Raw genomic sequence first — 55,127 nt, forward strand, 5'->3', positions numbered from 1 at the left:
CGAAAATCTCCTCAGCTTCGTCTGGACGACGTGGATCCATTGGACGTGGTTTGGTATAGTTCATCCCAGCTTCACGCAGCTTTCGGCTGAGATGCGCCGGGTGGTAGGTGACGCCGTAGCGGTCTTGGATGAGTGCGCGAATCGCCTGTGGCGTCCACGGTTGGCCGTTCTCAAGTATGACACAGAGTTCCTCGAACTGCTCGGGTGAGAGCTTTGGCGGCGGCCGGCCGCCGAAGCGTGGCCGTAACCCCCCGATCCCACTCTCATTCTACGCCTGAGCCCACCGACGCGTCGTGGATCGGGAGATCCCGACACGTCGACCCGCCTGCTTGCGTGTATCGCCTTGATAGAGATTCTTGATGAAACAAAGCTGCCGGACGAGACAGGTCTCGTCGGTCTTCTGCGCTTCCTCAATCGCGTGGTCAAGCTCTCTTTCCGACAAATGCCACGTTAAGTGACCGCGTTGACTGGTGTCCATCGAGAACTATACGCCTCCAGGGGGGTCAACTCTTTTGCAGACCACTCTTGTCTGAAGCCCAGAGTGACCCGCCGACGGCGTCGCCGTCGCGGGTCACAGTCGATGAGAAACAAACCGAGGTTGATGGCTGTAAAAAAGTGGCTCTACGCCGCTGTCGACACAGAGCCAAAATTACTGCTCGAAATCAACGTGTTCAGCCGCCGCGGGACTGACCCCGTGGCGGCGTTCCTGCATCGGCTCACTTAGAAACACGATGTTGCCGATTCAGTGTTTCTCGTCGATGCTGGCGGCTATCTGACTGCCCTCTCACGCCACGATTTGAGCGGTCGGCTTGACTACCGAATCCGGAACCACATCGAAAAATGGTTCCAGACTGAGGCCATGCGAATCGACCGCTTTCACTCGTTTTGGCGGGGAAGTCAACCCAGCGCGAAACAGTGGTTACGGCGCTTCAGACACCACTACAATCACGAACGACCGAATCAGGCTTTCGACGGAAAAAACGCCAGTGGAGGTGGTCCATAACTAAACAGTGCCCTATCAAGTGAACTATCACGCGTAATATTCTTAGAATAGTAAAAATAAAACTATATATTCCAATTTTGGTATTTTATTCTGGAAAATAACAGCTTTACAACTCATATAGTTCTTTCTTCTCCTTAAAGGCCAGAATTGAGTATGCTATTGTTTAACTTGAGGCAAGAATGAATAGAAGAGTACGAGATTAATTTTGTCTATAGGTATCGGGGTGAGTATTCCGACAGATTATAGGCGAAATTCTCCGTTATATTATGATATTTTACTCTCGGTTCGCTTCTCCTTGCAATGCGGACCAGTGACACGGACGCGCTCGTCTCGGAGCGCTCGACGGTATACGCCCCAAACGGCGTTGTGGCGACGAGTCAACCACTCGCGGCCGAAGCGGGACTGGACACCCTGCGCGCGGGTGGCAATGCCTTCGACGCCGCAGTGGCAACGGCCGCTGCACTCAGCGTCGTCGAACCCGTAAACACCGGGATTGGCGGGGACGCCTTCGCGTGCTTTCGGACTGCGGACGGCGAGGTCGGCGGGATGCGAAGCTGCGGATTCGCCCCGGCCGAGGCGACTCGCGACCGAGTTTGCACGCTTGCTGCCCAACAGCAAGATGTCTCGACCCAGAACGCGTCGATGCCGTTTCGCGGGCCGCTCGCGGTGACCGTTCCGGGGGCAGCGAAAGGGTGGGAACTCACTGTCGAAGAGTTCGGGACAATGCCGCTGGCGGACGTGCTGCAACCCGCAATCGACTTCGCGATGGATGGCTTCCCGGTCACGGAGGTGATCGCCGAGGACTGGCAGAAAGCGAGCGATCAGTTCGTGGACGCCAACGGCCGTGAGCAGTTCCTCAAAGACGGATGTGCCCCACGTACTGGCGAGGAGATGCGGCTCAAAAACCTCGGCCGGTCGTTACGGCGCATCGCAACTGACGGTGCGTCGGTCGTCTACGAGGGCGAAATCGGACGACAAATCGTCGAGACGGTCCAATCCCACGGCGGCCTGCTGACGACCGAGGACCTCGCCGCCTTCGAGCCGGAGCTGCTGGACCCGGTGAGCACGACCTACCGTGGTGCGGAGGTATTCGAACTCCCGCCGAACAATCAGGGTCTCATCGCGCTCGAGGCGCTCAATATTGCCGAGGAAACCGACGCGGGGAGCCGTCGGTATGACGCCGCCGAGCGCGTTCATTACTTCGCGGAAGCGCTCAAACTCGCTTTCCGGGACGGACACCACTACATCACCGACCCGTCGTTCGAAAAGGTTCCGTCGTTAGCCTCAAAATACTACGCCGCGGAGCGAGCCGAACGGATTAGCGAGACGGCGCTCACAGACGTGCCGCTGGGCGTTCCACAGGCGGAACATGCTGATACGGTCTTGCTCACCACCGCTGATTCCGAAGGGAACGTCGTGACGTTCATCAACTCCCGCTACAAGCAGTTCGGCAGCGGTCTCGTCGCTGGCAACACGGGGATCGCCCTCCAGAACCGCGGTGGCTCCTTCTCGCTTTCTCCGGACGACCCGAACTGTATCGCGCCCCGAAAGCGCCCGTTTCACACCCTGATTCCGGCTATCGCACGACTTGGCGACGACGACTGGCTCGGCTTTGGTGTCATGGGTGGCTTCATGCAACCGCAGGGCCATCTCCAACTGCTCTCGAATCTCTTGGATTACGGTCACTCGCTGCAGACAGCTGTCGAACAGCCGCGGTGGCGTTACAAAGCCAACGGCCGCCTTGCACTCGAAGAGGGTCTCGCCGGTCGAGTCGGCTCGAAGCTCTCTAGTCGAGGACACGATGTCGAAGTTCTCCCGTTCGGCGCGTTCGGCGGCGGCCAACTGGCCCGGTACGACGAAGGGACACTCTCGGCGGCGACCGACCCACGAAAAGACGGGAACGCTATCGGATTCTAACATGCCTGAGACCTTCGCCGATAGCATATATTTTTTATCCCCTCGATAGAAACGTCCGCTACATGACGAGCCAATTGAACAGGCGAAGCTTCGCCCGCCACATCGTCGCCGTTTCGAGTTCTGGAATCATCGCCGGCTGCGGCGGATCAAGTAACGGTAGTACCGCGGACTCCGGCGGGTCGGCACAGTCCACGCCGGCCGGACGCAACGTTTCTGAGTACCTCAGTAATTCGGCGAACTTCGACGGGGACCCCACGGTGAAGACGTCCGCAGACGTTGTCTCTGTCAAAGTCGGTGCGGAGGGAAACGGTGGGGCGTACGCCTACGCCCCAGTCGCGGTCGAGATCTCGACCGGGACGACTGTCTCCTGGGAATGGACAGGCAACGGAAGTACGCACAACGTCGTCTCGGAAGGTGACGGACCGCTGGATTCCGGGTCACCGGTTGCTGAGGCGAGCACCAATTACGAACACACCTTCGAAGAGAGCGGGACCCACCTCTATTACTGTACGCCACACAAGTCCATGGGGATGAAAGGCGCAGTTATCGTCAGATGACGGACCGTATTAGATCTCGTTTACTCTCAGTGAACGCCGATTGAGCGGTATCGAGAGGCGGATCGGTATCCCATCAACGTCGGTGTCCGGTCCTTCGAAGTGACGAACAATACTGAATAGCATGTGTACACTAGTTATTTCTATTACATTCTCCAGCTAGGACCGACGGAATCCGCCTCTCCCGTTCGCAACGGCACTCGCGTTGTGTGACCGACGTACGTTTTCTCTCAGTAAACGGCGATCGACCAGCACCAGAAGGTGGGTGAACATTTCGCTACCGTTCGTATCAGATGCTCCGAAGTGATGACTAAACTCGGATAACATCCGGACACTAGTTATTTTATAACACTCTCCCCAGCCATGACGGACGTAGCTGCTCCACTCCGTTCGGCACAGCACCCGATCGTGTTACCGACGTGCGTTCACTCTCATCTAACACCGCGCAAGCGGCCTTCGACTGACGACGGGCACACTGCCGAGCTACATAATGTCCGTACATGTGTTATTTAACTCGGATTCGAGTCTATAGAGAGTCCGCTGTAGGGACGCTTATTTAGCTGTATCTGATGTTTATCTCGAGTTCGTTCACGGCACCGAGCAGGAGGTTCGGCAACTCCGAGTTCAGTTTCTCCCCCGTGAGCCGGTTCGCGGGTCCCGAGATGACGAGGGCACCGTAGACACCGTTTTCGTCTTTCTTTATCGGCGTACCGACCGCGTGAAGGCCCAGAACGGATTCTTCGCGATTGAAGGCGTATCCTCGTTCACGGATACGTTCAATCTCAGTGAATAGCATCTCTTCGTCCGTGATGGTGTGTTCCGTCGCCGCAGGAAGGCCGTGTTTAGCCACGATCTCGCGGATTCGATCGTCGGTCAGACACGAAAGCATCGCTTTCCCCCCCGCAATCTGGTGGAGGTGGGCATGTTCCCCGATACGGACTGGCGGTTCGATGTGATGTTCGCCTCTGGCACCGCAGATGTAGTAGGCCATCCCGTTCTCTTCGACCTGTGCCCAGACGCGTTCGCCGGTCTCCTCGGCGAGTTGCTCGGCTTTGGCACACATCGGTTTGAACTCGTACTGGTTCCGGACGGGGATACCGTGTCGGAGAAATTCGAGGCCCAGACGATACCGGCCGTCGTTGTTGACGACGAATCCCCGCGATTCAAGCGTCGCTAAATGCGCGTGCACTGCTCCCTTCGAGAGTTCCGTCGCCTCGGCCAGCTCGGTGACGCCGGCCGTCGACCGTTCGTGGAGCATCTCAATGAGATCGAGTAAGCGTTCGTCCGAGAGAATTGTTTTTGTCTTGTTTCCGTGTGGCATACCTCGGTACACTGATCCCTAGGATATATATTTTGTTCACTGTTATCAAACGTTATTCCGTCCGTCCGCAGTGGATCGCTGGCGGTGCTACGCCCATCTTTTATTGCAGCTACCAACGATAAAAAGACGAAGACCGGAACCGTGTCTCAGTCGCTGCTCGGGAACAACGCGTCCTTCACGCCGTGTTTGATCGCTTCCCGCTTCAGATACTGTATCCCCTCGGAGATGGGGATGTCCTTCGGGCAGACATTCGTGCAGTTCCCCTGCGTGTGACAGCCCCAGACGCCGTCTTGCTCTTGGAGGCGTTCGAGTCGTTCCTCGGTCTTGTCGTCGCGGGAGTCTTCGATTAGCGTCAGCGCCTTGTTGATCGCCGCCGGGCCGAGATACGTCTCCCCGGCGACGCTACAGCCGGAAAAGCAGGCGCCACAGCCGATGCAGTCAGTCCGTGGCGCGATCCGCTGTCGCTCGGTCGAGTCGGGATCGATTACTGCTGTGTCCGTCGTCTCGTCGAGCGTCTCGGACTCGAACGATGGGTCGATCTGAACAAACTTTTCGAAGAAGTCGTCCATGTCGACGGTGAGATCCTTGATGATCGGTAGATTGTACAGCGGGCGAACGCGGATGTCATCGGGGTCGTCGAGGTCGGAAACCGCGGTCTGACACGCGAGGCGGGCCTCGCCGTTGATCTCCATCCCACAGCTACCGCAGACCCCCTGCCGACAGGAGAACCGGAAGGAGAGGTTCGCCTTTTGCTCCTCCTGGATGTGAAACAGCGTGTCCAGTACGGAAGTAGCTTGCGAGACGGGGACTTCATACTGCTCGAACGTCGGTTTGTCGTCTATCTCCGGGTCGTACCGGTGAACGGTTACGTTGCTCGTAGTCATCGTTGAATTGAATGGTAGGTCGTGTTCAGTCGTCGCCCTTTACTGCGTCCGTATTCGGAATCGTTGGTTCAACTTCTACCTCGGAAGGGTGAAGCCGCGTAAAGCGGACCTCCTCGTACGATGTCTTCATGCCATCGTCACCCTGTTGGACGTAGACATTCCCCAGCCAGTTCTTGTCGTCTGGCTCCGGGAAGTCGTTCCGATAGTGTGCACCGCGGCTCTCCTCGCGGAAGAGTGCGCTGCGAGCAACCATCTCGGCAGCGGTGATGAGATTCCGAACGTCCATGACCTCGTTCCACGATAGGTTGTATCGCTTGCTTCCCTCGACGGAGACCTGTTCCAGTCGCTCCTTGTACGATTCGATTCGGTCGATCCCCTCTTTCAGGTCGGATTCTTCCCGGACAACGCCGACACACTCCCACATCGTCGTCTCCAAGTCCTCTCTGAGCTCGTAGATGTCTTCGCCTTCATCTCGCTCCAAGGGCGCGTTGACCCGGTCAATGATCTCGGTCACCTGTGAATGCGAGACGGTGCCGACCTCGTGGTCGTGGAACTCGTCGGCCATCGCCTCGCCGGCACATTTCCCGAGGACGGTCGAGTCGACTACGCCGTTCCCACCGAGGCGGTTCGCCCCATGTGCGCCACCGGCGTCTTCGCCTGCGACGAACAGCCGCGGGATGTCGCTGTGACACCGCTCATCGATAACAGCACCTCCCATGTGGTAATGTGACGTCGGCGAGACTTCGACGCGCGTCTGTGAGAGGTCCTGACCGACGTTCCGTGTCCGCTCGGTCATGCCGGGGAACTTCTCCTCGACAACGTCCTTACCGAGGTGGGTCGCGTCGAGCCAGACGCCGCCGTTCTCGGTCCCACGACCCGCCATTATTTCCTTGTAGCTTGCGATCGAGACCACGTCACGACAGGATCGCTCCATCGTCTCGGGCGCGTACTCGCGCAGGAAGCGCTCGTCATTGCCGTTGTAGAGGTGTGCGCCTTCGCCCCGGATTCCCTCTTCGATAACGCCACCCGTGAGTTTCGTGTCCCCGGCTAGGAGACCGGTCGGATGGAACTGCATCATCTCCATGTCTTGGAACCGGGCCCCGAGCCGATAGGCCATAGCCTGCCCGTCAGCCGATTTCTCCAGTGCGGGCGTCGAGATGTTGTACATCGTTGCGCCGGCACCGGTCGCCAAGAGGGTCATCCGCGACGCCATCGTGATGAATTCGCCTTTCCGCATATCCAGCAACAGCGACCCGGCTGCGCCAGTGCCGGACTCGTCGGTCAGGATGTCGATTGCGCGTGTCTCCTCGAGGAATTCGACGTTGCGGGTGAGCAACTCGTCCCGCAGCTTGGTCATTATCTCGATACCGGTGAGGTCGCCCTTGTGGACTGTCCTGTCGAAAGACTGTCCAGCGAAGGGCTTCTGATGTATGTGGCCGTCTTCGTCCCGGTCGAAGAACACGCCGAGTTCGTTCTCCAATTTATGGATTATTTTCGGCGCTCCCTCAACGAGTTCACGAGCGATTTCCTGATCGTTGAGGAACTTTCCGCCCTTGATCGTATCCTCGTAATGGCGGTCAATGGAGTCATCGGGGTGCAAGACGGCGTTGTACCCGCCCTGCACCATGCGTGTACAGCCGCTCTTGCCGGCCAATTTCTTCACCACGACCGTGATGTCGGTGTCCTGCGGTGTGTTGTCGTCCGCGTATAGTGCCGCGAACATACCTGCGCCGCCGGCCCCGACGATCAATATGTCTGTCTCTCGCTCTTCGTACGCTGCCATGGGCGAGGTTACGTTTGTGCCCACTTTAGTTTATTGGGTAGCGTGAACAGGGGTCGAAGTTCGGGTCCGAGCGGGACCCAGATTTATATACCACTACCCCGAACCGCAGAGGTGTATGACTGGAGATAACAGTATCTCGCGGGAGCGGTTAGAGGCATCACCCGGAGAGATCTACACGGAGACCATCGAAGAGCCGGTCTACGAGTTCAAGCGCGACCATTACTTCGACCACTTGGTAGAGACGAACAAGGCGTGGGTCTTGATGCTCGTCGAGACCGACCTCGTCCCCGAATCGGAGGGCGTGACGCTCCTCAAAGCGCTTGAGGATCTGCAAACGGATGGCCCTGAGGCTCTCGGGGAGTATAATCCGGACTACGAGTACTTCTATTCGCACATGGAGCAGGTGTTGATAGAGGAGACAACTGAGGATATCGCGGGCAACATAAACATCGGTCGGACCCGGCCGGAACCGCTTGCGCGCATGGAGACGCGTGAACGTCTCCTCACCGTTCTCGACCAACTGAACGACCTCCGGGAGACGTTACTCAACATCGCACAGCGCGAGGTTGAGACGGTCATGCCGCAGTGGACGCACTACCAGCACGCCCAAATTTCCACTGTCGGCCACTACATGCTCGCCATCACGAGCGCGCTCGAACGAGATTTCGAGCGGTTGGTCGACGCCTACGACACTGTCAACGAGTGTACGCTTGGCTGTGGCGCTCTCGCTGGCGCGTCCTATCCGCTGGACCGCGAACTCGTCGCCGAACTGCTGGGATTCGACGGGTTCAAGAACAATACTATCGACTGCGTGGCGGGTGGCGACCACCACATGGAACCGGCCTCCGCGATGGCGAACATGATGACGACCATCAGCCGCTTCTGCCAGGACATCTACACCTGGCACACGCGGGAGTTCGGGTTCGCCGAGATCGGCGACGAGTACGCGGGATCCAGCAGCATGATGCCGCAAAAGAAGAACCCCTACCCCTTCGAGTACGTCCGCGCTCGAGCGGCCCACGTCACCGCGAAGGCCACCTCGGTCCAGGAGACGCTCCACAACACGAACTATCAGGACATCAAAGACGTCGAAGAGGACGCCGTCTACCCCCTTTTCGAAGCGTTCGACGAAACGAGTCGATCGCTCCGGCTCCTGAACGGAACCATCGAGTCGACCACGTTCGACGCAGAGGCGATGCTCCGGGAGGCCGAAGACGGGTTCGCCTCCTGTACCGAACTGGCTTCGCGAATCCACCGGAACACGGACCTCTCCTATCGGACCGCTCACCGTATCGTCGGCGACATGGTTCTCAGGGCTATCAACAGCGACATGACCGCCTCTGACGTCGGGAGCGACCTCGTCAACGAGTCTGCCGAAGAAATCGTCGGCAGGCGACTTGATATCGACGACGAGTTCGTCCACGAAGCACTCGATCCGGAAGCCTTCGTCGAGGTTCACGACGGGCCGGGCGGGCCCGCACCGAAAGAGGTACGCCGGCGGATTCAGGACCAGCGCGCGACTATCGACGAGCACCGCGTGCGGGTCAACGATCTCCGGGATCGACTCGACTCGGCCGCGGAGATGCGCGCACAACGCCTCGAAGAACTCACGCAGTAGCGGTCCTCTCTCGACCGCTCATCGTCTCTTTTCGCTCGGGTTGGGTTCTCAGTCGCGGAAGTTCCGGACGTAGACGAGGATTGCGAACGCGACCACGAAGACACCGAATCCGACCCGGATTTCTGCGAGCATGTTCGGAATGAATCCTCCCCCTTCCAACATAGTGATCACAAACGTCGTCAGGCCACCGAGTATTGCCGCTTCGAGCAACGACAGCCACGCGTGAATCAGGCTATCCGGAAACGGCGAGTCTGACCAGTCGCCGGACAACTCGGCTTCTTCTTCCATCGAATCCGTTGACATACGTGGTGTCACGTGATACGGGGACAAATAGCTTACCCACGGGACCGCGGTCCGTGGCGACACTACAGGTACAATCCGTTCATGAGTAACCGGACGCCGATAATCGCGAGAAAGACTTTGATCGTCTGCTCGAACCGACGGTCGGGGATGTAATCCCTGAACCGAACGCCGAGGACGATTCCCAGCCAGATTGGGATGGTGAAGAGCAATCCGATAACGAGCCCGCGAACGCCCAGTAGGTTGTCGCTGGCGAGTATCCCGATACGCAGCAGGTGTGCGATGAGAAAGAGGGAGGAGACCCCGGCGACGAACTCCGTCGCTTCCTCTGCGACCTGAATGTACGTATGGACCACGAGGGGGGGTCCTGGAACGCCGATGACACCACCAAGCAATCCGGCGAATATGCCGCTGCCAACACTCAGACCGGTTTTCTCGGCGTAGGCCACGAGCTTGTCCTGGCGTATCACGAGGAACACCCCGATGTAGATGGCCAAAATCAGGTACAACACCTGTGAAGAGATGATGCTCAGAAGGATCACGCCCAGAACGAGACCGACGAACAGCGCGCTGATGAATGGAACCTGCGCCCTGAGGAATCCGTATGGGATACCTTCCTCTTTCAGAACGATCACGTTCGACAGCAAGAACGGGATCGAGAGGATGATCGTCACCTCCTTCGCCGGGAACACTTGTACGAGCCCGGCGACGACGACTAACCCGACAGCGAACCCGACGGTGCCCTTGACGAACCCGCCGAGAAGGAGGACAGCGATTCCATACGCTATAGTCTGTGGTGAGAACTGACTCACTCCGGGGAGTAGGGCAACCATCTTAGCCGGACTACAACAGAGGTGTGTAAAAAACTTCCGTGGGGATTCTAACAAACGCAGTGACTCTCATAGCCGAGCCACGACTGAGAACGCCATCCGGAGCGTCCGGTTCGACGACTTCTCGTCGTGAACGAAAAGGAACTGAAAACCGACCGGTGGTCGGCTATCGTTCTAACCGCTACCCAAAATTATATACCTGAACCTTGTAGACGTACGAACGAGTCATGGTAGAAAAGTACGTAGCAGTCGTTGAGCCGAGCGACAACGTCGCGACGGTCTTGCGAGACATGCAAGGAGGAGAAACAATCGAAGTAGACACCGGTGACGGGACGAGGACCATCGAGATCGCGGAGGACATCGGCTTCGGGCACAAGTTCGCCATCCAACCGATTCCGAGCGGTGAGACGATCAGAAAGTACGGAAAAAGCATCGGTAACGCCACTGAGGACATCGAGCCCGGCAACCGGGTCCACGTCCACAACGTCGAATCGAACTACGGTCGTGGCGACCTCGCCAGCAACGACCAAGCACAGGCGGTCAGTGAGTGAGCACAATGAACGACAATCAATTCCTCGGCTACGAACGTGACGACGGCAGCGTCGGCATTCGCAACCACACGGTCATCGTCTCGACCGCTCCCTACGCCAACGATACGGTGAAACGCGCGGCGGATATCGTCGAAGATGCGATCCCGATCACCCATCCGCTCGGGCGCTGCCAGACCAAGCCCGACGTCTTCCAGACCTACCGGACCCTGCTTGGCTACGCGACCCATCCCAACACGTACGGGGCGGTCGTCGTCGCTCACGCTGGGGAGATCGTCGACGGTGACGAACTCGCTGAAGACATCGCTGAGACCGGTCGCCCGAGCGACTCGGTCAACATCCATCGTGAGAAGGGTGTGATGAACGCCCTGAAACGGACGGTCAACTCCGCTCGGGAGATGGCCCAGGATGCCAGCGCCCAGAAACGCGTTCCGGCCGACATGTCGAACCTGACGTTCGGTATCAACTGCGCGACGTCCGATACGACAAGCGGACTCTGCCAGCACAAAGCGACCGCCGGTGCTGTCTGGCGGCTCATCGACGACTACGGTGGCCGTGGCTGTTTCGCCGAGACGCCGGAGTTCTTCGGTGGCGAGAACGAACTCTCCGATCGCGCCGTCAACGACGAGGTCCGCCAGGAGATCCTTGAACGGGTCGAACACTGGGACAACCGCCTCCAGGCGACCGGCTACGACGTGCGTGGCGCCCAGCCGACTCCCGACAACATGGACGGCGGGCTCACCACCATCGAAGAGAAGTCGCTTGGTGCCCTGGTAAAATCTGGTGACGGGCCCATCCAGGACATCATCGACTACGGCGCGAAGATTCCCAGCGATTCGGGGATGTACATCATGGATACGCCCGGTCACGGTGCCGAGTCCGTCACCGGCATCGGCGCGGGCGGCGCGCACTTCATGGTCATCTCGACCGGCCAGGGCCACACCCTCTCGAACGCGGTCATGCCCACGATCAAGATCACTGGCAATCCACACAGCGCCGAGCGAGTTCCCGAACAGACTGATGTCGACGTCAGCGAAGCGTTAGTGGGTGACCAGTCCTTTGATTGGGCGACCGACCAGCTCTGGGACGAGGTCGTGGACGTGGTCAACGGCAAAGTCACGCTGAGCGAGGCGATGGGCGAGAGTCAGTTCGCCATCCACCGCATCGGTCCCTCTACGTAAGATGGAGCTCGACCGGTCACGGGCGGTTTCGGTTGCGACCGAGGCGTTCCGCGCGCACGGCATTTCCCAGGCCGACGCCGAGCAGACGGCCGAGGTGCTGGTCAGCGCCGACGCCCGCGGGAAACACTCGCATGGGCTGTTGCGACTGCCGCGGTTCGTCCGTGGCATCGACCATGAGAACGTCGATCCCGAGGGCGACATCGAGGTGGTCTCCGAACGCGGGGGCGCAGCGAGCTTGCGCGGCGGGTCGCGACTCGGCCCGGTCGTCGCCAGCGCCGCAGTCGGGGAGGCGATGGACCGCGCCGACGAGTTCGGTGTCGGCGCAGTGGGTGTCCACGACTCGAACCACCTGGGGATGCTGGGCTACTACACGGACCAGCTCCAGCGAGAGGACTACGTCGGCATCGCGATGACGAACACGGAGCCAGCGATGCCCCCCTACGGCGGCGCAGAGCCCGTCTTGGGGACGAACCCGATCGCCATCGGACTGCCGACCGATCCCGTGTTCAACCTCGACATGTCCACCTCGGCCATCGCGCGCGGGACCGTGCTCGAGAAGCGCGAGGCGGGCGAATCGATTCCGGAGGGAGTCGCGCTCGACGCCGACGGCGAACCGACGACGGACCCCGCGGCCGCCCTGGAGGGCACTATTTTACCCTTCGGCGGGGCGAAAGGCTCCGGGTTAGCGATCGCCGTCGAGGTGCTTGCCGGTGGCGTGGTCGGCGCGGCGATGGGCAACGACGTGACTGGGACGTATCACACGGAAGACCCCTGCACGAAGGGTGACCTCTTTATCGCTATCGACCCCGAGGTGCTGGGTTCGCAAGGCGCTCGCTCCCGGATGTCCGCGTTCTTGGAACAGCTGAAGCAGACGGAGACGAACGCGACGACCGAGGCACTCCGTCTTCCAGGTGAACACTCGGTCAGGCGTGACCGCACGCGGGAACAGATCGATATTCCTGCTGACCTCTGGGAACGAGTGAAAGCACTCCGCGAGTAAGCTGCCTTCTACTTCGTCTTCCCACAGACGGTCACCGGGACGTCCGTCCCGAAGATGACCGACTGGGTGACGCTCCCGAAAATAGCCTTCCCCGCGGGCGACGTGTTCTTCCCGCCGATGTGGATACTGTCTACGTCCCGGGCCTTCGCGATCCGGGTTATCTCTGCGGACGGCTCCCCGGCCGCGAGTTCAAGTTCGACGGTCGCCGACGATTCTTCGAGGGCCTCCGCCGTCTCCTGTACGCTGACGGGAATCTGGTGTTCGAACTCCTCGTCGTCGTACCCGCTCGCCAACTGGTGGATCGAGACACGTTGTGAGATCTCGGCGTTTCTGAACACGTGAACCAGCGTGATTTCGCACGTGTCTACGACGTCGATTAGCCGCTCAACGGCAGTTACTAGATGGGTTGCAGTCTCTCTGTCGTCGTCTACGGCGAGTAGTATGCTGTACATCGTTTGCAGTTGTGAGGAGACTGGGTATTAAAGGATAGGGTCGCATTCGGGCCAGCGGTGAACTCTCGATATATTCACACGATATCAAATCAAATAAACCTCCGGCACGTTCGTGATAACCGATAATATTATTATTATTGTTTGTGTGTGTCACGGTGTGTCGTGTCATGACATCTAGGAAGCAATCCACTGATAGCGTATCGCGTCGACGAGTACTGAAGCTGACCGGAGCAGCGGGCCTCGCGGGGTTAGCGGGTTGTACTGAAAGTAGCACTGGCGGTGACGGCGGCAGCGGCGATGGCGGCAGCGGCGACGGCGGCAGCGGCGATGGCGGCACGCAGACAGGCGATGGTGGCGGCGGTAACGGCCAAATCCTTCTCGAAACGGCGGGCGGGTCGCCGGGCGGGACCGGTTACGCCATCATGAACGCGATGTTGTCCGGTGCCTCCGCCGAATACCCCGAGTTGACGTACAACATCCTGCCTGGTGGGTGGGTCGGGAACAACACCCGGCTCCAGAACCAAGAGATAGACCTCGGGCACACGACGCTCGCCGCAGGCACGCTCGCGGCCAACGGAAACGAACCGTACGCCGAGAGGGGTTGGGACCAACCGCCGAGTAACATCCGGGGCGTCCTCGCGGACCAGAGCGAACTGTTCTTCTTCGTGGTCGCACAGAGCGACTTCCCCTACGACACGCTACAGGGGGCCGCAGAAGACGAGTACGAAATCAACATCACGAATCAGCCGGAAGGAACGTTCGGCGGGTTCCTGTGGGATACCGTCCTCAACAACCTGGACTACTCACAGAGCCGCATCCAAGAACTCGGCGGGTCCTATCGTCGCGTCGGCTGGAACGACGCCGCACAGTTGTTCTCCGACGGGCAGGTTGACGCCATTCTCGCTGTCGGCGGCCGTGACCTCGGCTGGCTCAACAACATCTCGTCGGGCTCTGAAGTGAAGTATCTCAGCTGGAACGACGAGTTCCGAACGCAGATCAGTGAGGAGTACGGGGTCCTTGAAGCCGATCTCGAGGGTGTCTTCCCCCAGCAGGATGGGACGCTCAAGTGTACGCAGGACAGTGGACTCATCGGGACGCACTCCGGCGTCTCAGAGGAAGCGGTATACACAGTGACAAAAGGTATACTCGCTCGAGCGGACCAGATTCGACAGTCGACTGGACTACTCAATCCGTTCGAAATCGGCGCCGATATGACCGATCCAAGTCCCTTCGAGATCCACCCAGGAGCGGCAAGAGCATATCAGGAAGAGGGCGTGGGCGACTTCTAAGACACCTGCGGCGCCGGGACCTGGGATTCGCGGTCAGTATTTTGCCACAGACGAGGCCAAAGAACGTTCGTTCGGTAGCTATCACTGGTCTCACAGCGTCACTGAACGGCGTGTTCGAGTCTATTTTGGACTAGGTTTCGGGACATCCCGCGTAGTTAGATCGCTCTGCAGCACTGTGTCAGTACGTCTTTGAGGCTCCTCGGCGTCGTTCTCACAGGTAGTGACCTGAATCGGGTGTGCCGTTTTGTGTGTTAACGCGATTGCGCACTGGAATGCGGTGTCGAATCGCGGTTGATTCGTTCGGTTTCACGGGTTTAGAAGGGTGACCTCGAGGAAGCCGACTCTGTCCATGGAAATCGAACCCCCCGACCCCGTTCAGGCGCGTAAGCGCCTGGAAACACAAGCGTCGGAGAAGCGGGCGGGCCCGCCGGAAACATGTTGTCCTGTACTGTTTCCGTATCGAGGACGCGTACGGTTGCCGAGAACTCGTCGATCGTGTCGGCTTGCTGGGGCCGGTTCGAGCGGTCTTCGAGTTGAAAAATGGTCGCGGGGGTTACCGACCGTCCTTGTACTCGTTGACGAGCGACTGCATCGACTCCTTGGCGTCGCCAAAGAGCATGCTGGTGTTGTCCTTGGCGAACAGTGGGTTCGGGATGCCCGAGAAGCCCGGACTCAGGCTGCGCTTGTTGACGATGACGGTCTGTGCGTCGGCGACGTTCAGGACCGGCATACCTGCAATGGGGCTGTCGGAGTCCTCGTTGGCCTTGGGGTTGACGACGTCGTTGGCGCCCGTGACGATCACGACGTCCGACTGAGAGAAGGTCGGATTGATCTCTTCGAGTTCCCGCATTTTCTCGTAGGACACGTCGGCTTCCGCCAGCAACGCGTTCATGTGCCCAGGCATCCGCCCGGCCACCGGGTGGATGCCGAACTCGACGTTGACCCCGTTGTCCTCCAGTAGGGACGCGAGTTCGGCGACAGCGTGTTGCGCCTGACCGACAGCCATCCCGTAGCCGGGAACGATGACGACGCGGTCGGCGGTGTCAAGCAGCATCTCGACTTCCTCGGGCGAGGTCTCGGTGATGTTGCCCTCGTAGATCTCCTCCATGTCCTCGCTGTCGTCATCGCCGCCGCCGAGGCCGCCGAACAGGACGTTCGTGAGCGAACGGTTCATCGACTCGCACATGATGACCGTCAGGATGAGACCCGACGCGCCAACGAGCGTCCCGGCGATGATGAGGACGGTGTTGTTCAACACGAACCCGGTCGTGGCTGCGGCCAGTCCCGAGTACGAGTTCAGGAGGGCGATGACGACCGGCATGTCCGCACCACCGATCGACACGACCAGGAAGACCCCGAGCACGGAGGCCGCGCCGACGAGCACCCAGTAGGACGGGACCCACGACGCCAGCGGTACCTGGCCGAGGAAGCTCGGTTGCACCACGAGGTACAGCCCTGCCGCGACAGCGACGACGAGGAAGACGGCCTTGATCGCGTGTCCAGTGGTGCCGCTGACCGGCGAGTCACCGACGACGCCGTGGAGTTTCCCGGCCGCGACGAGGCTCCCCCAGAAGGTGACGGTGCCGATGATGCCGGCGATCGATGCCGTAGCGGTGAGCCCCATCGAGAGTGACCCGCCGGAGGCCAGCACATCGATGAGTTCCGCGCCGGCGACGACTGCGGAGGCCCCACCGCCAAAGCCGTTGAACAGGCCGACGAGCTGTGGCATCTCCGTAGTCTCGACCGTGACGGCGAGCCAGGCGCCGATGGCCCCTCCCAGAAAGAGGCCGGCACCGAGGACCAACGGCGAGAGGATCTCGAACCAGAGGATCGTGACGACGACCGCGAGGAACATCCCGGCCGATGAGATCTTGTTCCCGCGTGTCGCCGTTCGCGGGTGGGTCATGTCTCGGAGGCCCTGGATGAACAGGATGCCGGCGACGAGATACGTGAGCTGCAGGACAGAGTCGGGAAGTTCAGCGAGGACGCCGGCCATGGTCACCCACCTCCCGTACTGAACTGGTCGAGCATGAAGTGACTCACCAGATAGCCGCCGACGACGTTGATAGTCGCCATGACGACCGCGACGAAGCCGAGCACCGTCGCCAGCGTGGTCGAACCCGAACCGGCGACGACGACCGATCCCAGCAGCGTGATGCCGGAGATGGCGTTCGCCCCCGACATCAGCGGCGTGTGCAGGTTCGTGGGGATCTTCGTGATGATCTCGTAGCCGACGAACGCCGAGAGCACGAACAGCGTCAGGTTCTCGACGAACGTCATGGGCTCACCCCGTGACGACCGCACCGCCGTCTCCGGGCCCAAGGGCACAGCCGTGAGGCGTTACGTGGCACCGTTCTCACCCTCTTTTGATTCGTCGGTATCGTCGTTGTCTGCCGGTTCGCTATCGTCGAGATGCGGGTTGCGTATCGTCCCATCGTGGGTGAGAAGCGTCGAGTCGATGATCTCGTCCTCGAGGTCGATGACGAGGGTGCCCTCGTCGTCGAGTAGGTTTTCGAGGAAGTTCCGGAGGTTGTTGGCGTACTGTTCGCTCGCCGTGTGACTGACCCGCGAAGCCAGGTCCGTCGGGCCGTGAACGGTGACGCCGGCGTGTTCGACCGTCTCGCCGGCCACCGTCGGCTCACAGTTGCCGCCGGTCTCGGCTGCGAGGTCGACGACGACTGACCCGGCGTCCATTTCTTCGATCATATCCGCGGTGACGATTTCGGGCGCGGGTGCCCCGGGAATCGCCGCCGTGGTTATGACTACGTCTGATTCGGGGACGACCCGGCGCATCTGGCGGCGTTGTTCGGCGTAGAACTCCTCGCCCATCTCCACGGCGTATCCCTCCTCGTCGCCCGATCCCTCGGTCTCGAGGTCGAGTTCGACGAAGTCAGCACCGAGGCTCTCGACCTCCTGTTTGACTTCCAACCGGACGTCGTGGCCACGGGTGCTAGCGCCGAGGCGTTCGGCCGTCGAGATCGCCTTGAGGCCAGCGACGCCGGCACCGATGACGAGCACCTCCGCCGGTTTGATCGTTCCCGCGGCGGTCATCTCCATAGGGAGCATCTCCGGGAGTTCCTCGGCTGCCAGTAGACACGCCTGGTAGCCGCCGAGGCTGGCCTGCGAGGAGAGCGCGTCCATGCTCTGGGCCCGACTGATCCGGGGCATCAATTCTAGGGAGAACGCACTGACGTTTCGGTCGGCGAGCGTCGCCAGTTGCTCGTCGCTCACCTCGTAGGGTCCCAGCAGACCGACGACGGTCTGTCCCTCGTCATAGGGTTCGACCTTCTCGTCGTCCGTCGCTCCCAACGCCTGGACCTGTAAGACGACAGCGGCCCGCTTGAACACGTCATCCCGGTTCGGACAGATTTCACAGCCAACTGCCTCGTAGTCGGCGTCGTTCCAGTCGGCACGCTCGCCGGCGCCAGACGCGACGATCACTTCGTGCCCGGCCTCAATCAGCTCACCTGCGACTGTCGGCGTGAGTGCGACCCGCCGTTGGTTCGGTACCGTTTCGTCAGGAACTCCAATTATCACAAATACATCACCCTGTGACAACATAGCAATGCTCATCCGAGGTCATAATAATTGCCATATTGTTACCATATAGCAATCGTACGGATTATTTTCTACTTTTGATGGAGGTCCGCAGTTGTTACTGGAGAATATGAGGTTTCCCGGTATAAGTTATATATACAGCCATTGGTGGATATTGCATATTCCCGGTTGAGTGGTTTACTCACGTCAGCGAACCTGTCCGACCGGTCCGTTGCGATCGATTTCGACCCAAGCACGTTTGGGGACTAATCCGGGCAAACACCGCTGATCCGATGCCTCGTCCACGGTGACGGCTTGACGATATAGCAACAACTCTCCTCTATAGCAACGGAAGAATTCAGGGGCACGCTGACAACTCGGTGCCGGAGCGGGCTAACTGTAATCGGTTCCGCCGCGTTCTACGGACTGCTCGTCGAAGCGACCCTGCCGTTTCAGCTCGTTCCGATAAATCAGTAACCCAATACCGGAGATCATGAGCAGCGGCCAGAGGTAGATCTGCATGTCGATGCTTGTGACACTATTCGCGACGATGTACGTGAGTAACACCCCAAGAAACAGGAGTGCGAACCCGACCCAGCCCATCCGTGAAACGTTCTCGTACCCCGTCTCACGGATCGTAAGCGCCATCGGGAGGAGACTGAAGACGAGCACGAACAGGAGTTTCATCGGGACGATTTCGATAAGATCGACCATAATCGAAGTTGCCCAGGCATGGGACATAAATCTATTGCCGCTCAGTGAGCTGACTCGCTCGCCCGACCGTGGTGAACCGTCGCTTCGGGATCACAATCCACACGAGATACCCATCTCGGTTGTATTGACAAACAGCTTAACAAAACATATATTATACCAACGCGAAATGTGCAACCATACCATGGGCAACGAGAACAGGAAGGTGTATCGTCGAGAAGTATCTGACGTCGCGTCGTGGCGCGAGTTCTCCGTCCCCCACGTCGCGTTCGCGTTGCATCGAATCACCGGCTGGGTACTGCTCGTCTGGGTGGGGTATCACCTCGCCCTCCCTGCGTTCATCGGGACACCGACAAGCGTGCAACCGCCCCGGGGGAAACTTCTCACGGTGACACTGTTGAGCGTCCTCTTTTTCCACGGCATCAACGGCATCCGGCTCTTGGTCAATGAATCGCTCGGACTTGGCATCAGCAGTATCGAACGACTCTTCAAGGGAACTGTCGCGGCCACTGCGGTCACGGCCGTCGTAACGTGGGTGGTCGTATGACCGAGGTGACGACGACGCGGTCCCCGGCTACGGTGGGCTACGCACCGTGGGTTATCCACCGTGCAACCGCCGTCTCGCTCATCGTCCTCTTAGCGGTTCACCTCAGCGTGCAGGTCTTCGGCGTCACTGTCTTCTACGAAACGGGCCTCTATCAGCCGCTGCTTGACCTGACGCTGATAGCGGTGTTCACCCACGGATTTCTCGGCATCAGAGCGACACTGCTTGAGACGACGTGGGAACAGACGACGAAACGTCTCGTCGTCTGGGCACTCGGAATCGCCTTTCTCGCAATCGTCGCCGTTCGACTCATCGGCTAACCACACTGTACGACATCCATGACGACAACCACCACACAATCGACGACCGACGACGAATTATACGACAAACTACGCAACAGCGGGCAGTTCGCTATTTCGTTGCTGGCAATCGTGACGTCGCTGTTTCACCTATATACCGGTGCGTTCGGTATCTTCGGCTCGCTCGTTCAGCGCTCCGCCCACGTGTATCTCCTCGCCGCGCTCACCTTCGCCATCGTCCCGTTCATGGGGAGTCACAAGATCAGATACCGGCTCGTCGACCTCGTGTTGATTGCGCTCTCGCTTTCGGGGATGGGGTATATCATCCTCAACTACCAGCGGTTACTGAACAAGACGGCGTACGTGACGGCACCGGCACAGCTTGACTTCGTCTATACCATCATCTCGATCGTTCTCGTCATCGAAGCCACGCGACGGATCGTCGGCCGACTACTCGCGTCTATCGTGACGCTGATTCTGCTCGGCGGGTTCTTCTCGAGTCGCCTCCCGGCGCCGTTTACCAGTCCGGCCGTCCCAGCGTCGAACTGGGTCGACGGCCTGTTCGTCACGACCAACGGCCTCTGGGGTATCCCGACGCGGGTCTCCGCGACATTCATTTTCCTGTTCGTGGTCATGGCCGCGTTCCTGGAAGTGACCGGGGCGGGCCGATTCCTCCTCGATTTCGCGAAGTCGCTCGTCGGCCGCCGGCAGGGTGGCGCAGCGAAGATCGCCGTCGTCGCGAGCACCCTGTTCGGTAGTCTCTCGGGGAGCGCGGCGGCAAACGTCTACGGGACCGGCATCTTCACCATTCCGACGATGAAGAAGTTCGGCTACAAGAACTCCTTCGCCGGAGCGACTGAAGTCGCTGCCTCGTGTGGCGGACAAATCATGCCACCGATTATGGGGGCCGGGGCGTTCATCATGGCGCAGTTCCTCGGTATCGATTACATCGTCATCGCCTTGGCGGCGGTCATCCCGGCCGCGCTGTATTACCTCTCGGTCTACTTCTCCGTCCACGCCGAGACGATAAACGAGGGGATCCAGCCGATTCCCGAAGACGAGATACAGCCACCCATGGAGGTGCTAAAGACCCAACGCGGCTACGCCGCCTCCTTCTTCGTCACCATTCTCGTCCTCTTCTATATGCTCTTCCAGGGGTACACCATCTACCGGGCGGTGTTCTTCAGCGTCATCGTCCTCATGTTCGTGAGCGCGCTCCAGCCACAATCCCGTGTCGGCGTCGACAAACTCGCGATAGCGCTGGATAAAGGCGCTCGCAACGCGACGCAGATCGCGATGGCGACGGCGTGTGCGTCTATCGTTCTCGGGACCCTGAACACCTCCGGCCTGGGCGTTATCTTCGGCCAGTGGGTCGTCGCGCTGGCCGGTGGCGTCGTCATCCTGCTGTTGGTGCTGGTGGCCGCGTTCTCCATCGTCCTCGGGTTCGGGATGCCCACGACCGCGGCCTACATTCTCGCGGCCGCGTTACTTGGCCCCGCGCTCGTCGCCGTGGACATGGGTGGCCTGAAAGCGCAGTTCTTCATCTTCACCTTCGCGGTGTACTCGACGATTACCCCACCCGTTGCACTCGCTGCCTTCGCCGCAGGGCAGGTCGCAGATGCCGACCCGATCACGGTCGCGCTCAAGGCGATGAAGATGGTTCTACCGACGTTCATCATCCCCATTCGGTACGTCTACCGCCCGGCTATCCTACTGCAAATGCCGGCGTCCGCCATCATCATTGACACGCTGGCACTCGGCCTGGCCGTCATTCTCATCCAGATCGGTCTCTGGGGATGGCCAGTGGAGAACAAGGTCGCACGCGGATTCGCTATCCTCAGTTCGCTCCTACTGATGATCCCTCCGCAGATCATGCCAGTCAGCCTGTTCATGCTCATTGTGGTCGGTCTCCTCTGTGCAGGCCTGATGGTGCTGACCGAAGCGTACGATCGGGATCGAGCGGTCCCCCGGCTCAGTCTGAACTAATCCGGTCCGGTCGCGGACTGTCTTTTTACTGCTGTCGGACGGGTTCGCCCGTTAGCCACCGACATAGCGACATCGCACCGAACCAGCCTGTGCAGTAAATTAAAGTATCGTCGTTGCATCGGTGTGGGCAACGACAGTATGAAAATCCAGCAGGATCTCTCAGCCACAAGTAGTGTCAGCACCGTTCATCGCTGGTGGTACGAGTTAGAACGAGGGTGGCAGGCGACTATCCTCGGGCTGGCCCTCAGTCTCGCCGCGCTCGCGCTGGCCTGAGATGGATGACGAACCTCGGTCGGTGAAGGTACTCCTCCCGGGACTTCTCTTACTGGTTGGTTTCGGGGTCGCCGCGGAGCTCTCCGTATCGGTTCTCGGATGGGGAACGCCGCTTATCTTCGCCGTGTTGTTCGGTGCGGTTCTCAGTAATACATACGGAGTGCCGAAGTCACTGGAACCGGGCGTCGATACGTACAAGCTGCTCTTGGAAATCGGCATCGTCCTGTTGGGTGCCAGCATCTCGCTGAGTGATGTCATCGACGCCGGGCCGCGGATCCTCGGGTTGACCCTTGCCGTCGTCGCGTTTGGGATTCTCCTAGTTGAGTTCCTCGCTCGCTACGTCTTCGGCCTCTCCGGCCGAGCCCCGGCGCTGCTGGCGACCGGGTCGAGCATCTGTGGCGTTTCTGCGGTCCTCGCCGTCGCAGGCACGATTGACGCCTCGGAGAACGATATCGCGTATGCCACCGCGACGATTCTCGTCTTCGACGCGCTCACCTTGGTCACGTTCCCGATCGCGGGAAGCGTCCTCGACATGTCCTCGGTGGCGTTCGGGATCTGGTCCGGGCTCAGCATGTTCAGCACCGGTCCGGTCGCCGCCGCTGGCTTCGCACACAGCCAAACGGCGGGAGAATGGGCGACGCTGACGAAGCTAACACGCAACTCCCTCATCGGACTGGTCGTTCTCACGTACTCGTTTTCGTACTCGCTCGGGAGCGACAAGCGGACGTCCCCCCGCACGTTCTGGAACCAGTTCCCGAAGTTTCTCATTGGATTTTTCCTCGTCGCCGCGATCGCTAACTTTCCCGGAATCTCAACGGGATTCGTAGACACCGTCGAGATGATCTCCGATTGGCTCTTCGTTCTTGCCTTCGTCGGATTGGGATGTGAAATCCAGGCCAAGAATCTCCGCCAGACCGGGATTCGACCGTTTCTGACGGTACTGTTATACCTACTCATAATGGCTACCGCCAGTTTCCTCGTCGTCCAAACCATATTCTAACGTCACTAACTGGTATTTCACCATCTCTGAGTATATATTGGAATTTATAATTTGTGAATGTGAAATTATGAAACCAAATGTGAATATCTACTATCAGATAGTTGAATACGATACTATATTTCGGATATATGACCCACCAATACAGATTTATCCGTAAATTCGAAAGTAAGATGGAACATATAGAGACATCTCCGCTTTCACGCGGAGGAATACCAAGCAGGTAGACAGCTACCTCGACCGCCTTTTGTATTCCCGAGAGGGTGTCATAGAACTCTTCTAACACCGTGATGACTGTGCTTCCCGGATTGTCGCCGCGTTCGTAGTTGGTGATTGCGACGACGAGGCGAAGACACAGAGCGAGGAAGACCTGTGTTCGTGCGTGGATGCGGCCTCAGGCGTGCGTCCGCCCGAGACCGCAATCCTTCACTGATTCGTTGGTTCGCTCCACTCTAGTCCGGCGATTGTACGTCTCGTCTAGGTCGATTGTTTCAGTTGCATCGGTTCTAGTTTAGTGGCGGTCAAAGCCGAACTCACCTCGTTCAACCTGCTCACGTGATCGATCTCTGTGTGGATTTGGATTTCGTGACGCCCACAGCAACAGCTCGTCTAAATCCGGCAGCTCGTAGCCCAAATCGACCATAAGGTACAGCTGGATCAGATGAGCGTGGCGTTCAACGGCTAGCGAACAGCGACGGCGAGGGAGCCGCGACGCCAACGAGTCGTCGTCTGCGGCGGCTTCGGCCTCTCGCTGTCTTGCCCCAAGCGACCGTAACTCATCCACGATTACACGACTCATCTCAACGAAATCGCCGCCATGATGATTAGCGCCTCAATAATGTAGGTGTCGGTCGTGTTGATCTCGTCCAGGCCGAACCGTGACCCCAACTCCTTGAACAACAGTTCGACATCTCAGCACGCCCGATAGAGCTGCGCGATATCGGGCGCGCTATAGTCATCTTTGCCGAGATTCGTTAGATAGAGATGGTACTCTTCGCTCTCCTCGTTACGTAGGCCGACCAATCGGAACGTCCGGGTCGCGCTGGCGCCCGACCCTCGCTTTCGCTCAAACGAGAGTGTGATGCGTACGTCGACTTCCTGTCGCTGCAGGTCGTCGAGGACGGCCTGCAGCGACTCTCCTTCCAGTGGGATGGTGTTCTCCCGCCACGTCCGCAGTTCTTCGACGATCTCGAAATTCGCGTCGTCTTTGACACGCGATACGAACCAGCCGTCATTCTTATCGATGCGGTCGAACAGCCAGAAATCGTAAAAGCCTAAATCAAGGAGGATGAGGGCGTCAGCTACCCACTCGCCGGTGGGTAGCTGACTCCGTTCATGAGTCGTCCCGTCGGTTGTGCGGAATCGTGTTGGGAGGCCGGTCGAGAGAGATTCTGTGAGGTGATGTTTCAGTTCGGCTTGATCGTCGCCAGCTGCTGCGTAGATCTCAGCGGCGTCCTGGTACAGCGAAACGATGGTTACGTCGGCGATGAGGATGTCTCGAAAGCGTTCGAGACGTCCGTTCAAGTCGGTTCGTCCGGTATCGAGATTCTCGATAGCGTCATCGAGAATCTTTCGAAGGAGTGCAACGAAGCCCGGTTCGAACCAGTCGTGGAACGCCGCGTAAGAGAGTTCGTCGCAGTCAGCCATCTCGACGTAGCGTTCGAGAAATGCTTGCAAAGAGCGGTCTGAGCCAGCAGCGAAGCCAATGAGAGTGTGTAAAACAGCGCAACGATGTCGAACTTCCGCTCTCCTTGAACAAGATTCGTTGCGCGAGCGCGCTCGCGTAACTCATCGGAGGGAAAGGCTCTTTGAATCCGGTCAATAACCACCGAGTCCGGTGGAGAGTACACACTTCCCACCGGGTTCCTCAACCGGGTAGTTGCGACGATATCTAATCAACAGACAGCGACTGGATTCTTCGCTAAACTAGAACGCGTGCTTCGCACACCTACTGATCGGCTGATTCGTCCCAGTAGTTCCGAAAACAGCACTGCTCTTTGATATCCTGAACCACCTCCCTCAAACAGTACAGCAGCGTGATTTTCTACCCCCCCAGGGGAGGTGCGGGGTCGTGCCCAAGAGCGCGATCCGACACAGAACCATGTCTGTCAACAGCCAGCCCGACGGAGTCGTACAGCCAGCAAGCGAACCTGCAGATCTCGTCGTCGACGAGGTCGATGCACCAGCACACCAGGATCCCTGGCAGTCGCTCGAAGCAACGGTTCCGACGCTACGGTCACCAACGGAGGTGGCTGCCTTTGTCGAGTGCGTCCTGGTCGAGCTTCGCCACGAGCCAGTGGCCGCTCGGTACCGTACCAAACAGACGCAAGGCGGTGTCGAGACGATCTGGTGTCGTACCGAGCACACGGGACTGACACAACCACATGTTCAAAGACTCACTCGACCCGCGGGTCAAGAGCACGCTCTGTGAGTACGAGATCTTCTTCTCGCCGTACGACGCGACGGAGCTGACCGAGATTCTCGAACACTACGCCGATCTGGTCTTCCGGGAGGGGACCGTCGACGACGGCGTCATTTCGCTGTGTGCTGCCCGCGCTGCCCAAGAACAGGGCGACGCTCGCGAGGCGCTCGATCTTCTGGAGACAGCTGGTAATATCGCCCGCAAGGAGGACGCTCCCCAGGTCACCAAGGCTCACGTTGAGGAAGCGGGTAGTCGTGTCGAAGAACAGCGCGTGCTCACCATCGTGCGCGATCAGCTCACGTCCCAGATGAAACTCGCGCTGCTCGCGACGGCCTTTCTCAACATCGACGAGGACGCCTCACCCCGGGCGAAGAACATCTATCAGGTTTACGAGAACATCTGTCAGGTCTGCGATTACGAACCGCGCTCGAAACGTCGAGTCAACGACTTCCTCGATTCGATTCGGCCGTACGGTCTGCTCGAACGCGACGAACGTAATCTCGGTCGCGCAGGCGGGCGCTCGTATATCCACACGCTGGAGGTGTCACCGGAACTCGTCTTCGAGGGGCTCAGATACGATCAGGAGGGCGCTGAGTCGATGCTTGAACGCTACGATCTCGTCCCCGATCCCGGGGATGCGAACCAGTCCCGGATTACGTCGTTCGTCTGAGCAGCGATAGAACATCTGGGACCGCTAATTGCTCCAGTAGCATTCGGTTCAGGGGTACTAACGATGCCTTAACCAACAAAGCGGGTTCACGTCTATCGCTGTTGGTTAAGACGGTAGCCGTTGCACCAGTCTCGTGTTCTCCGACGGTCACAATTGCTGGATTTCAGCGCTGACGCGATGAATTGTCTCAATGCCTCTGTGCCATGAGCGACAATTCGGGTCTCGGTGAGCTGTGTGGAGCTATGGGCGGCAAGGACGGGAGCGATTATCGCGCCCCTTCAGCGGAGAATAAATTTCTTAGAGCTGTTTACACAATTGGAGGTCGTGTGCTGGCCACCGACAGGGCTATGTCAGGCGTTCGGAATTCCGTATCTGTGGGTATTGATGAGTTTTGCAACAACGCTCATCTATCTCACAGGTGATCGTGAACAGCAACAGGAAGCACTCAAAATACTCGTGATCGGACCCATCGGGATTCCTATACTCACAGTCGTCTTGATGGCAGGATTCCTGCCAACACCGTGGAATACGGGTCTGCTGGAGCTCTTGGGTGGGCTCGGATACGTTGCAATGTTTCTTTTGGGACCATTCGCTTTGGGTGGTCTGTTCGTGGGCCTGGGTATCCTTACTGCAGCTATCACACAGGAGTTGGTCGGAGAATATGCCTGATCCACTATTTTTCCCAATTGACTGGGTTGTCTCGTACGAGCCGCCGTGGCTGGATGTCGCATTGATGCTGGCCGGAGCAGCCCTCCTAGCGGCTATGTATGCTGTTTACAGCCCGAATGATACAGCTCTGATGAGTGGTCTGATTGTCCTCACGGTGGCCGCTGCACTTCCATGGGCTGTCGTCAACAAGCGCATTGCGATCGTACTTCTCTCGTTTACTGGTACATGGTTCCAGGCAGTCGGAACCGTGAGAGGGTATCTAAAACTCAAATATTACGCTGAGAAGGCACCTGGGATGTTACGCTCGGCGCTTGGTCGAGTCGGATCCCGACTTCGACAGCTCACTGGCTCGTCCAAACGCAACCACCAGCAAGGTAGCACCAGTGGTGGCGGCCTGCAAAGTACTGCTCAGACGATCGGCTGGTGGACAGTTTTCCAGCTTCTCGGGTTATTAGCGATCATCACGAGCGTCTGGGTCGGGGTCGGACTAACGACAGTCGGTCCACTGACGATTCCAACGCTGACCACAGATGTCGTCATCACGTGGACGCTGCTCACGATGTTCGGCGGTCTGTTAGGGCTTGGCTGGCGGTTCTGGGCCGTGCGGGACGCATTCCCGGCGACCGGGTTAGTCGGCGTCTTGCTGATCGCCGTGGGTGCGGAGCTCCACAACTTCCAGGCACTGGAAGCTGAGATACTGGTCTTCTTGGCTTCGAAGGTGATCTATGTCCTCGGATTCCTCGGCGCTGTGGCAGTGGTCATCATCAACCGCGCAGAGCCAGCAGGGCAGGTGAGATCGAAATGACTGGTAGCGGACTCACCGTGTTACAATCGGGGCCACAGCAATCCATTTCGCAATGGATTGATCGGTTTCGCGAACTCATCCAGCAGGGGTTGGCCCAAGATCAGTCAACAATCGACGGAGTCCGTAGCTGGGTCTTTGGACCGACAGTATACCCACAGCATCCCGGTGATCCTGGGTTATGGCAGTTCGGATTACAGTACCGTCCGGTTGCTATTGGGATACTGCTACTGGGGTGTGTCACTGCTGCTGGAATGACACTCTCGGGCTGCCAGCAATTGCGGAAACTCCGAGAGAAAGGCCACAAAGAAGATTTGGAACCGATCCAGTGGATGTGGGCCAGTGGAATCGCCTTACAGAACGCAACGGCAGTCGAAGGGGGTAAGCGAATCCTGGGAAGCCTGCTTGCAGTCAGCTATGGAGCGATAATTCTCGGGCTCGCACACTACTATCTGGTCCTCGTATCCCCTGGGATTCGGAACGCGCTTCGAGTAATCCTAATCGATACGCTTCTTTCAGGCGTGTTGTTGGCCGTGATCGTTCCGCTCCTTTTCCCGATTGTCGGTGCGCCAGTTGCGTATCTGTATACACTCTATCGAGCAGCGCGAGCCTTGTAGCCACGCCTTCCTGGCGGTTCACCACACTCGCTACGCAGTCGCTTCGTCGGACTCGACTTCGGGCGAGAGCAACGGGAGGTCGATATCGATTGCCTCGTACCAGACGGCCGGTCGCTTGGACTGGCCGTCGTCGACGAGCTCGACCAGATGGAGTTCTTCGAGTTCGATAAGATTCCGATGGACCTTGCTCACGTCACGATGGACGTGGCGAGCGGTCTCCCGGATACTCGCTGGCTCGTGCTGGACGATGGCACGAAGCAATTCCAGTGATTTGGGCCGTGTCACACGATGGATGTCGGCCGGGTCGTGGTACACCACTTCCAGATGTGGCTCGGGTGTTTCGCCACGGTCGATCGCTGCCAGCGCTTCCTCGATATCGTGATCACTGCTCTCGCGAAAGCGGACGTGGAGCGTGCGATCGGTCGTTTCGTAGGAGTCTCCGGCCATATGGGCTGGAACTATCCCCCACACGGAAAGCGTTGGCACAGAGTCCAATAATCTTATAGGGTGTCATAGAACGATTCCCAAGGTGTTGTTTGCACCCACAATTAGACGAATCAGCTATTAGAATGATTACAGTATAAGATAGGGCCCGACGACGATGAGAACAATACCCAATGCCACTTTTAATTTAGCGGGGTTGACGAGGTGAGCCACTTTCCATCCGACAACGACGCCTGCGAGTAATGGCAGGCCAACTAACGCTGCGAGTGGCAGCGATACGTTGCCTTGGAAGAGGTATCCTGTGGTGGCGAACGCTGCAATGAAGATTGACTGCACCTGAGAGACAGCGAGAGCCGGCAACATCGGGACGCCGATCAGGATCAGTGCCGGAACTGCGATCACAGGACCCCCAACACCTAATAAGCCGCTGGTGATTCCGAGACCGGATCCCAAGACGCCGAGGACGACCTGCCCCTCTCGTCGCGTCGCGTCCAGCTGGTACAGTGGACTGAGCCCGCGCCGTTCACGATAGACGATAGTGATACCGGTCGCCATCGCAACGGCACCGAGCAAGAGTCCGAAGGTCGTTCTCGGGATGAAGGAGTTCACGTACGCGCCGATGAGGGCTCCAATGATACTCGAGAGACTGAGTATAAGCGCCATCGCGCGTGCTTGGCCGGTTTTCATCTCTCCAGAGTGAACGTACGCAGCACTGCCGACGAGACCAGTTGCAATGAAGGTGGCATGTGCAGTTCCTGCAACCGTGCCCGACGAAATTGGTGTCAGCGAATATAATGCGATTGTTACAAAAATACCTCCCGGACCAACCGTCGTTATTCCAATACCAGAGAGAAACGCGATCCCCACAAGCAATACGATGAGCGGGAGACCGAATACAGAATCGAGCATCTATCCACTTCGTCTCTCGGGTGCGCTATATTCCCTGTGCATCGACCGATTCTCACTGCGACGATTAGCAGGGTGTGAGAACTGTTCCATGACACCTTCTCGCAATGAGGTTATCGAAATTCGTCAGCGGTGAGCGTTTCGAGATATTGAACGCTGACATATCAGAAGTCGATACGATCATTGAAGCCATGTTGTGGTAGGAGCGCTTCTGCAGCCTGGCCCGCTGGTTTGTCGGTCGTCAAGAGCACAACGTTGTCGGCTTCTTCGGTGTCAAGCAACTGCGCAGCAACGATTCGATTCACTTAGCTACCGCTCCGATATTGAACAGCTCACACCGACTCAACTCGACTTCTGAATCCCTGATTGGGTACCGGTACGTTGTCGAACAGACCGGTATCCTCCGCCGAACAAATCGCCCACGTGGCGACACCGTGGGACGACAGCTACGGGACGACCACCGTCGGGGTGGGGACGGTTTAGCTGAACCAGCGCGATAACCCTTGGAGAGGGTTGATGGGGAACCCGACTAAACTGTCGCCCTTGATGGACGACCTGCCCAGACTGTTCGACCGACAGTGATCAGGGGTCTCCCAGGTCCGTGAGCCCATCTAGTACCCTGTCGACGAACGGCTCCGCGAGTCCGGTGTAGTTGTCCGGGTCGACGAGCGATTCGAGCTGGGCTTCGGAGAGGTGGTCCGTGACACGATCGTCCGCCTTGAGACAGGCCAGAAAGTCCCGGTCGCTCTGGACTGCTCGCATCGCGTTCTTGTGGAGGATGCTGTGTGCAGTCTGCCGGCCGACGTGCCTTGCCAGCGCGAACAGTACGGCCTCAGAGAGCACGAGTGCGCCCGACGCTCGGAGGTTCCGGTCCATCTGGTTCGATCGGACGGTCAGTCCGTCGAGGTTGCGGTTCGTGTTTTCGAGCATCCGAGCCAGGTAACAGCAACTCTCCGGAAGCAGGGCGAACTCGACGTACCAGGCCGAGCGGTCGCGTTCACCCATCGATTCCAGGCACTCGTGCATCGTGCCTGCGTGAGACCGGACCAGCCGTGCCAGTCCGACGGTGTGCTGGGAGAAGACCGGATTCTCCTTGTGGGGGTTCGTGCTGCTCCCGAGTTCGTCCTCGGGGACGGTCTCCTCGAGTTCGTCGATCTCCGGTCGGTTCAGAAACAGGATCTCACGTGCGATTCGTGCGAGCGTGCGGGCGACCAAAGCAAGCACGTTCAGGAACGCCGCGAACCGGTCCCGACTGGCCGTCCATCCGACCCGCGGTACCCCGAGATCTAGCTCGTCGGCGAATAGGTCCAGGACTTGGATTCCGTCGTCACCGAGCGCCGAGAGCGTGCCGCTCGCGCCCGCGAGTTGGGCGACGAACAGCTGCTCTTCGATGTTCAGGAGTCGGCTAACGTGGCGGTCGAGTTCATCGACCCACGTCGCTGCCTTCAGCCCGAACGTGACGGGCGGGCCGTTTGCGTACTGCGTGCGCCCGACCATCGGCGTCTCGCGGTACTGGTCGGCCAGTGTGGCCAACTGGTCCCGAACCGCGACCACGTCCCGGAGCAACACCTCGTGTGCGTCGCGTAGCAACAAAACCATCGCCGTGTCAGACACGTCTTGGGTGCTTGCCCCCCAATGCACGTACTCGCCGGCCGGACCGAGTTCGTCCGTCCACGCTTCGAGGATACTCATCGAGAACAGTCCGAGTTTGTCGACGTTCGCTGCGACGTCGGCCATATCGATCGACGCTACCGAGGCGTGATTCGTGATCGTGGTCGCTGCGTCCTCGGGTACGATTCCGATCTCTGCCTCGGCCCGCGCGAGAGCGGCCTCAACTTCGAGAAACCGGTCAACGAACGCCGTCTCGCCGAACACCGTCCGCATCTCTTTGGTGGTGAATACGTCTCGAAAGAGAACCCCGTCGAGCAGCGGATTCATACGAGGCACAACAGCGGTCTGGAGAATAAGTCCTGGGTCGGATTCGAGTCTGGTGTTCGGTCACTCCGTATATCTACTGAGACTCGATTCAGTCAGCTTCTTTTAGCGTTGATAAAATGATAACCTATGGGCAAGACGCTCTCGACAACGTGGACAGGAAGGCCCGACACAACGGCGCTTAGCCGCTATCGCGTACTAAAACGGTGTTTTTTCAACCATCTTAACCAACAACTACGGGCAGGCCACTCTGTTGGTTAAGATATCTGGCCTGGCGATACCGGTGAGTTGATCATCACACGCTGGAACATACCGCAATCCCTTCTATCGGTTTGCTCGCGGTTCTAAAACTTCTTGTACATTTTGAATCGGTTTCAGCCCGCTTTCCCGACCCCGTGAAAGGTGGTAAAACGATCCACCGAACAGTGAAGCGAGCCGAATCCATACTGATAATCTGCGCTTTATATGGGGGTACCAGTTCATTGACAAAGTACGCGAAGCCCTATGTCCACTGCCGACCCCTCCATCCCACGCCCACCCGCCGTCGCATCGAACCTCCAGGCACTCTTGGCGACGTTCGTCGAGACGATCGTCGCCGTGTTCCAGGGTATCGCCTTCTGGGCGACGATTCCGCTGCCGCTGGTCATCGCAGGCACGCTCGCGACGAACGTCGTCGCGACCCGACCGCTCCTGGTCGGTGGACTGGTCGTCCTGAACATCGTCTGTGCCGCCTTCGGTCACAGCTACTCCCCCAACGCATGAACATTTGCAAGAATTCCACTCAAGATCCCGAGCAACAGTACATCAAGACCACGCTGTTCTGCCCGACCTGCGAGCACGCCAGCCCGATTGAGGGCGACTGGATTATGGATGATGCCGTCCATCACGAGCGGCTTCTCTGTCCTCGCTGTGGCGACGTCGTCGTCGATCAACCAGACGTGTAGCCCCACTGTCTCACTTGCTTTGTGGCAGATTTCGGTATCCGTCTGTACTGGGTTTCTCGAGAACTGATAGAAACACCGTGCTGAATAGAGAGGACGCATACCGCATCGTAGAGGGAAGGTTTGAGAGGGGTCTTCCCGTAGAGAGTGCATGGATACTGATGGACTGAAGGAACTCGCTCCACACTACCTTGCGCTATTGATTATCGTCTTTCTCGTCCTTACGGTAGTGCAGGCGGTTTGGGGCGAAGTCAGGTTCTGGATCGAATTAGCGATCGTTCTCGTCGTCGCCTTAGCGTATCGCCCGATCGTGATTAGACTCGGGGTCGCTCCCAGTGGATGGAAGTAACACGTCGAACGTGTATCCTGTATTGACCAATTCTGCCACCCAACTCCTGGAGCCAGTGCCCTGCAAGACTCGCGCGCTCTATTCAGCGCGCCCACTGACACCTATCACTGTCTAGGGGCCTCACCAGATCACTACCCCCACTCCATGGTTCTCAAGATTTTCGCCAATACAGCACCCTCGCGATCGCCCGCGCTCGCGCACCGTCGCTGATCCTCGAGCCAGATCGATCGGCGAACGCAACCCGAACTGGTCGCTCACCAGCTCTGCACGTCACTTTCGCACGCGCGCAGCACTATGACTGGAACGGAGGACCCCCGGGGGTATCGACGGAAACACCCATCTCACTCGAAGCTGACCTTCAGGGTCATATCGACGGGATCGGGGAAGTTCGCGAACCGGACGCCAGGATAGTCGAACCGAGACTCGTTGTAGGGCATCATCCAGCCGACTTCTTGGTTGCTGGCGAGATTCTCGTTCATCGGGACGTTGTTGAACCCGACTACCTGCGAGCTCTTTGTGGGGTTGGCCTTCCCGCTCATCGCGACACGCCAGCGGATCTTCCGGCGGATCATCGAGTGGATATCGCTCTCGGTGTGGCCGAACATGAAGATCGAGAGCCCGGTCTTGCGGGCGTCGACCATACAATCCTTGAACAACTCGACTTTCTGGTAGTGGGCGTACTCGTCGTTGCGCGCGGCCTCGGGTGCGATGTCACCGATCTCGTCGAACATGAGCGACGTCCAGTGATACGGCCCCCGCTCGACCTGAGCCAGGATATACCCGAACCACCAGTGGTTCAGCGGATCCTCGGCGCTGAACTCCAGACCGTCGTACTGCTTCTCCTGGGTGTCCTCGTAGATCGACTGGATGCCACGCATCTTCGGATCGGGATAGACGACGTGGAACTGCCCCTCCTTCAGCCGCTCCTGATTCAGGTGGGTCGGACTCCGATACCTGACGACCTCGCGGACGATCTCCTCTAGGTCGACGTCGAAGCCCTCCTGGGTCGGCACCTTCGGCACGAAGCGTGCGCTCACGTCGACGCCTTCAGGCAGGCAGACACGCGCCCACGGCGCGAATGGCAACCACTCCGAGCGTGCTGTCGAGGCCCGCCAGACGACCTTCTCGTCGTTTTCCTCCAGGAGCCGAACGGTGTGGTTGAGCGCCATCGTTGACTTGCCCGAGCCCGGCGGACCGACGGCGAGAAAGTCCGTGCCGCCGGCGAGCATCTTGGTGTCGTCGTACTCCCAGGCGTGATGGGTGTAGTTGGGAACGAGATACTTCTCGAGTTTTAGTTCGCCGGCCTCGACGTGGCCGTACTGCCGGGCTTCGCTCTCGGTGTAGACATCCCAGAGAGCACGTTGCTTGACGCCGAATTCCCGGCAGATGTCCTCGTAGTCGTCGTGGCGGCGCTGGTCGTCGGTGTACTGTCGGGAACTCGTGTGCGGGTCTGGGATGGCATCGAGAACTTCGGCTTTCGAGAGGCCGCCAGCCGACGCCGGCGAGTCGGACGGTGCCTGTGCGGCGCGCTCGCGAGCCTGTTCGCGACGGTCGATATCGGTCGTTCGGGGGGACTCGTGGTTCTCGCTCATTCGTAGTCAGTAGTCGGCCGAGATCGACCGACTCACTCTCGCTACTAAGTACTGATACATAATAGCTAGGTCCTGACACATCGCTCGTGACTCGAGTGTACATCGGCCGCGGCCGTGCGGGCACAGTCCACGCGAGCGCTGGGGCGTGGATGATACCTGGGCGGCCACCCGCGTGGACTGTGCGCGCCTGCACATCTGCACCCGTGATCGAACTCGTGCGCTCGCATGCACCCACGGGTGCATCCGCCCTCGCACGGTATCGCTCCAGGCCCGATCTGTGCAGCTGGCTGTGGTTCGAAATAGAATTCTGACATACTCTCTGCGTTCCGGAACTCGATTTGTGTTGTTGCTGACGAAGCGGATTCCTGAGCTGACCAGCGATAGTTGGGTGCCTGTTAGTTCGGTCTGGATAACCAATTCCGAAGCGAGGTGAAAGTGTGGGGCAAGATAAAGAGACACTTTGTTTGCGAAAAATCCGGACGCAGTCTTGCGATTCGAAGTGCATTACTTCTCAATCTCACACTTTGTTTGTGCATTACTCCGGCGCTGTCATGCGATTACATGATATAATATATTGTAAGAAATTACTTTCCTGCCAGACTGGTAGGTTCTGCATACAGTACTCACATCGAGGTCAAAGAGTTGCCCGAGTCCAGCCAGAACGATCGCCCCGTGTTCCACGAATCTATTCGATATCGAATACAATCTGATCCCACCACGCTCGTCCTGTGTCTCGAGTCCAGCTACGGGGGGACATGGCGATCGTAGACGTTTCGACGGTGCCCGACAGCTTCGACGTAGAGTACGTCCTCGTCTTTGCCCCAGGTGATGATCGCTCGGTAGTCGCCTGCCCGGAGCTTGTAGTAGGGCCAGCCAGACAGGGGTTCGAGCCGGTGGTCTGTCCACTCCGAGCTTCGGCGAGTTTCTTCAGGATGCGTTCTCGTGGTTCTGCCTCGAGGTTTGCGAGATGCTCGTCGGCTTGCGGCGTGATCTCGACGTCCGTCATCGATTACTCGTCGATATCGACGCCGTACTTATCGGCGACCTCGTCGAGCGAGTGCGTCTCGCCGTTCTCGCGTTGTTCACGACTCGTTTGGAGATCGTCCAGGACCTCTTCGGAGAGCCGGACGGGAGGGTCGACCCAGGCCCGCAGCGCGTCGCGGATCGCTTCTGACCGCGATGTGTAGCCTCGGCGTTTGTACTCGGCATCGATCTGTTCGACCAATTGCTGTGGAACGCGAACATCGATTTTCGTCGACCCCTCGTTCTCTCGACTGTCGTCGGTGTCAGTGCTCATATTGTGTGAGACGCGTGTCGCACAGAAAGCGTTCGGTGGGCTGTCTCATCACGGTGTCTGACCTCCGAGTGATGTTAGTAAAATTTGATAGTACTGCTTGATTGTCCATTCGATTTCGCGGGGGAAATTGTGGGGCAAGATAAAGAGACACGGTGTGGGTCGAAAAACCGCAAGACTGCGCCGGGACAGGTGTGAGTTACAACGGTAATTCGCACCGTGTTTGTGACTCATCGTGCCGCTGTCTGGCGATTATGCCACTTAAATAGTTGAAGGAATTGAATTTACTGGAGAGATGATAGCTATTCCACCGCTAGCCAGCTGCATTTGTGGGGGATCGTCGATTGGTTAGCGTTCGATAGTCGCGAAGGCATCGTCGATCACACTCTCGGTTGGGGCGTTCAGGTACGGTTCGATCGCTGCAAAACTGTCCCAGCCACCGACAGCCATCACGACACGCGGATTCATGTTCTCATCAACGAGGAGGCGCTGGGCAAACCGTCGACGGAGATCGTGTGTACTGACGAGTCGGAAATCCTCATTGCTCGTCTCTTCAGCGGCCCGATCGGCAGTCCGCTTGACTGCTGCCCGAACACCTGGCTGCTTCAGATCGATGAATGGGTCTCGTGGGGCGATGTTCTCACTGTTCTGGTACTGTTGGAGAGTTCGCTCGACGTCGGCAGGCAGGTAGGCATCGCGAGGCTTGCCGCCGTTCCCGGCAGTGTCCTTTCCCGCCTGGACGTGGAGTCGATACTGGTCGCTCTCGGTCTGTTTGATGTCTACTGGTCGGACCTGTGGCATCTCGAACGCACGGAGGCCAACGAACGCTCCCAGCTGGATCAGGAGATCGTCCCGTTGGCTCGTGGCAACCCGACGGAGGTCCTCGATCTCTTTGTCGGTGAGCCATACTTTGTGTTCGTTCCCCTCTGTCGATTCGATACGCATTACGATTACTTGAGCTTCCGTCACTCAAGTATCTAGCGGCTGGTAGAAACGGGGGGAGACACACCGTGTTTCGAGTGAAATTGGGGACATCTGTTACGACTTATAGGACAAGTCGGTATTCCCCTGAATGTTAGCCCACACCCTAACACTCTTACTGTTAGGAAACAAACTAACAGACAGCGATGGGCGATGACGTCGAGGTAGTCGAAGACGAGATCCAGGCCTACGACGATGGTACCGTCGTTCGGATACGCATCCTCGATGTGCCGGCCTCGGAGCAGTATCCGGAGGGCATCAAGTATGCCTTCCACTACGGCGAGGCTGGCGCAGACGACCCCATCATCCGCTTCGACAACCACCACGGGCCACACGAACTGCATATCGCTGGCCAGGTCTTCGAACTCGAGTTCGAGGGGATCCAACCACTGTATCGGGCCTGGCGGGCCGCACTCCCGGCCGAGAAACGCCACGAATGGTAGCCACCACAGGAACACAACACATGACTCGCACGCTCCACATCACGATCGGCACGCGTCCTGACCGGACCGACCTCGACGACCGACTCGGCGCGCTCGACGCCGGCGAGGACGTCGACTCACAGCCATCCCGACTCAGCATCGAGAGTCTGGCGACGTTCGGTCGGATCTTCCGACCGACGAACCTGACGCTCCTGGAGGCGATCGTCGAACACGAACCCGAGAGCATCCGGGAGTTGGCTCGCCTCGTCGATCGCCACCCGCCGGAAGTCACCGAGAATGTCCACGAACTCGCTGACTACGGCCTGCTCGAACTGGAAGACAACGGCCGTGCCAAGCGCCCCGTCGTCTGGTACGACGAATTCGAGTTCTCGGGGGACGTTGGACTCCGATGTCTCGAGTCGGGCAGCGACGTCGAAGCCGCGCCCTGATCGCGCTGGCCGTCGCACCGCGTTACTCGCCGAAACACTCTAGGAGAATCGCTCGTCAGTCTCAACTAGAACAGATGCCCGACCAGCCGTCACCTGCCACGAAGCAACTTCGCGCGGACCTCGTCGCGGCCCTCGATCTGGATTCGTTCGACCCGGCGGCCTACGACGACCCTGAGTACCTCCAGGCCGCACTCGAGATCCATCCCCACGTCGGCAACCTCGCACGAGCGCACTGCGTCGCTGAGCGCACGCTGTACCGCGCGCTCGAGCGCCACGACATCGCCCACGAGCAGCCACCGAAACACGGGCCTGCCCGAACGCTCTGGGACGCCGCACCCGACACCATTCCCGGAGACGACTGATGGCGACTCCCACCGACAGCTGTGACCCCGAGCTCGTCGCGACCATCCAGGACGTCACCGAGGGCGACATCCTCGTGGTCAACGACGACCACCGGACTTGGGAGGTGACCGACGTCGTCGAACGACCGATCGAGGACCCAACCGACGAGCGCCAGCACAAGCGCGTCCTTCGACTCACGAGCGGCCAGTCGGTGTTCGGCTTGGAACTGACCGAATACGCCGACTGCCACGAGGCAACCCTCCACGTCTTGGAGACGACTGACTGGACCGAGGGCAACCAGACGACGGCTGTCCACAGCGTCGAGATCCTCACCCAGCAGGTCCCGTGGGTGGTCGTCAGCCGAACCGAGGGCCAGGCCTACCACTTCCCGGATCCAGAGGCGGCCGCCTACGGCGAGGCAGCCCCGGCCTGTGGCGCGGGCAACGGCGACTCCGCGTTCAGGATTGCTCGGATTACCGCCGTCGTCCCGGTGTACGGGGGCTGCAAGGAGTGCCTTCGTGAGGATCGGCCGGTCACACTCGAGCCCGTCCGGTGTCCGAGTTGTGAGCGCCCGATCTGTACGGGGATTCTGCGCGGGCAAGGGGTCGGTGCCGTCGAGGGCCTCGCGATCACCTGTCCTGACCAGGCGTGTGGGTTCGAGGGGGTTGTCGACGCGTCGCTTGCGTCCGGCTTCTCGTGAGTGTGGGCTCGGTGGGAACATCCCGAAGTCGTAAGATAATCGCGGACCACTTGCCACGTGGAACTCGGTTCATGTCACACGCTCCGGGTTCCCCCTTTGCTACTCATGAGCCCGCCTGGCCCCACGGTCGGCAGCTGCCCACAGTGCGATACCACGATCGACGTCGGCGCGGTCCTCGTCGAGTACGACGTCGACGGTGAGCGCCGCTGCTACGCGGAATGTTACGAGTGTGAGGAACCGGTTCGGCCGCGAGATACCTGACGAACAGTTCCTCAACCGGCTACTCAGCGCCGGGTCTCGGCGCCAGACCCGACCCGTACCGGCGCGTCCTCAACGTTCGCCTGGAAGTCGGTCGTGACACGATCCTGATCGAGAACCTGCACCGTCCAGGCGCCGGGCTCGTCCATGGTGATCAGGAACTGGACGTCGCTGTCGGACTCACCGTTCTCGTCGAGGAGCCCACACAGTTCGAGTTCGTCCTTTGCGAGCGTGATCATGCCGGTGCCGTTGCGGTTGTTCAGTGAGTTGATCTGAGCCATCGAGTGTCACCAGGTCCACACCAGGTGTGTAGACCTGTCTCTTACCCACAAATCCTATCGCTGTAGTTCGTCGACAAAGAGACCAAGATGCAGAGCGGTTCACGAAGCTGGCGGACTGATCTAGACGGGGCGGAATTGTGTCAGACCGATGTTTCTGGTAAGGTTCGAAAGGAGTTCCAGTCTGCTGAGTTCGGTGACAAGCGGCTCACTGAGCGATTAATGCAGGTCGGAGATCGGCTCGGCAGGGCATCTGCCGAGCCGATCCCAAACGCGTGCGAAGACTGGGCCTCCGCAAAGGCTACGTATCGATTTTGCGATAACGAGCGTGTGGATCCCAACGAGATTCTCGGTGCACACAAACGAGCTCAGCGATCACGAGTCCAGGACACAAACGAACTCTTGATCATCTCTGACACCACTGAACTCGTCTTTCCGCGACACCCATCCAAGGAGGGACTCGGTGATATTGGCAACTCCAAGACGGATTTGGAAGGCGTCAAAGTTCACACGACGATTGGGCTTGATCCACAGACCCACCACATGACCGGGGTCATCGATCAGCAGTCGCTGATCGAGGACCAGCAAGCTAGCACCAAGCACGATGCAAATGGCAAGAGCAAACCAATCGAATTAGAGAGCGAACAGGAAAAGTGGATTCGAGGGGATCGGCAAGCCAGCGGCTGGCTTGCCGAAGAGGTTCGTCCGATATTCATCCATGACCGAGGAGCTGACGCATTTGACTTCTACCGCGAAGTTACAGACAACTTGGACGCTGGATTCGTCGTCCGTGCGAATCAGAATCGCTGTATTCAGACGCCATCCGGAACGGACGGGCGTCTGATTGACTGGAGTGAAGAGCTCCCCGAACAAGGTCGCACGTCGATAGAGATCGAACAAGGAAGTGGAAGAGAAGCTAGAGAGGCTGAGCTCATCGTCACAGCCGGCTCGTGTGAGCTGCTTCCACCGCAGAACGATCCAACTCACACCGAGCCCGTCGAGGTAAACGTCGTACGGATCGACGAACGTGGAGAACAAGACGACCCGATTCAGTGGGTGTTACTCACCACTGAATCGGTCGCTGAGTTCAGTGATTCGCTGAGTGTGATAGAGTCTTACCGCGCTCGATGGACGATCGAAGACTGGCACAAGGTGCTGAAGACTGGATGCCGGATTGAGGAACGGCGGCTGGAAACGTGGGAGTGTATGGAGGTCTTGTTGAGTGTCTATTCGGTGATCGCGTGGAAGGTGCTGGAGTTACGAGAACTTGCTCGGGGAGAGGCACACTGCTCACCTGGTGTCCTTCTGAGCGAGACTGAACGGTCAATTCTGGTAACGAAATTTCCAGAATTGACCGACAACGGAGCTCAAGCGTACGCAATTGCGGTTGCAAAGATCGGCGGCTACCTCGACCGAAGTTCCGATCCACCGCCCGGCTGGGAGACGATGTGGAAAGGCCTCAAGAAACCTCAGACCTGGGCGGAGGGATACGAACTGCATTCCTGAGACTTATGGGTAAGAGACAGGACTTCAGTCGTGGGTCACTGACACCCAGCCTGTTTCGTCAATCGGTCGTGAACATCGCGGAGAAGGGTCCGTTGTGTATAGCGGTCGCGACCAGCGAGAAAGATCATACTTTGAGAGAGGAGAATTAGCTCGTGACGCGGTCAGCCACGTCGGTCATCTGTTCGCGAGCGGCTTCGACATCGGAGTAGAGTTCCAGTGCGTGCTTGATGAGTCGGCGATCCTCTTCGTTCTCGCGCCAGAAGGCGATGATGTCCCGGCGGTCGCGGAGCTCGGCACTTGCGAGGTCACCGTCGGCAAGCGACTGTTCGAGCTCTTCCCACGTCTCGACATCGTAGGCCGCCTGCCACTCCTCGATTTCCTCGGTGATCGCCGCCAGTTCATTACGAAGGTCCTCGCGCGTGTTCTCCTCGATGAGCGTACGGATTTCCTCGAAGAGCAGTCGCGTATAGTCTGGCTGATAGCGCGTTGTCTCGCCGTCCTCGACGCGACGCAGTTGACCCTGGTCAACACGATACTGGAGTTCGTCGTTGGTCGTACTCCAGGCGGCGTCGGCCTGCTCGCTGATCCAGTTGACCGACCGCGGTTCGCGAAGCGTCTCGGCGACCGCTCGAATGCGTTCGCGGGCGCTCATCGATTCAGTCCACGGTTGGACGCCATCTCGCGAGGATTCGGACATGCTTGACACCTCTTGCAATAGTGTTGGTACCGTATTCGCATATATGTTTGTACCCTCCCGTATAATCAAGAGTAGTGTGCAAGTGAACTCGGGCGGACGTTGCAATACGAAACCGGCAGAAGCTATGGACAAATACACGATGTCCAAAGAGCCGTACAGAGTGTCCTAACAGCTGTGCCCACAACGGAGGGTGCAACGGTTCACATGATCCCGCCAATCACGAGAACACCGATTACGAACAGCAGCATCGCAACCACACCCCCGCCAGTCAGCCACTTGTTCTCCATCGCCTTCTCATGGAATGGCATGGCGGTGTACTCCTCACGAAACGTCTCAAGATTCTCTTCGTCGTAGAAGTACTTCGTCTTCAGCGCGAACCGCTCGGTCACTGCACACCCTGTACAGACCGGTTCACCTTCGAGCCGTTCGGTCTTGGTGTGACTGTCGCAGGCGATCGCCCCGCAGTTCGGACAGTACGTGTACGTCTCGTCGACGCCACTCGTATCGCAGTGGACGCACCGATGGATGCCGTCCTCTTCAGTCACTCTGGACGGCCCTGCTGCGTAGTACTCGTAGGGATAGGTGTACTCTTCGAGGTCGGTTGTCTGTCGAACCTCGGGTAAGTACACCGGCTCGATCGACTGGACGGAGATGTCCGAGCGATTCGGTTCGCAGGTCTTGTTGTACGTGACGTTGTTGTCGCCGGTGTAGGTTACCGTCGTCGTGTGGTGGTCCTGGAGGCGGTCGACGGCCCATTCCTTGTAATCCGTCTGCGTCTGGCCGAACCGGCGCTCCTCGACATCGTCGAATACCTCTCCGAACTGCTCGGCGTCGAGATCGACCGTCGCGTGGAGATTCTCGGTAACCAGTGTTGCGACCGTTTCGTCGGCGACCTGTGGGTGCCCACGTTCGGCGTGGACAACGAACTGTGTACGGTCGTCGATCCGGTGGATGACGCCGACGGACGTCTCGAAGACGGCGTCGGTGTCGGCGGTGATCGCAACTACTGGACGGAACGTCACCTGCGAGTGGGGCCTCGGGATGTCCGCAGCCTCGATATTCGCAATGTCGCGGAACACTTCCTGAACCGGTGTGTCGACATCTGTGGCCGGGTCGTACGGTCGCAGGGTCTCGTCACAGAGGATCTCGATGCGGCCGTTGTAGAGGTCAAGCCCGATATCATCGGCGATCTCCCGGAGGTCCTCGCCGTCGATCAGTTCGATGGGATAGGGATCGTCGTTTTGTTGGAGGCGCTGGGCATACTCTTGGGCGGGATTCGTAAACCGGCCAGTGGTGACGACCATCCCGCGCTTTGGGCCCTCGAAGTCGAACGTTGCGATGGCGGAGTGCAGTTTCTGGACGACAGGGCGGCCGACAGTTCCCGTGTGCTTGCACTCGACGACGATCGCCCTCCGTGTTCCGTCGACGACCTCTTCCATCAGGACATCCCGGCCCTCGTCCGCTGTTCGCTCGGCCTGGCGAACGTTCTCGTAGCCGAGGTTGCGGAACACGTCTTCCATTAAGTCCTCGAACTCGAACCCAGAGAGGTCGTCCAGTACAGCCATTCGAATGTAATTGGACTGTATTTTGCAACAACCAAATACGTTGCCGACCTCGGCGACAAATCCGTGTGAGATCGACTCGTGGCAACACTACTTTCATCAGATGTGCACCCCACGGGATGACCATGGATTGCCCCGCCTGTGGTACCCCCGTCACCCTTGAGGTCGGGCCAGAACGGCCGATTTCAACGTCTCTCCCCGACGCGATTCTTCGAGCGGAGGAAAACGAGCGCATCGAGATTACACGGGACTGCTGGAACTGCGGATGGCATGAAACACGGGAGCTTCGAGTCAATTCGATCGATACAACAGCCGGTGACGCGGCTACCATCGAGCGAGCCAGGCTCGTTGACGAGATTACCGATGAACTCGTGGGAATTGAGGATTTGGCGACGCTCGAAGATGTGCTTGCTGAGACTCGTCAGCAACAAGAATCTGAAGCCCTGACGGACGATACGGGCGATGGTTCCCCGGAGTAACACTGGATTGACTCTACTGTCAAATAGGTTTAACACCGAGTGAGTTAGTAGTACCAATCACAGAGGTACGCAGGGGCCCGTCCTGCACATCGGATCCATGGCAGAAACAGGAAACCACCGCGCTCATGACAGCGACTCGCTCCGGGAAGAACACCCATCAGGGTGGCTCGGACTCTCAAAAAACGAGAGTGCGTCGAAGATCATCGATGCGCTGCTGGATTTCCCGCCCCACCGAGAGGTCAACCAGTCCGAACTCGCCGAGGAGGCAGAGGTAAGCCGGCAGTCTGTCAGTCGGGATCTAGACCTCCTCCTCGAAATCGATGTCATTGAACCAGTCAGCAACACCCGGCCACAGCGGTATCGATTCAACCCTGAGAGTGACGTCAGCCAGGCAATCATCCAGCTCGACGCTGCGATGAACGCGGCTGGCCCCTGAAGCCTGAGCCTCCATTTCACAGAAATTCAAGGCGGATGCCACGGGGCTTGACCCCGTGATTGTTGACCTGGGGCCGGTCTCTCTAAGGGATTACTCACATCCGTCACTACACACCAGCTAGCTATTGCTGACGGCGATCTTCTGTACCCCTGGGGGGTGAGGCGATCCACAGAGAGCGTTCCGTTACAGAATGATGTCCGATGATGACTCTCCTGCCCGTGTTGCACAGCAGCCAGACCCCGAGGCGATCGTCGAGTTCGGCGACGTCGACGCGGAGTTCCGCCAGCTCGTTGCCGAAACGCTCGGCACATCCGAGTTCCTCAGCACCGAACTGCTCGGCGGGGACGATCCAGTCCTGGTCGTCGAGGAGGTCGGTCAAGATTGCTGATTACCCACTGTCCGTAAAACAAAATACAAAAACATATTTATATGTCTGGGACTTCAAATTCACATACATGATTTCGAGGGCTGGCCTCAGCATCATCGATACGCTCAGTACTGGCCAGCAAGCAACGCCAGCCGAGCTCGCAACAGAGATCGAGTACTCGCGGGCCCATATCTATGATGTCCTGGATGCGCTGGTGGCTGAAGGATTGCTCTCTGAATCACGTGGCAATAAAAACCAACGGCAAGTGCGGGTTACGGATCACCCGGTCATCGAAACGTACCGTACCCTACGTGCAGAACTGAGCCATGTCGACTGGGTTGAGCTTCTGTCACCTGCCACACTCCGGGTGTGTTGGTATCTCGACGAACCACGGCGTGTCACCGACATCGCAGACCGCCTGTCGATCACCCGGCAGGGTGTTCATAACGCGCTCTCGCCGCTTAAGAATCGAGCAATGCTATCACCGTCAGGACCGGACTATGCATTACATGATGACCTTTCACCCCTACTGGCGTTCGCTCGTGCAGTGGTGATTCACGAGCATCGCTCGCGGGTCCGGGCGGTTGCACCGAGTGTGACCGTTGAGTGGTGTGACCCAAAGCGAGCACTCGTCCGGGTCCAGACAGGTGCGGATACGGATGCACTACACAATTCCAGTGAGTGGCAACTGACTGGACTTGCTCGATTTGAAGCGTACGGGCTGCAGTTTTTTCTCGCCGGCGAACCTGCCTTCTGGTATGCCCCTGACGAGGAGCCCACACCTGCTGAGGTGGTGTGCCACACACTCGTCCTTGACAGTGGATCCCGCCGTGTCAGCTATGCGATGCTGTTGATCGAGAAGGTAGATATCGACCGAGAGAAACTCGCTTCGACTGCGAGATGGTACGGGCTGGAGCGTGAAATCACTGCGATGTATCGGCCACTGCAAGGTGAGTTCAATATCTCAGAGGAAGTTCCGGTTGCCCTTCCAAGTGAAACAGAATTTATAGCGCTCAAAGAGCAGTATGGAGTCTCATGACTGTGTTCACGGGCGGTGAAGCAATTGAGGCGTTTCTCGAGGAACTCGACGGTTGGCTCTCAAAATCGGTTACTAGTCTGGAAGCAGTTCTTCCATTGATCCAGCCGTAGAGGAAAGTTCTATAATATACCTCCTATCCCTATTCGAGCGGTGTCTGTCGGTTGCGCATCTCCCCACCGCAGTCCCGACAGTTCTCTGGATGGCTCTCTGCTACGATGACTTTGCCACAGACAAAGCATTCGTACGGTGTCTCCTCGTCGTGGTCTTGCTTGACATCTCTCATATGTATTTACGAGTGACGGGTTCCGACTGCGGCACACTCGATTAAGGAATAGAAGGACATCAAAGGAATACCCAGGTGTTTACTAACAAGGCAGTATTGAATATAATGGTTTGTTATTAACCCATTCACAGCTCTCGATCCGAAACGCCCTTTTCGTCGAACAGTGCTGTGAAAAGTTTCCGTTGGACGGTCCTCACGTGTTGATAGAACGCTGGTGGTGAGATTTCAAGCATCGCTGCAATGTCCTCACCGGATTTCTTGCGGGGAGACTCGAAGTATCCGCTGTAGTAAGCGGTCTGTGCCACCTCGAACTGTCTCTCCGTGAGGTCTGTAAGGAACTGCGAACTGCGGTCACGCTCGATTCCTTGTTCAAGGGTCGCTTTTCGTCTGAGCTCGGCGCCAGAGAATGTACTGTGGACCAACTGTGAAATGTTTTGTACATCGACACTCTGTGGAATGTCGATGACGAGTGTCGTTCCATCCGAATCCGCAGTCGCCTCTCGGAAAATAGCCCCGTGGTCGGCTAATTCCTGTGCGAGAAACGGCTGTGACAGTTGAAGCCGCAGGACACCGCTGTCAGTGTCATCTTCAGTTATTTGTGTTACGTCGCGTATCGTCGTCATATCTGCCGCAGCTTCCGAGACCTCATTGATGTCTCCGTCGTTGACAGTGATGAACACGTTATTCCCAGTCGGAGCATGCTGGATCCCACCCTCGTATGAGAGTGAACAGTCTACAGACCGGGCGAGACGCGACAGGAGAAACCGCTCGTCATCAATGCCGAACTCGACACGCGTTACTGATGTCGTCAGTAATGCGTGTTTACGTTCGATTGCACTGAGTGCCGATGCGATCGTCTCCCCGAGTTCACACAGTACAGTACGAGTTGTCTCGTCGAATGCGTCCTTCGTATCCGCATAAATGGTGAGGATGCCGTGCCTTAGATCGTTATACACCAGTGGAATGCTCAGCACAGAGAGGAAATCGCGTGTGAGGGCGTCCGAACGCCATGGAGCATCCCGGAGACCAGCGGCGACGTTCGGAACCATCGTCATCTCGCCAGTGGCACCTGTCTGCCCTGCGGGATCCGTCTCGGAGGCCGCGACGGTCATGGACTGACTGTCGAGATATCCCTGTTCATTGCCAGCCCAGGCCTTGGGCTCGACAGTTTCTGCCCCCGGATCGACACTTCCGATCCAGGCGAATTTGAATCGATCTGTATCAGTCAGCCGTTCACAGACGGTGTGATTGATCTCTTCTTGTGTCTCGGCTCTAACGATCGTCTGATCTATCTCTCGTATCGTATTATTGATGTTATTTAGGGCGGTCAGTTGCTCGTTTTGCCGCTGGAGTTCGCGGTCCTGTTCCCGGAGCTGGGACTCCCGGGCGACACGGTCGAGGGCAGCCTCGGCAGTCGCAGCGAGCAGATCGGTAAGCTCCTGTCGTAACTCATCGAATACGCCAACAGCTGTCGAGCCAGTGACGAACACGCCATGGTTGCCAAGCGGAATGAACATGACGCTGCGGAGGTCGGTCGCCCGATTGTCAAGCCGATCCGCATCGTGGATATCGTCGAACACGAGCGTCTCGTCGTTGACAAAGCTGTGGCCCGGGAGTGTGTCGTCGTTCGTATGAACCGCTGGAAGTGGGCCATGGTGTTCAGTCATTGCCTGTGATTGAGCAATAGGCTGAAGTTGGTTTGTCTCGACATCGAACAGGTAGATGGCACTCGCAGAGACATCGAAGACACTGAGCACATCATCAACGAGGTGCTGGCCGATCTCCTGGTTAGTCTCCGTATAGAGGAATTTCCGTGCAGTTTCTTGTAACGTCGCTAGCGCTTCTTCGCGCTGTTTCCGCTTTGTTATATCCCGACAACTATACAGCAGTGTTCCGCCCTGGATCGCAACTTCACGAACGTTGACTAGTAGTGTGTGCTCGTGACCACCTTTATCAGTGACCGTACATTCGATGTTCTTGAGAACGCCTGTCTCGGCGAGTTCGTCGCGGTCGAACAGGTCCTCCCCGAGGAGTGTATCGATCGTTTCCTGCTGACGAATTTCGTCGTCGGTGTAGCCGAAGATGAAGTGGACGTTCGGACAGACATAGGTGTATTCACCTTCCTCGTTTGTGATGAGGACGGTATCGGTCATATTACTCAGTGTGACCCGGTGGAGTTCCTCGGACTGACGCAAGTTACGGTCGAGGGTAGCCTGATCGGTTATGTCCAATCCTTCGATGACGATCGAGCTGACATCGCCGAAACCGTTCCCGACCGGCCGAACTGATAGCTCGATGATGCGCTCCGTTGCCCTTGACGACTGGTAGACGACCACGTTACCGAACTGTCCGTCGCGTGCGGCCTGTACAAGTTGCCTGACATCGCGTTCGGTCGCATCAGAATCCGACCACCATGGCAACGTCCAGAACGGATCCCCTCTGATAGCATCGATGTCCTTGTCGATCATTGCCCGTCCCGTCTGGTTTACACGTATGAGCGAGCCATCCGGGTCAAGTACCCACGTTGCCGTCTGTGTGTCTTGAAATACGGCGTCGAACTGTCGAGCCCGTTCACGCCGAGCGATCCCCTGTTGTGCGGATCGAAGCGCTTTACGGGTTCGCGTAATCAATTCGTTGATCCACCGGCCATCTTCTTCTGTGAGTGGGACGTAGTCGGTGACACCAGCCTCGATTGCCTTACTCGCGAGAACTTCGCTTCCGTCTGTGGTTCCGAGGACGAGAGGAACGTCTGGTACCACGTCTTGGAGTTGCCGGACCAGTGCAATACCGGTTCCTTCTGTGAGCGCATCCCCCGTGACGATACAGTCGACCGGACACCGCCGAACAGTATCGAGTGCTTCTGATGCTGTTCCAACAGTACGAACAGATGCACCTGTGGTGGATTCGAGGGTTTTCGTGAACGTTTCACTCCAAGTCGCCGAACTGACAACGAGAACCTGTGACGTATCGAGGGGCGGTTCTCCGTCCTTCATCTGCCTCTCCCGGACACGACCCTGTCACCATCGACGGAGGAGCGCTTCAGTTGCCACATCTCGTTAGGTTCAATAACAAACAACCTCTCTCCTGTGGACCTTGGTACTCAACAATTTAGTATTTGCTTATTCCTGTACTCCGTCCGCTTGGGTGCGCCAAGTCGACGACTGGGACTCACGAACATACGGAGAGATTCCGTCGCCACGACTGGCCTCTCACCGTAAGCCGGGCAGTCATGCTCTCGATATACCCAACTCAAACCAGCTATGATGGACGTTCAACGTCGCTTGACGCAGAGAAGAACGATCAGGCACGTGAAAGAGCCGGCATCCATTCCAGTGTTCCGATCGGTGAGTCGAGTCTGGCATTTCCCCAGTGGAGATGTCCTTCTCGAACTTGCCGACCATCGTGACTGCCTCCTCCCGGACGTTGACAAGGTCGATATCCCGGTAAGTGGAACAGAACACATCGCAGAGGCTGTCGTACTCGATACAGACACCACAGTTCGGGCAGAAAAAATATCTGGAGATTTAATATTAAAGGAGATTGATTATTTTGGGGAGTTAGAATAAAGAACAAGATTAAACAGTGTCAATACGGTCCAGATAGTCACTACTCTACTGAAAGGTAATATATATTCTTTGGTAGAAATAGATAGTTTTTGGTATCCGGATATATCTGATAGAGATATGTCTGAGGTAAACCCGTATCAAAGCCTACGGACGCAGATCGATGAGGCAGCTGAATACTTACCGCTCTCCGAGGGACAACTGGAGCGGCTGAAAACCCCCGAGCGGGTATTGGAAACGAACCTTTCTGTGGAGATGGACGACGGATCAATTGAAGTATTCCGCGCGTACCGCTCCCAGTTTAACGGCGACCGTGGGCCGTACAAGGGCGGTATCCGCTACCATCCACAGGTAAGTCGTGACGAGGTGAAGGCTCTCTCCGGATGGATGGTGTACAAAACGGCGACGAGCAATATCCCACTCGGCGGTGGGAAAGGGGGTATCGTAATCGATCCGAATGCTTATTCTGAGGACGAACTGGAACGTGTCACACGCGCGTTTGCGAAGGAACTGACGCCACTGATAGGGGTTGATCGTGACATCCCCGCACCCGATGTCAATACGGGTCAACGCGAGATGAATTGGATTAAAGATACATATGAGACACTTGAAAATACGACCGAACCCGGTGTTATCACTGGGAAAGACCTCTCGAGCGGTGGAAGCGAGGGTCGGGTCGAGGCGACTGGGCGTTCAACGGTTGTCGCAGCACGTGAAGCGTTCGAGTATCTCGACAAGGACCTCGAACACGCCACGGTGGCGATTCAGGGCTATGGGAACGCCGGCTGGATTGCGGCGAAACTCATCTACGGGATGGGTGCTAACGTCGTTGCTGTATCCGATTCCAGCGGAGCTATCTACAACGAAACGTCGCTTGATCCAGTTGCGGTTAAAGAATACAAACGCGAAACCGGGAGCGTGGCTGGATATTCGGAAGCGGAACGTGAACTCACGAACGAGGAACTCCTCACTCTTGATGTCGACCTGTTGATCCCGGCCGCACTTGAGAACGCTATCGATGAGTCACTGGCAGACGATATCTCCGCCGATGTAATCTCCGAAGCTGCAAACGGCCCGATTACTCCTAAGGCGGACGACGTACTCAGTGAAAAAGAGATACTTGTCATCCCGGATATCCTCGCAAACGCGGGCGGCGTCATCGTTTCTTATTTCGAGTGGGTTCAGAACAGACAGCGGTTCTACTGGTCCAAAGAGCGTGTCAACGAGGAGTTAGACGCAATGATCGTCGAACAGTTCCAGAACCTCGTCGACGCATACGAGGCCCAGGACCTCCCATCGTTCCGAACTGCCGCATATGTCGTCGCGCTTCAGCGGGTCATGAACGCCAGTGAACAGAATGGAACCTGGCCGTAATGGACATCTCGGATCCAGTTGGTTAAACGAAGATTGACACGATGACCAACAGATACCGTTGGTCTCACTTCGCCCCGGAGACGAATGCTGTAGACCAGGTCAGCAACTAAGATGACAATCAGTCCCACCAGAGGATCGCCCTTCTGCCAGTCGAGATGATATCGAACCCGGTTATTTCCGATATCGCGTCAGCTCCAGAAAGCAAGTCCATGAGGGATGGATACATTCGTCTTTAGCTAATACTCACAGTAATACCGAATAACCGTGTTCTGAAAGCGAATTACGTTGTAACACGTCCGCTACGGAGCAAAAGAGCGGTTTCCAAACGTCGTGGATCGTCTATTCTCAGTGGCAAGAGCATCTCAGTCGCTGGTTTCGCCTGTTCAATACTATCAAGAATATTGCTAAGCCAAAATATTACTATCAGACTTAGCTAAAGACGAATGGGGATGGATAGAACGAGATGACTTCCACGGTCGATTCGTGATTACGCATTCGCCCGACGAGATGGTGTCACTGCTAAAATATCGGGTTACGCTCACTCATGGGCGACTTGAAGGGTTTGAACGGGTTTGATTAGGGTCGTCTCCTCATCCCTTGCAAATACCCGGCTCGTGACAATCTTACCGACGCTCTCAGGACTCGTTCAAACCGGGCAACTCCCAGTGACGATGCTCCGTCACCACTCCAGATAGAGCAGTTCCGATATGAACATTGAACAGCGGTTCATCGGGTAACAGACTCTTGACTCCGTCTTTATCTTGACCCATGTATTGTCGTAGGAAACGAATACACCGGTGGAAGTTTCACAAGCCATTCGTGTTGGGTACCATTGGCTGGGAGATCTTGCCTCTTCGACTCCATAGCTACCACTCAACGGTGTCCACGATATTCTACGCGAACAATGATCGCGACGGTATCGGTAGAATCCGCGAACCCAAGGAGTCGATCAGTACAGCTGTCGTTCCTTTTCCTCTCGTTCCTCGTCGTGCTGTTGCTGTGCCTTCTGACGGCGGCGGCCACGTCTGTATTGGATGACGCCCGGGATGATCGTGTTTTTCAGATCCAGAACGAACGACACGAAGCCGTACGCCCAGAAGAAAAACAGGACCAGCATCAGGCTCCACCAGAGGGTACCAGGCATTGTGTGTTAGTCGTCGGATTCCGCCTCGCTGCCGGCTGTCGCGCCACCGGCTCCGATCGGTTCGAGTTTGTGGACGATCGCCTCACCCGATGCGGAGTCGAACAGGTGGACGTTCCGCCTGTCGATGACGACCTCGACGTTTTCGTCCTCGGCGATCTCCGAATCGGGGTCGATGCTCATCAGCAGTTGGTCGTCGGTCGTCCGCTCCTGGTCCATCGAGGTCTCCCCTTCGCCCAACAGCAGGTAGGCGAAGATCTCGTCGCCCATCGGTTCCAGGATGTCCGTCCGTGTGGGGATCGCCATCGACGGGTCGGGAACCTCGCTTCTTTCGGTGGCCGGATAGATGTCTTCCGGTCGGATGCCGATCGTCAGATCGTCACCGACACCGACGCCCTCGACGGTCGTCGGATCGAACTCTAGCGTAAAGTTCGGCGTTTCCAGCGCGTTCTCTGAGACCGTCGCCGAGACGAAGTTCATCGACGGCGAGCCGATGAACCCGGCCACGAAGAGGTTGTCGGGCTCGTTGTAACAGGTCAGCGGCGGCGCGATCTGCTGGAGACTCCCCGCGTTGAGGACGGCGATGCGGTCCGAGAGCGTCATCGCTTCCTCCTGGTCGTGGGTGACGTAGATGATCGTGGTGTCCAGTTCCTTGTGCAGGCGCTGGAGTTCCGTCCGCATGTGGACTTTCAGCTTCGCGTCTAAGTTCGCCAGTGGCTCGTCCATCAGGAACACGTCCGGTTCGCGGACGATCGCCCGGGCGATCGCGACACGCTGGCGCTGGCCACCGGACATCTCTTCGGGCATCCGCCCGAGCATCCCCTCTAACTGGACGATGTCGGCCGCCCGCTCGACGCGGCGATCGATCTCGTCCTGGGGGTAGTCTCGGAGTCGGAGTCCGAAGCTGATGTTGTCGTAGACGTCCATATGCGGGAACAGCGCGATGTTCTGGAACACCATCGCGATGCCCCGGTCTTTCGGCGGGAGGTTCGTCACCTCCCGATCGCCGATGAATATCTGCCCCTCGGAGGGGATGGTCAGCCCGGCGATCGTTTCCATGGTCGTCGATTTCCCACAGCCGGATGGACCGACGAAACAGATGAACTCGCCGTGGTCGATGTCGAGGTTCATGTCGTCGACCGCGGTGACTACTTCACCTTGATCGTCGTAGCGTTTCGTGACGTGTTCGAGTTTGACTCGTGCCATTGTGTTACTCCTTGAGTGCTCCTGAGGTCAGTCCGCTGACGATGCGTTCCTGTGCGACGACGACGAGGATGACGACGGGGAGGACCCCGACGATACTCGCGGCCGCCATGAGGTTGTACTGGGTGGTGTACTGGGTCTGGTAGCTGAGTATCCCACCGACGATCGGTGACCACTTCGCCGCCTCGGGAGAGGTGGCCATGATCGAACTGAAGAAATACTCGTTGTACACCGCGATGAAGGTCAGCACGGACGCCGTCGCCACACCCGGCGCCGACAGCGGCATGATGACCCGGAACAGCGCGCCGAGTCGCGTCGTTCCTTCGACGCGTGCTGCGTCCTCTAACCCGTCGGGAATCTGTCCGTAGAAGGTCGTGAGGATGAAGATCGACAGCGGCATGAACAGTGCGCTGAAGGGAAGGATCATCGATCCCGGTGTGTTCAACAGTCTTGGCGGCGTGAACAGCGGGATCTGCGTGAACGGCACCAACAGCGGTTCGTTGCCGGCGAAGGCCTTGAACAGCGGGATGACGAACGCCGCCGGCGGGAAGTAGCTGATCGCCAGGATACCCAGCATCAGGAGCGCACGGCCGGGGAAGCGGAGTCGGCCGAAGACGTATCCCGCGAGACTCGCGACGATCAAGACGATGATGGTCGTGGTGACCGCCAGGGCGAAGCTGTTCAACATATACAGGTGGAACGGTACCTGCTCGAAGACCGAGATGAACGCTTCGGGATTGAACCCCTTCGGCGTCGGCAGGGGGATGGTGAACCCACCGATCTGGGGCAGGAAACTCCCGGCCAGGAGGTTCCCTTCGGGCGTGACTGCCAGGACGGCGAGCCAGTAGAAGGGGAACAGCGTCGTCACGAGGAAAAACACCATCGCGGCGTAGAACAGCGACCTGTAGAGGCCGTCTGGGTTGGCTATCGTTCGCTTGGCCCAGCCACTGATCCCGCCTTCGTCACTCGCGTCGGTGTTGCCAGTTGTCGTTGCCATGTTAGATCGCGTCCTCCCCTTGCCAGAGGATAATTCCCATCACAACTATTCCGATAATCGCCGCAGTGACGAACGCGATGGAGGCGGACACGCCCTCACGGGTCGTGAACGTCGCGACGACCATACAGGACAGCGACGGAACGACGGTACAACTCGATACGGTATCGATGATACCGTAGACCCGCATCGCCTGCACGGAGCGGAACAGCACGGCGATTCCGATGGTGGGCAGGATGAGCGGGAAGGTGATGTACTTGAACTGCTGCCACTTGGTCGCGCCCGCGACCTTCGCGACGTTGTAGAGCCCGCGGTCGATGCTCTGGAGCCCGGCGAGTATCAGTAGCGCCATGAACGCCGAGGTCTTCCAGATGTCGGCGACGATGATGATAAACACCGCACTGGCGGTGTCGTTGAGCGTGTTCGTCGGCGCGAGTAGCCCCAGATCCGCGAGGAAGGGGGTCGCGAACCCGATGTTGGAGTTGAACATCAGGAAGAAGATCATCCCCTGGATGACGACCGGGACGGCCCACGGGATGATGATGGCCGCACGAATCCACCGCCGCCCGTAGAAGTCCTGGTCGAGGATGAGCGCCTGTCCTAGCCCGATGAGGGTCTCGAAGAGGACGCTCACCACGGCGAAGATGATCGTGACCACCAACGCGCTGTTGAGCATCCCGGTCAGTGTTATCTCGGTCGGGAGGAACGAGGTCCCACCGGGAAGGTACCGATCTAGCCCACCGGTGAACAGGTCGACGTAGTTCCCGACGCCGACGAAGGTCGTCGACGAGAAGTCCGTCGAGAGACGGAACAGCGACAGTTCGAACGTCCTGAGCAGTGGGTATAGCGCGACGATACCCAACAGGACGAACACTGGGACCAGTAAGAGGTAGGCGTACTGCGTGTCGCTCAAGTTTTCCATCCGCCGAGTCAGTCCAACAAGGATACCAGAGCGGCGTGATTCCCTGGACTGGCGGGTTGATGCCTCTGGGCTCACGGATTACCTCCCGCTAGTGTCGTTCGCATAATGGTTTTGAGTAAGTGAGTGAGTGAAATCGGGCCGCCGTTCAGGTGCTGCTCTCGGTTTGCTTCAGCCGGGACTGGAGAGTGGCCATCGCTTCTGCGGAGGATACGTCCTGATTGACCGCGCGGTTGGCTTGCTGGGAAATGTTGCTGGACTGGTCGCTCCAGACCGACGTGACCGGGCGCGCCATCGTGTTCTCGCCGGCCACGCGGAGCGTCTCCATGTAATTGCCCATGGGATCGATGTTCGCCGCTTCGCTGGAGTTGAACAGGCTCCCCCGCGGCGGGAGCCATCCCTCCATTTCTAATAGGAACAACTGGAACGCTTCGCTCATCGTCGCCTCGATAACCTGAGTGACTGC

At 58.2% G+C, this 55,127-nt stretch carries 58 protein-coding genes and 5 pseudogenes (3 of these 63 running past the window's edge); 30 read left to right on the forward strand and 33 right to left on the reverse strand.

Annotated features, from left to right (window positions below):
- Positions 1–36, reverse strand: the 5' portion of a protein-coding gene (locus VJ109_RS18005; RefSeq protein ID WP_434737307.1) for an IS630 family transposase. The gene continues 582 nt to the left of window position 1, outside the view; 36 of the gene's 618 nt are visible here — the first part of the coding sequence; it begins with the start codon at positions 34–36; its stop codon lies beyond the left edge, outside the window.
- Positions 1–256, reverse strand: the 5' portion of a protein-coding gene (locus VJ109_RS19565) for a helix-turn-helix domain-containing protein (RefSeq protein ID WP_434737308.1). Its footprint begins 83 nt before the window's first position; 256 of the gene's 339 nt are visible here — the first part of the coding sequence; its start codon is at positions 254–256; its stop codon lies beyond the left edge, outside the window. The genes VJ109_RS18005 and VJ109_RS19565 overlap by 119 nt, the downstream gene beginning before the upstream one ends.
- 12 nt (positions 257–268) lie before the next feature.
- Complete coding sequence (locus VJ109_RS19570) at positions 269–478, reverse strand: helix-turn-helix domain-containing protein (protein WP_434737305.1); 210 nt, start codon at positions 476–478, stop codon at positions 269–271.
- A 47-nt stretch (positions 479–525) separates the two neighbouring features.
- Between VJ109_RS19570 and VJ109_RS18010 the strand changes: the two are divergent.
- From VJ109_RS18010 to VJ109_RS18020, 3 genes and pseudogenes are all read left to right on the forward strand, one after another.
- Positions 526–1,007: pseudogene (locus VJ109_RS18010) on the forward strand (transposase domain-containing protein); the annotation flags it as partial.
- Positions 1,008–1,303: 296 nt separating this feature from the next.
- Positions 1,304–2,920 (forward strand): gamma-glutamyltransferase, encoded by a 1,617-nt coding sequence (ggt, locus tag VJ109_RS18015; RefSeq protein ID WP_324761153.1) that lies wholly within the window; start codon positions 1,304–1,306, stop codon positions 2,918–2,920.
- Between the two features lie 62 nt (positions 2,921–2,982).
- The gene (locus VJ109_RS18020; RefSeq protein WP_324761154.1) at positions 2,983–3,477 is read left to right on the forward strand and encodes a halocyanin domain-containing protein; all 495 of its coding nucleotides are present in this window, start codon (positions 2,983–2,985) and stop codon (positions 3,475–3,477) included.
- Positions 3,478–4,030: 553 nt separating this feature from the next.
- Here VJ109_RS18020 and VJ109_RS18025 read toward each other — a convergent pair.
- The 3 genes from VJ109_RS18025 to VJ109_RS18035 form a co-directional block, all read right to left on the reverse strand.
- A complete protein-coding gene (locus VJ109_RS18025; protein ID WP_324761155.1) occupies positions 4,031–4,795 on the reverse strand; it encodes an IclR family transcriptional regulator in 765 nt (254 codons plus the stop codon).
- Between the two features lie 146 nt (positions 4,796–4,941).
- Positions 4,942–5,679: a succinate dehydrogenase/fumarate reductase iron-sulfur subunit gene (locus VJ109_RS18030; protein WP_324761156.1), complete on the reverse strand. Its 738-nt coding sequence runs from the start codon at positions 5,677–5,679 to the stop codon at positions 4,942–4,944.
- Positions 5,680–5,704: 25 nt separating this feature from the next.
- Positions 5,705–7,462: an FAD-binding protein gene (locus tag VJ109_RS18035; protein WP_324761157.1), complete on the reverse strand. Its 1,758-nt coding sequence runs from the start codon at positions 7,460–7,462 to the stop codon at positions 5,705–5,707.
- Positions 7,463–7,577: 115 nt separating this feature from the next.
- On the opposite strand from VJ109_RS18035, the gene argH reads away from it, so the two are divergent.
- A complete protein-coding gene (gene argH / locus VJ109_RS18040; protein ID WP_324761158.1) occupies positions 7,578–9,080 on the forward strand; it encodes an argininosuccinate lyase in 1,503 nt (500 codons plus the stop codon).
- 48 nt (positions 9,081–9,128) lie between these two features.
- On the opposite strand, the gene VJ109_RS18045 is transcribed toward argH, so the two are convergent.
- The gene (locus VJ109_RS18045; RefSeq protein ID WP_324761159.1) at positions 9,129–9,383 is read right to left on the reverse strand and encodes a hypothetical protein; all 255 of its coding nucleotides are present in this window, start codon (positions 9,381–9,383) and stop codon (positions 9,129–9,131) included.
- A 62-nt stretch (positions 9,384–9,445) separates the two neighbouring features.
- Entirely contained in the window at positions 9,446–10,213 is a 768-nt protein-coding gene (locus VJ109_RS18050; protein ID WP_324761160.1) for a sulfite exporter TauE/SafE family protein, read from the reverse strand.
- Positions 10,214–10,437: 224 nt separating this feature from the next.
- On the opposite strand from VJ109_RS18050, the gene VJ109_RS18055 reads away from it, so the two are divergent.
- From VJ109_RS18055 to VJ109_RS18065, 3 genes are read left to right on the forward strand one after another with little or no spacing between them, the layout of a single operon-like run.
- The gene (locus tag VJ109_RS18055) at positions 10,438–10,761 is read left to right on the forward strand and encodes a UxaA family hydrolase (protein WP_324761161.1); all 324 of its coding nucleotides are present in this window, start codon (positions 10,438–10,440) and stop codon (positions 10,759–10,761) included.
- Positions 10,762–10,766: 5 nt separating this feature from the next.
- Positions 10,767–11,939, forward strand: coding sequence for a UxaA family hydrolase (locus VJ109_RS18060; protein ID WP_324761162.1), 1,173 nt, complete (start codon positions 10,767–10,769; stop codon positions 11,937–11,939).
- A gap of 1 nt (position 11,940) precedes the next feature.
- Positions 11,941–12,939: an Ldh family oxidoreductase gene (locus VJ109_RS18065; RefSeq protein ID WP_324761163.1), complete on the forward strand. Its 999-nt coding sequence runs from the start codon at positions 11,941–11,943 to the stop codon at positions 12,937–12,939.
- Between the two features lie 8 nt (positions 12,940–12,947).
- On the opposite strand, the gene VJ109_RS18070 is transcribed toward VJ109_RS18065, so the two are convergent.
- Positions 12,948–13,391, reverse strand: coding sequence for a universal stress protein (locus VJ109_RS18070; protein ID WP_324761164.1), 444 nt, complete (start codon positions 13,389–13,391; stop codon positions 12,948–12,950).
- 167 nt (positions 13,392–13,558) lie between these two features.
- Here VJ109_RS18070 and VJ109_RS18075 point away from each other — a divergent pair, with 167 nt between their 5' ends.
- Positions 13,559–14,680, forward strand: coding sequence for a TAXI family TRAP transporter solute-binding subunit (locus tag VJ109_RS18075; protein ID WP_324761165.1), 1,122 nt, complete (start codon positions 13,559–13,561; stop codon positions 14,678–14,680).
- Positions 14,681–15,233: 553 nt separating this feature from the next.
- On the opposite strand, the gene VJ109_RS18080 is transcribed toward VJ109_RS18075, so the two are convergent.
- The 4 genes from VJ109_RS18080 to VJ109_RS18095 all read right to left on the reverse strand — a co-directional run bounded on the left by VJ109_RS18080 (position 15,234) and on the right by VJ109_RS18095 (position 18,931).
- Positions 15,234–16,676 (reverse strand): NAD(P)(+) transhydrogenase (Re/Si-specific) subunit beta, encoded by a 1,443-nt coding sequence (locus VJ109_RS18080; protein WP_324761166.1) that lies wholly within the window; start codon positions 16,674–16,676, stop codon positions 15,234–15,236.
- A 2-nt stretch (positions 16,677–16,678) separates the two neighbouring features.
- Positions 16,679–16,960, reverse strand: a complete 282-nt coding sequence (locus VJ109_RS18085) for an NAD(P) transhydrogenase subunit alpha part 2 (protein WP_324761167.1) — start codon at positions 16,958–16,960, stop codon at positions 16,679–16,681.
- Between the two features lie 60 nt (positions 16,961–17,020).
- The gene (locus tag VJ109_RS18090) at positions 17,021–18,217 is read right to left on the reverse strand and encodes a Re/Si-specific NAD(P)(+) transhydrogenase subunit alpha (RefSeq protein WP_324761168.1); all 1,197 of its coding nucleotides are present in this window, start codon (positions 18,215–18,217) and stop codon (positions 17,021–17,023) included.
- A gap of 393 nt (positions 18,218–18,610) precedes the next feature.
- Positions 18,611–18,931, reverse strand: coding sequence for a hypothetical protein (locus VJ109_RS18095; RefSeq protein ID WP_324761169.1), 321 nt, complete (start codon positions 18,929–18,931; stop codon positions 18,611–18,613).
- Between the two features lie 181 nt (positions 18,932–19,112).
- Here VJ109_RS18095 and VJ109_RS18100 point away from each other — a divergent pair, with 181 nt between their 5' ends.
- The 5 genes from VJ109_RS18100 (at position 19,113) to VJ109_RS18120 (ending at position 23,030) form a co-directional block, all read left to right on the forward strand.
- Complete coding sequence (locus VJ109_RS18100) at positions 19,113–19,475, forward strand: succinate dehydrogenase/fumarate reductase transmembrane subunit (RefSeq protein ID WP_324761170.1); 363 nt, start codon at positions 19,113–19,115, stop codon at positions 19,473–19,475.
- Positions 19,472–19,792 (forward strand): succinate dehydrogenase/fumarate reductase transmembrane subunit, encoded by a 321-nt coding sequence (locus tag VJ109_RS18105; RefSeq protein ID WP_324761171.1) that lies wholly within the window; start codon positions 19,472–19,474, stop codon positions 19,790–19,792. Before VJ109_RS18100 ends, VJ109_RS18105 begins: the two co-directional genes overlap by 4 nt.
- A gap of 18 nt (positions 19,793–19,810) precedes the next feature.
- Positions 19,811–21,757: a TRAP transporter permease gene (locus VJ109_RS18110; protein WP_324761172.1), complete on the forward strand. Its 1,947-nt coding sequence runs from the start codon at positions 19,811–19,813 to the stop codon at positions 21,755–21,757.
- Between the two features lie 123 nt (positions 21,758–21,880).
- Positions 21,881–22,030 carry a hypothetical protein gene (locus tag VJ109_RS18115; protein ID WP_324761173.1) on the forward strand — a complete coding sequence of 50 codons (150 nt, stop codon included), beginning with the start codon at positions 21,881–21,883 and terminating at the stop codon, positions 22,028–22,030.
- Between the two features lies 1 nt (position 22,031).
- Positions 22,032–23,030, forward strand: coding sequence for a YeiH family protein (locus tag VJ109_RS18120; RefSeq protein ID WP_324761174.1), 999 nt, complete (start codon positions 22,032–22,034; stop codon positions 23,028–23,030).
- A gap of 280 nt (positions 23,031–23,310) precedes the next feature.
- Here VJ109_RS18120 and VJ109_RS18125 read toward each other — a convergent pair.
- Positions 23,311–23,534, reverse strand: a pseudogene (locus tag VJ109_RS18125) (transposase); the annotation flags it as partial.
- A gap of 4 nt (positions 23,535–23,538) precedes the next feature.
- A pseudogene (locus VJ109_RS18130) lies at positions 23,539–24,886 on the reverse strand (IS4 family transposase).
- 525 nt (positions 24,887–25,411) lie between these two features.
- Between VJ109_RS18130 and VJ109_RS18135 the strand changes: the two are divergent.
- The 3 genes from VJ109_RS18135 to VJ109_RS18145 all read left to right on the forward strand — a co-directional run bounded on the left by VJ109_RS18135 (position 25,412) and on the right by VJ109_RS18145 (position 27,593).
- The gene (locus VJ109_RS18135; protein WP_324761175.1) at positions 25,412–26,119 is read left to right on the forward strand and encodes a Cdc6/Cdc18 family protein; all 708 of its coding nucleotides are present in this window, start codon (positions 25,412–25,414) and stop codon (positions 26,117–26,119) included.
- Positions 26,120–26,503: 384 nt separating this feature from the next.
- On the forward strand, positions 26,504–26,788 hold the full coding sequence (locus tag VJ109_RS18140; RefSeq protein WP_324761176.1) for a hypothetical protein: 285 nt from the start codon (positions 26,504–26,506) through the stop codon (positions 26,786–26,788).
- Positions 26,781–27,593, forward strand: coding sequence for a hypothetical protein (locus VJ109_RS18145; protein ID WP_324761177.1), 813 nt, complete (start codon positions 26,781–26,783; stop codon positions 27,591–27,593). Before VJ109_RS18140 ends, VJ109_RS18145 begins: the two co-directional genes overlap by 8 nt.
- A gap of 644 nt (positions 27,594–28,237) precedes the next feature.
- Here the strand turns inward: VJ109_RS18145 and VJ109_RS18150 are convergent.
- The 4 genes and pseudogenes from VJ109_RS18150 to VJ109_RS18160 form a co-directional block, all read right to left on the reverse strand.
- Positions 28,238–28,654: an HVO_A0114 family putative DNA-binding protein gene (locus VJ109_RS18150; RefSeq protein WP_324761178.1), complete on the reverse strand. Its 417-nt coding sequence runs from the start codon at positions 28,652–28,654 to the stop codon at positions 28,238–28,240.
- 126 nt (positions 28,655–28,780) lie between these two features.
- Positions 28,781–29,560, reverse strand: a complete 780-nt coding sequence (locus tag VJ109_RS18155; protein WP_324761179.1) for a sulfite exporter TauE/SafE family protein — start codon at positions 29,558–29,560, stop codon at positions 28,781–28,783.
- A gap of 161 nt (positions 29,561–29,721) precedes the next feature.
- Positions 29,722–29,850: pseudogene (locus VJ109_RS19650) on the reverse strand (PIN domain-containing protein); the annotation flags it as partial.
- A 289-nt stretch (positions 29,851–30,139) separates the two neighbouring features.
- Positions 30,140–31,495, reverse strand: a complete 1,356-nt coding sequence (locus tag VJ109_RS18160; protein ID WP_324761180.1) for a class-II fumarase/aspartase family protein — start codon at positions 31,493–31,495, stop codon at positions 30,140–30,142.
- Between the two features lie 501 nt (positions 31,496–31,996).
- Between VJ109_RS18160 and VJ109_RS18165 the strand changes: the two genes are divergently transcribed.
- Both VJ109_RS18165 and VJ109_RS19655 read left to right on the forward strand, forming a co-directional pair.
- The gene (locus tag VJ109_RS18165) at positions 31,997–32,254 is read left to right on the forward strand and encodes a DUF8028 family protein (protein ID WP_324761181.1); all 258 of its coding nucleotides are present in this window, start codon (positions 31,997–31,999) and stop codon (positions 32,252–32,254) included.
- Positions 32,251–32,436, forward strand: coding sequence for a DUF8106 domain-containing protein (locus VJ109_RS19655; protein WP_491745821.1), 186 nt, complete (start codon positions 32,251–32,253; stop codon positions 32,434–32,436). The genes VJ109_RS18165 and VJ109_RS19655 overlap by 4 nt, the downstream gene beginning before the upstream one ends.
- Before the next feature lie 687 nt (positions 32,437–33,123).
- On the opposite strand, the gene VJ109_RS18170 is transcribed toward VJ109_RS19655, so the two are convergent.
- The 4 genes and pseudogenes from VJ109_RS18170 to VJ109_RS18185 all read right to left on the reverse strand — a co-directional run bounded on the left by VJ109_RS18170 (position 33,124) and on the right by VJ109_RS18185 (position 36,613).
- Entirely contained in the window at positions 33,124–34,374 is a 1,251-nt protein-coding gene (locus tag VJ109_RS18170; protein WP_324761182.1) for an ATP-binding protein, read from the reverse strand.
- Between the two features lie 743 nt (positions 34,375–35,117).
- Positions 35,118–35,380 (reverse strand): annotated as a pseudogene (locus VJ109_RS18175) (type II toxin-antitoxin system RelE family toxin).
- Between the two features lie 3 nt (positions 35,381–35,383).
- Positions 35,384–35,671, reverse strand: a complete 288-nt coding sequence (locus tag VJ109_RS18180; protein WP_324761183.1) for a ribbon-helix-helix domain-containing protein — start codon at positions 35,669–35,671, stop codon at positions 35,384–35,386.
- 345 nt (positions 35,672–36,016) lie between these two features.
- Entirely contained in the window at positions 36,017–36,613 is a 597-nt protein-coding gene (locus VJ109_RS18185; protein ID WP_324761184.1) for a site-specific integrase, read from the reverse strand.
- 182 nt (positions 36,614–36,795) lie between these two features.
- Between VJ109_RS18185 and VJ109_RS18190 the strand changes: the two genes are divergently transcribed.
- From VJ109_RS18190 to VJ109_RS19660, 5 genes are all read left to right on the forward strand, one after another.
- Positions 36,796–37,092, forward strand: coding sequence for a toxin-antitoxin system TumE family protein (locus VJ109_RS18190; RefSeq protein ID WP_324761185.1), 297 nt, complete (start codon positions 36,796–36,798; stop codon positions 37,090–37,092).
- Positions 37,093–37,112: 20 nt separating this feature from the next.
- Entirely contained in the window at positions 37,113–37,520 is a 408-nt protein-coding gene (locus tag VJ109_RS18195; protein WP_324761186.1) for an HVO_A0114 family putative DNA-binding protein, read from the forward strand.
- A 74-nt stretch (positions 37,521–37,594) separates the two neighbouring features.
- Positions 37,595–37,882 carry a Rossmann-fold NAD(P)-binding domain-containing protein gene (locus tag VJ109_RS18200; protein ID WP_324761187.1) on the forward strand — a complete coding sequence of 96 codons (288 nt, stop codon included), beginning with the start codon at positions 37,595–37,597 and terminating at the stop codon, positions 37,880–37,882.
- The gene (locus VJ109_RS18205) at positions 37,882–38,562 is read left to right on the forward strand and encodes a hypothetical protein (RefSeq protein WP_324761188.1); all 681 of its coding nucleotides are present in this window, start codon (positions 37,882–37,884) and stop codon (positions 38,560–38,562) included. The genes VJ109_RS18200 and VJ109_RS18205 overlap by 1 nt, the downstream gene beginning before the upstream one ends.
- A 105-nt stretch (positions 38,563–38,667) precedes the next feature.
- The gene (locus tag VJ109_RS19660) at positions 38,668–38,823 is read left to right on the forward strand and encodes a DUF7837 family putative zinc-binding protein (RefSeq protein WP_491745822.1); all 156 of its coding nucleotides are present in this window, start codon (positions 38,668–38,670) and stop codon (positions 38,821–38,823) included.
- Between the two features lie 23 nt (positions 38,824–38,846).
- Here VJ109_RS19660 and VJ109_RS18210 read toward each other — a convergent pair whose 3' ends face one another.
- Positions 38,847–39,101, reverse strand: a complete 255-nt coding sequence (locus VJ109_RS18210; protein WP_324761189.1) for a DUF8053 family protein — start codon at positions 39,099–39,101, stop codon at positions 38,847–38,849.
- Between the two features lie 87 nt (positions 39,102–39,188).
- Here VJ109_RS18210 and VJ109_RS18215 point away from each other — a divergent pair, with 87 nt between their 5' ends.
- Positions 39,189–40,604 carry an IS4 family transposase gene (locus VJ109_RS18215; protein ID WP_324761190.1) on the forward strand — a complete coding sequence of 472 codons (1,416 nt, stop codon included), beginning with the start codon at positions 39,189–39,191 and terminating at the stop codon, positions 40,602–40,604.
- 145 nt (positions 40,605–40,749) lie between these two features.
- Here the strand turns inward: VJ109_RS18215 and VJ109_RS18220 are convergent, their stop codons facing one another.
- Both VJ109_RS18220 and VJ109_RS18225 read right to left on the reverse strand, forming a co-directional pair.
- Positions 40,750–41,301 carry a DUF7342 family protein gene (locus VJ109_RS18220; protein WP_324761191.1) on the reverse strand — a complete coding sequence of 184 codons (552 nt, stop codon included), beginning with the start codon at positions 41,299–41,301 and terminating at the stop codon, positions 40,750–40,752.
- A 200-nt stretch (positions 41,302–41,501) separates the two neighbouring features.
- Complete coding sequence (locus VJ109_RS18225) at positions 41,502–42,866, reverse strand: restriction endonuclease (protein ID WP_324761192.1); 1,365 nt, start codon at positions 42,864–42,866, stop codon at positions 41,502–41,504.
- A 122-nt stretch (positions 42,867–42,988) separates the two neighbouring features.
- Between VJ109_RS18225 and VJ109_RS18230 the strand changes: the two genes are divergently transcribed.
- The 4 genes from VJ109_RS18230 to VJ109_RS18245 all read left to right on the forward strand — a co-directional run bounded on the left by VJ109_RS18230 (position 42,989) and on the right by VJ109_RS18245 (position 45,184).
- Entirely contained in the window at positions 42,989–43,342 is a 354-nt protein-coding gene (locus VJ109_RS18230; RefSeq protein WP_324761193.1) for a DUF8105 family protein, read from the forward strand.
- A gap of 97 nt (positions 43,343–43,439) precedes the next feature.
- Positions 43,440–43,778: a winged helix-turn-helix domain-containing protein gene (locus VJ109_RS18235; protein ID WP_324761194.1), complete on the forward strand. Its 339-nt coding sequence runs from the start codon at positions 43,440–43,442 to the stop codon at positions 43,776–43,778.
- Between the two features lie 193 nt (positions 43,779–43,971).
- Complete coding sequence (locus VJ109_RS18240) at positions 43,972–44,166, forward strand: hypothetical protein (RefSeq protein ID WP_324761195.1); 195 nt, start codon at positions 43,972–43,974, stop codon at positions 44,164–44,166.
- 67 nt (positions 44,167–44,233) lie between these two features.
- A complete protein-coding gene (locus tag VJ109_RS18245; RefSeq protein WP_324761196.1) occupies positions 44,234–45,184 on the forward strand; it encodes a MarR family transcriptional regulator in 951 nt (316 codons plus the stop codon).
- Between the two features lie 139 nt (positions 45,185–45,323).
- On the opposite strand, the gene VJ109_RS18250 is transcribed toward VJ109_RS18245, so the two are convergent.
- Together VJ109_RS18250 and VJ109_RS18255 are read right to left on the reverse strand one after the other, a co-directional pair.
- On the reverse strand, positions 45,324–45,467 hold the full coding sequence (locus tag VJ109_RS18250; protein ID WP_324761197.1) for a rubrerythrin-like domain-containing protein: 144 nt from the start codon (positions 45,465–45,467) through the stop codon (positions 45,324–45,326).
- A gap of 125 nt (positions 45,468–45,592) precedes the next feature.
- Positions 45,593–48,460 carry a bacterio-opsin activator domain-containing protein gene (locus VJ109_RS18255; protein WP_324761198.1) on the reverse strand — a complete coding sequence of 956 codons (2,868 nt, stop codon included), beginning with the start codon at positions 48,458–48,460 and terminating at the stop codon, positions 45,593–45,595.
- 315 nt (positions 48,461–48,775) lie between these two features.
- Between VJ109_RS18255 and VJ109_RS18260 the strand changes: the two genes are divergently transcribed.
- Positions 48,776–49,033 carry a hypothetical protein gene (locus VJ109_RS18260; protein WP_324761199.1) on the forward strand — a complete coding sequence of 86 codons (258 nt, stop codon included), beginning with the start codon at positions 48,776–48,778 and terminating at the stop codon, positions 49,031–49,033.
- Between the two features lie 117 nt (positions 49,034–49,150).
- A complete protein-coding gene (locus tag VJ109_RS18265; protein WP_324761200.1) occupies positions 49,151–50,404 on the forward strand; it encodes a Glu/Leu/Phe/Val family dehydrogenase in 1,254 nt (417 codons plus the stop codon).
- Between the two features lie 949 nt (positions 50,405–51,353).
- Here the strand turns inward: VJ109_RS18265 and VJ109_RS18270 are convergent.
- The 5 genes from VJ109_RS18270 to VJ109_RS18290 all read right to left on the reverse strand — a co-directional run.
- On the reverse strand, positions 51,354–51,548 hold the full coding sequence (locus VJ109_RS18270) for a DUF8005 family protein (RefSeq protein ID WP_324757842.1): 195 nt from the start codon (positions 51,546–51,548) through the stop codon (positions 51,354–51,356).
- 6 nt (positions 51,549–51,554) lie between these two features.
- On the reverse strand, positions 51,555–52,751 hold the full coding sequence (locus VJ109_RS18275; protein WP_324761201.1) for an ABC transporter ATP-binding protein: 1,197 nt from the start codon (positions 52,749–52,751) through the stop codon (positions 51,555–51,557).
- A 4-nt stretch (positions 52,752–52,755) separates the two neighbouring features.
- Positions 52,756–53,745 carry a carbohydrate ABC transporter permease gene (locus VJ109_RS18280; RefSeq protein WP_324757844.1) on the reverse strand — a complete coding sequence of 330 codons (990 nt, stop codon included), beginning with the start codon at positions 53,743–53,745 and terminating at the stop codon, positions 52,756–52,758.
- 1 nt (position 53,746) lies between these two features.
- Positions 53,747–54,664 (reverse strand): carbohydrate ABC transporter permease, encoded by a 918-nt coding sequence (locus tag VJ109_RS18285; RefSeq protein ID WP_324761202.1) that lies wholly within the window; start codon positions 54,662–54,664, stop codon positions 53,747–53,749.
- A gap of 145 nt (positions 54,665–54,809) precedes the next feature.
- Positions 54,810–55,127: the 3' portion of an extracellular solute-binding protein gene (locus VJ109_RS18290; protein WP_324761203.1), read on the reverse strand. It continues 1,179 nt past the right edge of the window; 318 of the gene's 1,497 nt are visible here — the last part of the coding sequence; its start codon lies beyond the right edge, outside the window — the gene reads right to left on this strand; it ends in the stop codon at positions 54,810–54,812.

The organism is Haloarcula montana, assembly GCF_035666295.1.
GTDB classification, from domain to species: Archaea; Halobacteriota; Halobacteria; order Halobacteriales; family Haloarculaceae; genus Haloarcula; species Haloarcula montana.

What these genes read in the sequence shown, in the direction of transcription:
- VJ109_RS19570 (WP_434737305.1), bottom strand. Translation starts at nt 478, where the DNA reads ATGGACACCAGTCAACGCGGTCACTTAACGTGGCATTTGTCGGAAAGA.
- ggt (WP_324761153.1), top strand. Translation starts at nt 1,304, where the DNA reads ATGCGGACCAGTGACACGGACGCGCTCGTCTCGGAGCGCTCGACGGTA.
- VJ109_RS18020 (WP_324761154.1), top strand. Translation starts at nt 2,983, where the DNA reads ATGACGAGCCAATTGAACAGGCGAAGCTTCGCCCGCCACATCGTCGCC.
- VJ109_RS18025 (WP_324761155.1), bottom strand. Translation starts at nt 4,795, where the DNA reads ATGCCACACGGAAACAAGACAAAAACAATTCTCTCGGACGAACGCTTA.
- VJ109_RS18030 (WP_324761156.1), bottom strand. Translation starts at nt 5,679, where the DNA reads ATGACTACGAGCAACGTAACCGTTCACCGGTACGACCCGGAGATAGAC.
- VJ109_RS18035 (WP_324761157.1), bottom strand. Translation starts at nt 7,462, where the DNA reads ATGGCAGCGTACGAAGAGCGAGAGACAGACATATTGATCGTCGGGGCC.
- argH (WP_324761158.1), top strand. Translation starts at nt 7,578, where the DNA reads ATGACTGGAGATAACAGTATCTCGCGGGAGCGGTTAGAGGCATCACCC.
- VJ109_RS18045 (WP_324761159.1), bottom strand. Translation starts at nt 9,383, where the DNA reads ATGTCAACGGATTCGATGGAAGAAGAAGCCGAGTTGTCCGGCGACTGG.
- VJ109_RS18050 (WP_324761160.1), bottom strand. Translation starts at nt 10,213, where the DNA reads ATGGTTGCCCTACTCCCCGGAGTGAGTCAGTTCTCACCACAGACTATA.
- VJ109_RS18055 (WP_324761161.1), top strand. Translation starts at nt 10,438, where the DNA reads ATGGTAGAAAAGTACGTAGCAGTCGTTGAGCCGAGCGACAACGTCGCG.
- VJ109_RS18060 (WP_324761162.1), top strand. Translation starts at nt 10,767, where the DNA reads ATGAACGACAATCAATTCCTCGGCTACGAACGTGACGACGGCAGCGTC.
- VJ109_RS18065 (WP_324761163.1), top strand. Translation starts at nt 11,941, where the DNA reads ATGGAGCTCGACCGGTCACGGGCGGTTTCGGTTGCGACCGAGGCGTTC.
- VJ109_RS18070 (WP_324761164.1), bottom strand. Translation starts at nt 13,391, where the DNA reads ATGTACAGCATACTACTCGCCGTAGACGACGACAGAGAGACTGCAACC.
- VJ109_RS18075 (WP_324761165.1), top strand. Translation starts at nt 13,559, where the DNA reads ATGACATCTAGGAAGCAATCCACTGATAGCGTATCGCGTCGACGAGTA.
- VJ109_RS18080 (WP_324761166.1), bottom strand. Translation starts at nt 16,676, where the DNA reads ATGGCCGGCGTCCTCGCTGAACTTCCCGACTCTGTCCTGCAGCTCACG.
- VJ109_RS18085 (WP_324761167.1), bottom strand. Translation starts at nt 16,960, where the DNA reads ATGACGTTCGTCGAGAACCTGACGCTGTTCGTGCTCTCGGCGTTCGTC.
- VJ109_RS18095 (WP_324761169.1), bottom strand. Translation starts at nt 18,931, where the DNA reads ATGGTCGATCTTATCGAAATCGTCCCGATGAAACTCCTGTTCGTGCTC.
- VJ109_RS18100 (WP_324761170.1), top strand. Translation starts at nt 19,113, where the DNA reads ATGGGCAACGAGAACAGGAAGGTGTATCGTCGAGAAGTATCTGACGTC.
- VJ109_RS18105 (WP_324761171.1), top strand. Translation starts at nt 19,472, where the DNA reads ATGACCGAGGTGACGACGACGCGGTCCCCGGCTACGGTGGGCTACGCA.
- VJ109_RS18110 (WP_324761172.1), top strand. Translation starts at nt 19,811, where the DNA reads ATGACGACAACCACCACACAATCGACGACCGACGACGAATTATACGAC.
- VJ109_RS18120 (WP_324761174.1), top strand. Translation starts at nt 22,032, where the DNA reads ATGGATGACGAACCTCGGTCGGTGAAGGTACTCCTCCCGGGACTTCTC.
- VJ109_RS18135 (WP_324761175.1), top strand. Translation starts at nt 25,412, where the DNA reads ATGTTCAAAGACTCACTCGACCCGCGGGTCAAGAGCACGCTCTGTGAG.
- VJ109_RS18140 (WP_324761176.1), top strand. Translation starts at nt 26,504, where the DNA reads ATGAGTTTTGCAACAACGCTCATCTATCTCACAGGTGATCGTGAACAG.
- VJ109_RS18145 (WP_324761177.1), top strand. Translation starts at nt 26,781, where the DNA reads ATGCCTGATCCACTATTTTTCCCAATTGACTGGGTTGTCTCGTACGAG.
- VJ109_RS18150 (WP_324761178.1), bottom strand. Translation starts at nt 28,654, where the DNA reads ATGGCCGGAGACTCCTACGAAACGACCGATCGCACGCTCCACGTCCGC.
- VJ109_RS18155 (WP_324761179.1), bottom strand. Translation starts at nt 29,560, where the DNA reads ATGCTCGATTCTGTATTCGGTCTCCCGCTCATCGTATTGCTTGTGGGG.
- VJ109_RS18160 (WP_324761180.1), bottom strand. Translation starts at nt 31,495, where the DNA reads ATGAATCCGCTGCTCGACGGGGTTCTCTTTCGAGACGTATTCACCACC.
- VJ109_RS18165 (WP_324761181.1), top strand. Translation starts at nt 31,997, where the DNA reads ATGTCCACTGCCGACCCCTCCATCCCACGCCCACCCGCCGTCGCATCG.
- VJ109_RS19655 (WP_491745821.1), top strand. Translation starts at nt 32,251, where the DNA reads ATGAACATTTGCAAGAATTCCACTCAAGATCCCGAGCAACAGTACATC.
- VJ109_RS18170 (WP_324761182.1), bottom strand. Translation starts at nt 34,374, where the DNA reads ATGAGCGAGAACCACGAGTCCCCCCGAACGACCGATATCGACCGTCGC.
- VJ109_RS18180 (WP_324761183.1), bottom strand. Translation starts at nt 35,671, where the DNA reads ATGAGCACTGACACCGACGACAGTCGAGAGAACGAGGGGTCGACGAAA.
- VJ109_RS18185 (WP_324761184.1), bottom strand. Translation starts at nt 36,613, where the DNA reads ATGCGTATCGAATCGACAGAGGGGAACGAACACAAAGTATGGCTCACC.
- VJ109_RS18190 (WP_324761185.1), top strand. Translation starts at nt 36,796, where the DNA reads ATGGGCGATGACGTCGAGGTAGTCGAAGACGAGATCCAGGCCTACGAC.
- VJ109_RS18195 (WP_324761186.1), top strand. Translation starts at nt 37,113, where the DNA reads ATGACTCGCACGCTCCACATCACGATCGGCACGCGTCCTGACCGGACC.
- VJ109_RS18200 (WP_324761187.1), top strand. Translation starts at nt 37,595, where the DNA reads ATGCCCGACCAGCCGTCACCTGCCACGAAGCAACTTCGCGCGGACCTC.
- VJ109_RS18205 (WP_324761188.1), top strand. Translation starts at nt 37,882, where the DNA reads ATGGCGACTCCCACCGACAGCTGTGACCCCGAGCTCGTCGCGACCATC.
- VJ109_RS19660 (WP_491745822.1), top strand. Translation starts at nt 38,668, where the DNA reads ATGAGCCCGCCTGGCCCCACGGTCGGCAGCTGCCCACAGTGCGATACC.
- VJ109_RS18210 (WP_324761189.1), bottom strand. Translation starts at nt 39,101, where the DNA reads ATGGCTCAGATCAACTCACTGAACAACCGCAACGGCACCGGCATGATC.
- VJ109_RS18215 (WP_324761190.1), top strand. Translation starts at nt 39,189, where the DNA reads ATGCAGAGCGGTTCACGAAGCTGGCGGACTGATCTAGACGGGGCGGAA.
- VJ109_RS18220 (WP_324761191.1), bottom strand. Translation starts at nt 41,301, where the DNA reads ATGTCCGAATCCTCGCGAGATGGCGTCCAACCGTGGACTGAATCGATG.
- VJ109_RS18225 (WP_324761192.1), bottom strand. Translation starts at nt 42,866, where the DNA reads ATGGCTGTACTGGACGACCTCTCTGGGTTCGAGTTCGAGGACTTAATG.
- VJ109_RS18230 (WP_324761193.1), top strand. Translation starts at nt 42,989, where the DNA reads ATGGATTGCCCCGCCTGTGGTACCCCCGTCACCCTTGAGGTCGGGCCA.
- VJ109_RS18235 (WP_324761194.1), top strand. Translation starts at nt 43,440, where the DNA reads ATGGCAGAAACAGGAAACCACCGCGCTCATGACAGCGACTCGCTCCGG.
- VJ109_RS18240 (WP_324761195.1), top strand. Translation starts at nt 43,972, where the DNA reads ATGTCCGATGATGACTCTCCTGCCCGTGTTGCACAGCAGCCAGACCCC.
- VJ109_RS18245 (WP_324761196.1), top strand. Translation starts at nt 44,234, where the DNA reads ATGATTTCGAGGGCTGGCCTCAGCATCATCGATACGCTCAGTACTGGC.
- VJ109_RS18250 (WP_324761197.1), bottom strand. Translation starts at nt 45,467, where the DNA reads ATGAGAGATGTCAAGCAAGACCACGACGAGGAGACACCGTACGAATGC.
- VJ109_RS18255 (WP_324761198.1), bottom strand. Translation starts at nt 48,460, where the DNA reads ATGAAGGACGGAGAACCGCCCCTCGATACGTCACAGGTTCTCGTTGTC.
- VJ109_RS18265 (WP_324761200.1), top strand. Translation starts at nt 49,151, where the DNA reads ATGTCTGAGGTAAACCCGTATCAAAGCCTACGGACGCAGATCGATGAG.
- VJ109_RS18270 (WP_324757842.1), bottom strand. Translation starts at nt 51,548, where the DNA reads ATGCCTGGTACCCTCTGGTGGAGCCTGATGCTGGTCCTGTTTTTCTTC.
- VJ109_RS18275 (WP_324761201.1), bottom strand. Translation starts at nt 52,751, where the DNA reads ATGGCACGAGTCAAACTCGAACACGTCACGAAACGCTACGACGATCAA.
- VJ109_RS18280 (WP_324757844.1), bottom strand. Translation starts at nt 53,745, where the DNA reads ATGGCAACGACAACTGGCAACACCGACGCGAGTGACGAAGGCGGGATC.
- VJ109_RS18285 (WP_324761202.1), bottom strand. Translation starts at nt 54,664, where the DNA reads ATGGAAAACTTGAGCGACACGCAGTACGCCTACCTCTTACTGGTCCCA.